55 protein-coding genes, 1 pseudogene and 1 other annotated feature are annotated in these 57,671 nt (G+C 37.8%); of the genes and pseudogenes, 38 read left to right on the top strand and 18 right to left on the bottom strand.

The annotated features are described in order from the left end of the window. Nucleotides 1-78: 78 nt before the first annotated feature. From J4P91_RS17065 to J4P91_RS17050, 4 genes are all read left to right on the top strand, one after another. A complete protein-coding gene (locus tag J4P91_RS17065; RefSeq protein ID WP_207995066.1) occupies nucleotides 79-1,236 on the top strand; it encodes an MFS transporter in 1,158 nt (385 codons plus the stop codon). 150 nt (nucleotides 1,237-1,386) lie between these two features. Further along, nucleotides 1,387-2,580: an MDR family MFS transporter gene (locus J4P91_RS17060; protein ID WP_207995065.1), complete on the top strand. Its 1,194-nt coding sequence runs from the start codon at nucleotides 1,387-1,389 to the stop codon at nucleotides 2,578-2,580. A 52-nt stretch (nucleotides 2,581-2,632) separates the two neighbouring features. After that, nucleotides 2,633-2,921: a binding site (T-box leader), on the top strand. A 65-nt stretch (nucleotides 2,922-2,986) separates the two neighbouring features. Next, on the top strand, nucleotides 2,987-5,395 hold the full coding sequence (gene leuS, locus J4P91_RS17055) for a leucine--tRNA ligase (protein ID WP_207995064.1): 2,409 nt from the start codon (nucleotides 2,987-2,989) through the stop codon (nucleotides 5,393-5,395). Nucleotides 5,396-5,542: 147 nt separating this feature from the next. Further along, nucleotides 5,543-6,229, top strand: coding sequence for a vrrB protein (locus J4P91_RS17050; RefSeq protein WP_207995063.1), 687 nt, complete (start codon nucleotides 5,543-5,545; stop codon nucleotides 6,227-6,229). 479 nt (nucleotides 6,230-6,708) lie between these two features. On the opposite strand, the gene J4P91_RS17045 is transcribed toward J4P91_RS17050, so the two are convergent. The 5 genes from J4P91_RS17045 to J4P91_RS17025 all read right to left on the bottom strand — a co-directional run bounded on the left by J4P91_RS17045 (nucleotide 6,709) and on the right by J4P91_RS17025 (nucleotide 11,564). Beyond that, nucleotides 6,709-7,137, bottom strand: a complete 429-nt coding sequence (locus J4P91_RS17045; RefSeq protein ID WP_017153790.1) for a pyrophosphohydrolase domain-containing protein — start codon at nucleotides 7,135-7,137, stop codon at nucleotides 6,709-6,711. A 101-nt stretch (nucleotides 7,138-7,238) separates the two neighbouring features. Then, on the bottom strand, nucleotides 7,239-7,424 hold the full coding sequence (locus tag J4P91_RS17040) for a hypothetical protein (protein ID WP_017153791.1): 186 nt from the start codon (nucleotides 7,422-7,424) through the stop codon (nucleotides 7,239-7,241). Between the two features lie 135 nt (nucleotides 7,425-7,559). Next, nucleotides 7,560-8,639 (bottom strand): Ger(x)C family spore germination protein, encoded by a 1,080-nt coding sequence (locus J4P91_RS17035; protein ID WP_017153792.1) that lies wholly within the window; start codon nucleotides 8,637-8,639, stop codon nucleotides 7,560-7,562. Further along, entirely contained in the window at nucleotides 8,615-9,709 is a 1,095-nt protein-coding gene (locus J4P91_RS17030; protein WP_026049334.1) for a spore germination protein, read from the bottom strand. Before J4P91_RS17030 ends, J4P91_RS17035 begins: the two co-directional genes overlap by 25 nt. Before the next feature lie 16 nt (nucleotides 9,710-9,725). Continuing rightward, nucleotides 9,726-11,564: a spore germination protein gene (locus J4P91_RS17025; RefSeq protein WP_207995062.1), complete on the bottom strand. Its 1,839-nt coding sequence runs from the start codon at nucleotides 11,562-11,564 to the stop codon at nucleotides 9,726-9,728. 255 nt (nucleotides 11,565-11,819) lie between these two features. Between J4P91_RS17025 and J4P91_RS17020 the strand changes: the two genes are divergently transcribed. The 4 genes from J4P91_RS17020 (at nucleotide 11,820) to J4P91_RS17000 (ending at nucleotide 14,339) form a co-directional block, all read left to right on the top strand. Then, on the top strand, nucleotides 11,820-12,944 hold the full coding sequence (locus J4P91_RS17020; RefSeq protein ID WP_207995061.1) for a homoserine O-acetyltransferase family protein: 1,125 nt from the start codon (nucleotides 11,820-11,822) through the stop codon (nucleotides 12,942-12,944). A gap of 438 nt (nucleotides 12,945-13,382) precedes the next feature. Then, on the top strand, nucleotides 13,383-13,688 hold the full coding sequence (locus J4P91_RS17010) for a rhodanese-like domain-containing protein (RefSeq protein WP_000141217.1): 306 nt from the start codon (nucleotides 13,383-13,385) through the stop codon (nucleotides 13,686-13,688). 93 nt (nucleotides 13,689-13,781) lie between these two features. After that, nucleotides 13,782-14,006 carry a spore germination protein gene (locus J4P91_RS17005; protein WP_207995059.1) on the top strand — a complete coding sequence of 75 codons (225 nt, stop codon included), beginning with the start codon at nucleotides 13,782-13,784 and terminating at the stop codon, nucleotides 14,004-14,006. Between the two features lie 18 nt (nucleotides 14,007-14,024). After that, complete coding sequence (locus tag J4P91_RS17000; RefSeq protein WP_017153797.1) at nucleotides 14,025-14,339, top strand: hypothetical protein; 315 nt, start codon at nucleotides 14,025-14,027, stop codon at nucleotides 14,337-14,339. 240 nt (nucleotides 14,340-14,579) lie between these two features. Here J4P91_RS17000 and narI read toward each other — a convergent pair whose 3' ends face one another. The 6 genes from narI to J4P91_RS16970 form a co-directional block, all read right to left on the bottom strand. Continuing rightward, nucleotides 14,580-15,278, bottom strand: coding sequence for a respiratory nitrate reductase subunit gamma (gene narI, locus J4P91_RS16995; protein ID WP_207995058.1), 699 nt, complete (start codon nucleotides 15,276-15,278; stop codon nucleotides 14,580-14,582). A gap of 17 nt (nucleotides 15,279-15,295) precedes the next feature. Further along, complete coding sequence (gene narJ / locus J4P91_RS16990; RefSeq protein ID WP_207995057.1) at nucleotides 15,296-15,826, bottom strand: nitrate reductase molybdenum cofactor assembly chaperone; 531 nt, start codon at nucleotides 15,824-15,826, stop codon at nucleotides 15,296-15,298. A 19-nt stretch (nucleotides 15,827-15,845) separates the two neighbouring features. Then, on the bottom strand, nucleotides 15,846-17,321 hold the full coding sequence (narH, locus tag J4P91_RS16985) for a nitrate reductase subunit beta (RefSeq protein ID WP_207995056.1): 1,476 nt from the start codon (nucleotides 17,319-17,321) through the stop codon (nucleotides 15,846-15,848). Then, the gene (locus tag J4P91_RS16980) at nucleotides 17,311-20,988 is read right to left on the bottom strand and encodes a nitrate reductase subunit alpha (RefSeq protein ID WP_207995055.1); all 3,678 of its coding nucleotides are present in this window, start codon (nucleotides 20,986-20,988) and stop codon (nucleotides 17,311-17,313) included. The genes narH and J4P91_RS16980 overlap by 11 nt, the downstream gene beginning before the upstream one ends. Before the next feature lie 208 nt (nucleotides 20,989-21,196). Beyond that, a complete protein-coding gene (locus J4P91_RS16975) occupies nucleotides 21,197-21,895 on the bottom strand; it encodes a Crp/Fnr family transcriptional regulator (RefSeq protein ID WP_026049336.1) in 699 nt (232 codons plus the stop codon). Nucleotides 21,896-22,124: 229 nt separating this feature from the next. Then, nucleotides 22,125-22,796, bottom strand: coding sequence for an NAD(P)H-dependent oxidoreductase (locus tag J4P91_RS16970; protein ID WP_207995054.1), 672 nt, complete (start codon nucleotides 22,794-22,796; stop codon nucleotides 22,125-22,127). 139 nt (nucleotides 22,797-22,935) lie between these two features. On the opposite strand from J4P91_RS16970, the gene J4P91_RS16965 reads away from it, so the two are divergent. From J4P91_RS16965 to J4P91_RS16955, 3 genes are all read left to right on the top strand, one after another. Beyond that, complete coding sequence (locus J4P91_RS16965) at nucleotides 22,936-23,277, top strand: winged helix-turn-helix transcriptional regulator (protein ID WP_017153804.1); 342 nt, start codon at nucleotides 22,936-22,938, stop codon at nucleotides 23,275-23,277. A gap of 278 nt (nucleotides 23,278-23,555) precedes the next feature. After that, entirely contained in the window at nucleotides 23,556-24,569 is a 1,014-nt protein-coding gene (moaA, locus tag J4P91_RS16960) for a GTP 3',8-cyclase MoaA (RefSeq protein ID WP_207995053.1), read from the top strand. Nucleotides 24,570-24,585: 16 nt separating this feature from the next. Continuing rightward, nucleotides 24,586-25,599, top strand: a complete 1,014-nt coding sequence (locus J4P91_RS16955) for a molybdopterin-synthase adenylyltransferase MoeB (protein ID WP_017153806.1) — start codon at nucleotides 24,586-24,588, stop codon at nucleotides 25,597-25,599. Nucleotides 25,600-25,630: 31 nt separating this feature from the next. Here the strand turns inward: J4P91_RS16955 and moaC are convergent, their stop codons facing one another. Next, on the bottom strand, nucleotides 25,631-26,122 hold the full coding sequence (moaC, locus tag J4P91_RS16950) for a cyclic pyranopterin monophosphate synthase MoaC (protein ID WP_017153807.1): 492 nt from the start codon (nucleotides 26,120-26,122) through the stop codon (nucleotides 25,631-25,633). 95 nt (nucleotides 26,123-26,217) lie between these two features. Between moaC and J4P91_RS16945 the strand changes: the two genes are divergently transcribed. From J4P91_RS16945 to J4P91_RS16925, 5 genes are all read left to right on the top strand, one after another. Further along, on the top strand, nucleotides 26,218-27,507 hold the full coding sequence (locus J4P91_RS16945) for a molybdopterin molybdotransferase MoeA (protein ID WP_207995052.1): 1,290 nt from the start codon (nucleotides 26,218-26,220) through the stop codon (nucleotides 27,505-27,507). Beyond that, nucleotides 27,477-27,992 carry a molybdopterin-guanine dinucleotide biosynthesis protein B gene (gene mobB, locus J4P91_RS16940; protein ID WP_243763886.1) on the top strand — a complete coding sequence of 172 codons (516 nt, stop codon included), beginning with the start codon at nucleotides 27,477-27,479 and terminating at the stop codon, nucleotides 27,990-27,992. Before J4P91_RS16945 ends, mobB begins: the two co-directional genes overlap by 31 nt. Continuing rightward, nucleotides 27,989-28,459, top strand: a complete 471-nt coding sequence (locus J4P91_RS16935; RefSeq protein WP_207995050.1) for a molybdenum cofactor biosynthesis protein MoaE — start codon at nucleotides 27,989-27,991, stop codon at nucleotides 28,457-28,459. Before mobB ends, J4P91_RS16935 begins: the two co-directional genes overlap by 4 nt. Then, nucleotides 28,456-28,689, top strand: coding sequence for a molybdopterin converting factor subunit 1 (gene moaD / locus J4P91_RS16930; protein WP_017153811.1), 234 nt, complete (start codon nucleotides 28,456-28,458; stop codon nucleotides 28,687-28,689). The genes J4P91_RS16935 and moaD overlap by 4 nt, the downstream gene beginning before the upstream one ends. Nucleotides 28,690-28,780: 91 nt before the next feature. Then, complete coding sequence (locus J4P91_RS16925; protein ID WP_207995049.1) at nucleotides 28,781-29,950, top strand: nitrate/nitrite transporter; 1,170 nt, start codon at nucleotides 28,781-28,783, stop codon at nucleotides 29,948-29,950. A gap of 92 nt (nucleotides 29,951-30,042) precedes the next feature. Here the strand turns inward: J4P91_RS16925 and J4P91_RS16920 are convergent, their stop codons facing one another. Next, a complete protein-coding gene (locus tag J4P91_RS16920; protein ID WP_087958016.1) occupies nucleotides 30,043-30,537 on the bottom strand; it encodes a CarD family transcriptional regulator in 495 nt (164 codons plus the stop codon). Between the two features lie 288 nt (nucleotides 30,538-30,825). Here J4P91_RS16920 and J4P91_RS16915 point away from each other — a divergent pair, with 288 nt between their 5' ends. The 4 genes from J4P91_RS16915 (at nucleotide 30,826) to J4P91_RS16900 (ending at nucleotide 32,316) form a co-directional block, all read left to right on the top strand. Further along, nucleotides 30,826-31,062: a DUF2553 family protein gene (locus J4P91_RS16915; RefSeq protein ID WP_207995048.1), complete on the top strand. Its 237-nt coding sequence runs from the start codon at nucleotides 30,826-30,828 to the stop codon at nucleotides 31,060-31,062. A 1-nt stretch (nucleotide 31,063) separates the two neighbouring features. Further along, nucleotides 31,064-31,246 (top strand): sporulation protein Cse60, encoded by a 183-nt coding sequence (locus tag J4P91_RS16910; protein ID WP_207995047.1) that lies wholly within the window; start codon nucleotides 31,064-31,066, stop codon nucleotides 31,244-31,246. 317 nt (nucleotides 31,247-31,563) lie between these two features. Next, nucleotides 31,564-31,992, top strand: coding sequence for an SRPBCC family protein (locus J4P91_RS16905; RefSeq protein ID WP_207995046.1), 429 nt, complete (start codon nucleotides 31,564-31,566; stop codon nucleotides 31,990-31,992). Then, nucleotides 31,993-32,316, top strand: a complete 324-nt coding sequence (locus J4P91_RS16900) for an ArsR/SmtB family transcription factor (protein ID WP_003208744.1) — start codon at nucleotides 31,993-31,995, stop codon at nucleotides 32,314-32,316. A gap of 92 nt (nucleotides 32,317-32,408) precedes the next feature. Here the strand turns inward: J4P91_RS16900 and J4P91_RS16895 are convergent, their stop codons facing one another. Then, nucleotides 32,409-33,842, bottom strand: a complete 1,434-nt coding sequence (locus J4P91_RS16895) for an MDR family MFS transporter (RefSeq protein ID WP_207995045.1) — start codon at nucleotides 33,840-33,842, stop codon at nucleotides 32,409-32,411. 111 nt (nucleotides 33,843-33,953) lie between these two features. Next, nucleotides 33,954-35,225, bottom strand: a complete 1,272-nt coding sequence (locus J4P91_RS16890; RefSeq protein ID WP_207995044.1) for a BaiN/RdsA family NAD(P)/FAD-dependent oxidoreductase — start codon at nucleotides 35,223-35,225, stop codon at nucleotides 33,954-33,956. Between the two features lie 150 nt (nucleotides 35,226-35,375). Between J4P91_RS16890 and J4P91_RS16885 the strand changes: the two genes are divergently transcribed. Next, nucleotides 35,376-37,028 carry a putative polysaccharide biosynthesis protein gene (locus tag J4P91_RS16885; RefSeq protein WP_207995043.1) on the top strand — a complete coding sequence of 551 codons (1,653 nt, stop codon included), beginning with the start codon at nucleotides 35,376-35,378 and terminating at the stop codon, nucleotides 37,026-37,028. Nucleotides 37,029-37,071: 43 nt separating this feature from the next. Continuing rightward, nucleotides 37,072-37,800: a pseudouridine synthase gene (locus tag J4P91_RS16880; RefSeq protein WP_207995042.1), complete on the top strand. Its 729-nt coding sequence runs from the start codon at nucleotides 37,072-37,074 to the stop codon at nucleotides 37,798-37,800. Between the two features lie 90 nt (nucleotides 37,801-37,890). Here J4P91_RS16880 and J4P91_RS16875 read toward each other — a convergent pair whose 3' ends face one another. Then, a complete protein-coding gene (locus tag J4P91_RS16875; protein WP_000805512.1) occupies nucleotides 37,891-38,112 on the bottom strand; it encodes a DeoR family transcriptional regulator in 222 nt (73 codons plus the stop codon). Nucleotides 38,113-38,469: 357 nt separating this feature from the next. On the opposite strand from J4P91_RS16875, the gene pepV reads away from it, so the two are divergent. From pepV to J4P91_RS16855, 4 genes are all read left to right on the top strand, one after another. Beyond that, entirely contained in the window at nucleotides 38,470-39,876 is a 1,407-nt protein-coding gene (pepV, locus tag J4P91_RS16870; RefSeq protein ID WP_207995041.1) for a dipeptidase PepV, read from the top strand. Between the two features lie 280 nt (nucleotides 39,877-40,156). Next, complete coding sequence (thpR, locus tag J4P91_RS16865) at nucleotides 40,157-40,711, top strand: RNA 2',3'-cyclic phosphodiesterase (protein ID WP_207995040.1); 555 nt, start codon at nucleotides 40,157-40,159, stop codon at nucleotides 40,709-40,711. A gap of 426 nt (nucleotides 40,712-41,137) precedes the next feature. Beyond that, entirely contained in the window at nucleotides 41,138-43,279 is a 2,142-nt protein-coding gene (pulA, locus tag J4P91_RS16860; protein ID WP_207995039.1) for a type I pullulanase, read from the top strand. 258 nt (nucleotides 43,280-43,537) lie between these two features. Beyond that, the gene (locus J4P91_RS16855; protein ID WP_207995038.1) at nucleotides 43,538-44,335 is read left to right on the top strand and encodes a phosphotransferase family protein; all 798 of its coding nucleotides are present in this window, start codon (nucleotides 43,538-43,540) and stop codon (nucleotides 44,333-44,335) included. Between the two features lie 5 nt (nucleotides 44,336-44,340). On the opposite strand, the gene J4P91_RS16850 is transcribed toward J4P91_RS16855, so the two are convergent. Further along, entirely contained in the window at nucleotides 44,341-44,619 is a 279-nt protein-coding gene (locus tag J4P91_RS16850; RefSeq protein WP_017153825.1) for a YtzH-like family protein, read from the bottom strand. Between the two features lie 278 nt (nucleotides 44,620-44,897). Between J4P91_RS16850 and trmB the strand changes: the two genes are divergently transcribed. The 6 genes from trmB to J4P91_RS16820 all read left to right on the top strand — a co-directional run bounded on the left by trmB (nucleotide 44,898) and on the right by J4P91_RS16820 (nucleotide 51,578). Further along, a complete protein-coding gene (gene trmB, locus J4P91_RS16845) occupies nucleotides 44,898-45,551 on the top strand; it encodes a tRNA (guanosine(46)-N7)-methyltransferase TrmB (RefSeq protein WP_207995037.1) in 654 nt (217 codons plus the stop codon). Between the two features lie 126 nt (nucleotides 45,552-45,677). Next, the gene (locus J4P91_RS16840) at nucleotides 45,678-46,541 is read left to right on the top strand and encodes a YtnP family quorum-quenching lactonase (protein WP_207995036.1); all 864 of its coding nucleotides are present in this window, start codon (nucleotides 45,678-45,680) and stop codon (nucleotides 46,539-46,541) included. Between the two features lie 211 nt (nucleotides 46,542-46,752). Next, on the top strand, nucleotides 46,753-48,321 hold the full coding sequence (locus J4P91_RS16835) for a fatty acid--CoA ligase (protein WP_207995035.1): 1,569 nt from the start codon (nucleotides 46,753-46,755) through the stop codon (nucleotides 48,319-48,321). Then, nucleotides 48,321-49,466, top strand: a complete 1,146-nt coding sequence (locus tag J4P91_RS16830; RefSeq protein WP_207995034.1) for an acyl-CoA dehydrogenase family protein — start codon at nucleotides 48,321-48,323, stop codon at nucleotides 49,464-49,466. The genes J4P91_RS16835 and J4P91_RS16830 overlap by 1 nt, the downstream gene beginning before the upstream one ends. Before the next feature lie 91 nt (nucleotides 49,467-49,557). Continuing rightward, nucleotides 49,558-50,430: a 3-hydroxyacyl-CoA dehydrogenase family protein gene (locus J4P91_RS16825; protein WP_207995033.1), complete on the top strand. Its 873-nt coding sequence runs from the start codon at nucleotides 49,558-49,560 to the stop codon at nucleotides 50,428-50,430. Further along, complete coding sequence (locus tag J4P91_RS16820) at nucleotides 50,427-51,578, top strand: thiolase family protein (protein WP_207995032.1); 1,152 nt, start codon at nucleotides 50,427-50,429, stop codon at nucleotides 51,576-51,578. The genes J4P91_RS16825 and J4P91_RS16820 overlap by 4 nt, the downstream gene beginning before the upstream one ends. 179 nt (nucleotides 51,579-51,757) lie before the next feature. Here the strand turns inward: J4P91_RS16820 and J4P91_RS16815 are convergent, their stop codons facing one another. Then, complete coding sequence (locus J4P91_RS16815) at nucleotides 51,758-52,069, bottom strand: PepSY domain-containing protein (protein ID WP_017153832.1); 312 nt, start codon at nucleotides 52,067-52,069, stop codon at nucleotides 51,758-51,760. Nucleotides 52,070-52,211: 142 nt separating this feature from the next. Here J4P91_RS16815 and J4P91_RS16810 point away from each other — a divergent pair, with 142 nt between their 5' ends. The 6 genes and pseudogenes from J4P91_RS16810 to J4P91_RS16785 form a co-directional block, all read left to right on the top strand. Further along, nucleotides 52,212-53,285 carry a M42 family metallopeptidase gene (locus tag J4P91_RS16810; RefSeq protein WP_207995031.1) on the top strand — a complete coding sequence of 358 codons (1,074 nt, stop codon included), beginning with the start codon at nucleotides 52,212-52,214 and terminating at the stop codon, nucleotides 53,283-53,285. A 245-nt stretch (nucleotides 53,286-53,530) separates the two neighbouring features. Beyond that, nucleotides 53,531-54,040 (top strand): DUF84 family protein, encoded by a 510-nt coding sequence (locus tag J4P91_RS16805; protein WP_207995030.1) that lies wholly within the window; start codon nucleotides 53,531-53,533, stop codon nucleotides 54,038-54,040. A gap of 83 nt (nucleotides 54,041-54,123) precedes the next feature. Continuing rightward, nucleotides 54,124-54,438: a thioredoxin family protein gene (locus J4P91_RS16800; protein WP_000838194.1), complete on the top strand. Its 315-nt coding sequence runs from the start codon at nucleotides 54,124-54,126 to the stop codon at nucleotides 54,436-54,438. A 79-nt stretch (nucleotides 54,439-54,517) separates the two neighbouring features. Continuing rightward, complete coding sequence (locus J4P91_RS16795) at nucleotides 54,518-55,330, top strand: DUF1444 domain-containing protein (RefSeq protein WP_207995029.1); 813 nt, start codon at nucleotides 54,518-54,520, stop codon at nucleotides 55,328-55,330. After that, nucleotides 55,327-55,941, top strand: a complete 615-nt coding sequence (gene ytpR, locus J4P91_RS16790; RefSeq protein WP_207995028.1) for a YtpR family tRNA-binding protein — start codon at nucleotides 55,327-55,329, stop codon at nucleotides 55,939-55,941. The genes J4P91_RS16795 and ytpR overlap by 4 nt, the downstream gene beginning before the upstream one ends. Before the next feature lie 402 nt (nucleotides 55,942-56,343). Continuing rightward, nucleotides 56,344-57,671 (top strand): annotated as a pseudogene (locus tag J4P91_RS16785) (DNA translocase FtsK); the annotation flags it as partial.

The raw sequence follows: 57,671 nt of genomic DNA, 5'->3' as shown, positions 1-57,671 counted from the left end.
GACTAAGACAATTGAAAAACGTTTCGGTGATCTGGGCGCTTCTAAGTTAAAAACAATTTAGAAGCGAGGAATCACGATATGGAAAATCAAAAAATATTTAATCGATCATTTATTTGTTTATTTCTTAGTAATTTTTTTGTATTTATAGGATTTGAAATGGTGCTGCCTATTTTGCCAGCTTATTTAATAAGTGTGAATGCCAATTCCATTCAAGTAGGTTTAGTTACAACGTTATTTACGATAGGTGCTGTATGTATTAGACCTTTAATCGGATATTATTTAATTGATAAGAAAGGGAAAAGTTTAGCTATTGGTGCAAGTGTAGCTTTAATGATTGTTACACTCATATATCCGTTTCTGAATGTTGTATGGTTGTTTTTACTCATACGAATTTTTCACGGAGTGGCTTGGGGTGTATCAACAACTGCTAACAGCACAATGGCTGTGGAGTTAATTCCTAAGGTGCGATTAGGAGAAGGAATGGGATATTTTTCTGTTTCAACAACGGTCGGAGCTATTATCGCACCGAGTATAGGGATTTTTATCTACGGATCTTTTTCCTTTGATATTTTAATTTGGTCGTCAGTAACGCTTAGCTTGCTAGCAGCTATTATGCTTCAATTTGTTCATGCTCCCACTCCTGTAAAGAGAGAGAAGCAACCATTTCGCTTTTTTGAGATGATTTTTGAAAAAGAAGTATGGTTCCAAGCGTTACTAGCAGTTATTACAACACTTGGTTTTGGAGCGATTCTTACGTTCATCGTCCTATTTGGTAAACAACAAGGACTAGAGCATATTTTCTTGTTCTTTCTTATCAATGCAATTGTTTCAACTTTATTACGACCTTTTACTGGGAAATGGTATGACAAAAAAGGACCTTGGTCAATTATTATTGTCTCAGCTATATTAGGATTTTTATCGCTTGTCATATTGTCTTATGCGATAAATGATTTGTATCTTATTGTTGCAGCGATTTTATTTGGCGCAGGCTATGGTACTATTATGCCGTGTTTACAAACATGGGCAGTTCAAAAGGTTAGTGAAGAGAAAAGTGGAGCGGCAAATGCAACCTTCTTTTCAAGTTTTGATGTTGGCGTTGGGATTAGTGCATTTGCATTAGGAATTTTAGCGAAGTGGCTGATTTTAGAGATGGTCTTCCGAATGGTTAGTGTAAGCTTTATCGTTGTAGCTATTTTAGTGTATATAGATTATGTGAAAGAAAAGAAAAAACGTTAAATCAATCCGCCTCTCTATGTAGAGGCGGATTTTTTGTACAGGTTATTATCTGAATTTCACCAACTATTAATCAGTTGCCTTCCTATTTAAAAAAGACTACAATCTTACTATTATGGATAGAACGAAGAAAACAGAATAGGAGGGGGAACTATGCCAAGAAAAGTATGGCTATTAGTAGCTGGGATGATTATTAATGTCACGGGTGCTTCTTTTTTATGGCCTTTTAATACAATTTATTTACATGATCATTTAGGAAAGTCTTTATCTGTGGCCGGAATGGTGTTGATGATTAACTCGCTTACTGGTGTAATTGGTAATTTACTCGGCGGTGTTTTATTTGATAAATGGGGCGGATATAAATCAATTTTAGTAGGAATTGTCATTACACTAGTATCGATTTTAGGTCTTGTATTCTTCCATGGATGGCCATTTTATGTGGTATGGCTTGCGTTAATTGGATTCGGTTCTGGAATGGTCTTTCCATCAATGTATGCGATGGTTGGTACGGTTTGGCCAGAAGGCGGACGAAGAGCATTTAATGCGATGTATGTTGGCCAAAACGTTGGGATCGCTGTTGGGACGGCATGCGGTGGTTTAGTGGCTTCTTATCGTTTTGATTATATTTTCTTAGCGAACTTTATTTTATATTTTATTTTCTTTTTAATTGCTTTTATCGGATTCCGTGGTATGGAAGATAAGAAAGAACCGGGTGTACAAGAATCAGTTAAAACAGAAAAAGGTTGGTCGCTTACACCAGGATTCAAGGCGCTTCTTATCGTATGTGTAGCATATGCTTTATGCTGGGTTACATATGTACAGTGGCAAGGTGCAATTGCGACGCATATGCAAGAACTAAATATTAGTCTACGTCATTACAGCTTGTTATGGACAATAAATGGTGCGATGATTGTTTGTGCGCAGCCGCTCGTAAGTATGATTATTCGTGCGATGAAACGTTCTTTAAAGCAGCAAATTATGATTGGAATCGGTATTTTTGCGGTTTCATTTATTGTGCTTAGTCAAGCGCAGCAATTTACAATGTTCCTTGTCGCAATGGTGACATTAACAATTGGTGAGTTATTCGTATGGCCAGCTGTGCCAACGATTGCGAATATACTTGCGCCAAATGATAAACTTGGTTTTTATCAAGGTGTTGTAAATAGTGCGGCGACTGTTGGAAAAATGTTTGGACCAGTTGTCGGCGGAGCAATTGTTGATTTATACAATATGGAAGTATTGTTTATAGCGATCATGGTAATGCTTGTAGTAGCGCTTATCGCAACGAGTATTTATGACAAACGAGTAAAAGTCGAAGAAACAGTAGAAGAAAAAATTGCAGTTTAGTTTGACGGAACATGTAACATGTTTTAGAATATATTTAAATTAACTTATATGTGTAATAACAGTGAGAAGGAGTAGTAGTAATAGAAGCTGGTTTAGAGAGTTGACGGTCGGTGCAAGTCAATCCAAGTTTCGTTATGAACTCGCCTTTGAGTTGCAGTTGTGAAATGAAGTAGCAATTGCCGTTTATCCACGTTAAGGATCTAAGCGAATGTATATAGTAGTGCTTGTTCAAAAAGGAGGATAAAGAAATCGGGTAGCGATCTTTACCGGACGTTTTGAACATCCTTTATTACATTAATTTAGGGTGGTACCGCGGGAATCTATAACCTCTCGTCCCTTTCTAGGGATGAGAGGTTTTTTGTATTTTAGGCGGTGAAAATAAATACAATTTGAAGGAGGATATCTCATGAGCTTTAATCATCAAGAAATTGAGAAGAAGTGGCAAGCGTATTGGGAAGAGAATAAAACATTCCGCACGCCAGATGAGACAGAAAAACCAAAATTTTATGCACTAGATATGTTTCCATATCCATCAGGTGCAGGCCTACACGTAGGACATCCAGAAGGTTATACAGCAACGGATATTTTATCTCGTATGAAACGTATGCAAGGGTATAACGTTCTTCATCCAATGGGATGGGATGCATTCGGTCTTCCAGCAGAGCAATATGCACTTGATACTGGAAACAGCCCAGCAGAATTTACAGAGAAAAACATTAACACGTTCCGTAACCAAATTAAAGCACTTGGTTTCTCTTATGATTGGGATCGTGAAGTAAATACAACAGATCCAAACTACTATAAGTGGACACAATGGATCTTCTTACAGCTATTTGAAAAAGGATTAGCTTACGTAGATGAAATTCCTGTAAACTGGTGCCCAGCACTTGGTACAGTACTTGCGAACGAAGAAGTTATCGATGGTAAGAGTGAGCGCGGCGGACATCCTGTTGAGCGTCGTCCGATGAAACAATGGATGTTAAAAATCACTGCATATGCAGATCGCTTACTTGAAGATTTAGATGAACTTGATTGGCCAGAAAGCTTAAAAGATATGCAGCGTAACTGGATCGGTCGTTCTGAAGGTGCAGAAGTACATTTCAATATCGATGGTACAGATAAGAAGTTTACAATCTTTACAACGCGTCCTGATACGTTATTTGGTGCGACGTACTGCGTACTTGCTCCAGAGCATGCACTTGTTGCAGAAATTACAACTGCGGATCAAAAAGAAGCAGTAGAAGCGTACATTGACTCTGTAAAAGCGAAAAGTGATTTAGAGCGTACAGAGCTTGCGAAAGAAAAAACAGGTGTATTCACTGGTGCTTATGCAATTAACCCAGTAAACGGTGAGAAATTACCAATCTGGATCGCTGACTATGTTCTTGCAACTTACGGAACAGGTGCTGTAATGGCAGTTCCAGCTCATGATGAGCGTGACTATGAGTTTGCGAAAAACTTCGATCTTCCAATGAAAGAAGTTGTAAAAGGCGGAGACATCACCAAAGAAGCACATACAGGTGATGGCGCACACGTAAACTCAGCATTCCTTGATGGTCTAAATAAAGAAGAAGCAATCGCAAAAATGATTGAATGGCTTGAAGTAACAAGTGCAGGAAATCAAAAAGTAACATATCGTCTTCGTGACTGGTTATTTAGCCGTCAACGTTACTGGGGTGAGCCAATTCCAGTTATCCATTGGGAAGATGGCACAATGTCAGCTGTGAAAGAAGAAGAATTACCATTAGTTCTTCCAAAAACAGAAAACATTCGTCCATCTGGTACAGGCGAATCACCACTTGCAAACATCGAAGAGTGGGTAAATGTTGTAGATCCTGAGACTGGTAAAAAAGGTCGTCGTGAAACAAACACAATGCCGCAATGGGCTGGTAGCTGCTGGTACTACCTGCGCTACATCGATCCAAACAATAGCGAAGCACTTGTAGATCCTGAAAAAGTAAAACAATGGCTTCCAGTTGATATTTATATCGGTGGTGCAGAGCACGCTGTACTTCACTTACTATATGCTCGTTTCTGGCATAAAGTATTATATGATATCGGTGTAGTTCCAACGAAAGAGCCATTCCAACAACTATTCAACCAAGGTATGATTCTAGGTGAAAACAACGAGAAAATGAGTAAATCAAAAGGTAACGTTGTAAACCCTGATGATATCGTAGCAAGCCATGGTGCAGATACACTTCGTCTTTACGAAATGTTCATGGGACCATTAGATGCTTCAATTGCTTGGTCTGAAAACGGTCTTGATGGAGCTCGTCGCTTCTTAGATCGCGTATGGCGCCTATTCGTTCAAGATAACGGTGAATTAAGTGAGAAAATCACAGATGCACCTAATAAAGAACTTGAAAGAGCATACCATCAAACAGTGAAAAAAGTTACAGAAGACTATGCAGAGCTTCGCTTTAACACTGCAATTTCTCAAATGATGGTGTTCATCAATGACGCATATAAAGCAGAAACACTTCCGAAAGAGTATGTGGAAGGTTTCGTGAAAATGATTGCGCCAGTTGCACCGCACGTTGCGGAAGAGCTTTGGAGCAAACTTGGATACACTGAAACAATCACATATGCAAGCTGGCCAACATTTGATGAGTCTAAACTTGTAGAAGATGAAGTTGAAATCGTTGTTCAAGTTATGGGTAAAGTTCGTGCAAAACTGAAAACGAAAAAAGACGCATCAAAAGAAGAAATGGAACAACTTGCTATCGAGGCAGTTAAAGAGCAAATTGAAGGGAAAACAGTTCGTAAAGTAATTGTTGTTCCTGGAAAACTTGTTAATATCGTTGCAAATTAATAGGAAAGAGCAGTCCTCATGAGAGGGCTGCTCTTTTTTTTGAGACAACTGAAAAAAGAGCGGAATTCATGCATAGACAAACACCTATTTTTCTATATGAAATATGATAAAAAAGGTAGGCTAATTTGAGAAGAAGAGGTGAAAGAAATGAAAGGGATGGACAATAATGCACCGCACGGTTTTATGCCAGGTGAGACGGATGGTCATGCACAGATGATGCCAATGAGAGGACATGGACAGCAAGGATATGGTGGAATCCCAACATGGATGGGAGAGGCACAAGGAGGAGTTCCTGGAGGAGGACCAACTACATTTCCTTCTTTTGTAGGCGACGTACAAACAGGGTTCCCTGTGCCGAGAGATGGTGTTATAGCTGGCGGAATAGGCGGATTTCCTGGACACCATGTACATCACAGTCATCATCATGGTCATCATCAAATTCACCCGCAGGCTGTTCTGTATCAAACACATCACCATGGCCATCATGGTCAGCAAGGTCATCATGGCCATCAAGGTCATCACGGTCACCACCACCATCATGGTCATCATCAAATTCATCCGCAGGCTGTTCTGTATCAAACGCATCATCAAGGTCATCACGGGCACCATGGCCATCACGGCCATCACGGGCACCATGGCCACCACGGCCATCACGGGCACCATGGTCATCACGGACACCATGGCCACCACGGCCATCACGGCCATCACGGGCACCATGGTCATCACGGACACCATGGCCACCACGGCCATCACGGCCATCATGGTCAGCACCATCAGCAATATCAAACATGGTATAGCGGAGTTGGGGCTTCGGCAGGGCATGTTGGACATTAATGGAGTAAATAAAAACCAAAAAAATTCTCTTGTACGCAAGGGGATTTTTTTTATTTGGGAATAGTAAAAGGAAGAAGGGAGGCGTATTACACATGGGAAAAGGTAGAAGTAATAATGCTGGTAAAAAACAACCGAATTTCGATGATTCATCTAATTTTGCTAAACAAAGTCAACCGACAGAACCAAAGAAGAAGTAAAGACAGGCTTCCATCAGTGGCGGGCTTACTACACGAAAAGGAGTTATCTATAAGGATGACTCCTTTTTCTATGGAGCTTTCTTTTTGTCTTTGATAGTGTTTTGTGCCCTTATATGTTCTTCCTCTCTATTTTTTATCCCGCTATTTGCGGGCAGACCCTCACCTCAAAATTCAGCGAGAGCAAAGAAGTTAGGTGGGGGATCAACTGCCCGTAAAAACCCGGTTCGTGAGGGCTAATAATCAATGGGGATGAAGAAAACCTCCACTGATGGAAGTTTCGCTTTATTTCCCTGCTTTTTCTAATGCTTCTTGACGTTGACGCTCAATTTCAGCACGGAGTTGTGGTTCTGGTGCTTGCCAGCCCTCTGGTTTTAAAATTTTTCCGTCGCCTTCGCGGAAGCGTGGTTTTCCATCAGCAAATAGCTTTGCCATATTTGCATTGTTTACAATTTCAAAGCCTTTATCAGGACGAACTCCCATTTCTGCAAATGTTCCAAATGCGAAATAAATAAGGTCAATTAACGCATCGTATTGATCTTCTACAGTATTTGCTTCTAAAAATTCCTCTAACTCTTCTTGCATAAAGCTTGCGCGAATTTTTGCACGTTTTTCAGTTAATTTTGTTGGTACATCTGTAACAGGATGTCCAAATACCTCGTGCATTTTTGCAACAAGTTCATATCCTTTATCTAAACCTTTTTCGTTAGCCATGTTGTTTCATCCTTTCTCGTTTTGTGCCGAGTTTCATTGTAACATAAGGAGATTATTTAATAAAAAGAACATCCTATATGAAATAAGATGTTCCTTTATTTCTACTCTTCTTTCTTTATTAAAAATGATAAAACAAGATCAATGCTAAACATTCCCACAAGTAGCATTGGTATGACAACAAGCAAATAACGTGTAAATGAAACATTTTTTAAGTATGTATGAGCAAATAAAAAGACGCCGAGAAACAGAATACCATTTAAAATAGGTTTTACTAACTTTTTAGACATAAGCTCCCCCGTAAATATCTTTTTCCCTCTATAAATAATTTTGTAAGTAATATAAAAAACTCCTCTCTCCGTTGTATCACGCCCGGAAGAGGAGTTCAATCATTATCTGACATTTTGAGGGAACTATATTCACTATTATTCGATTACACCTGAATTTGTAATATCAACTTCATACTTTACTATGATAGGGACGTCTTTGTACATTTTTTTCCATTCTTCTAACTTAAATGGTCGATAGCGTTGTCTAAATTTAGCTCCTAGTCCGAGGGGATCGACATTTAGAGATTGAAATTTTTTGATGAGTTTTGCGGCTGTAATATTTAATTGATTTTCAACTTCTCGTGATATTTTTTTTGTGTTCTTTTTATTATCTAGGTTTATTTGTTTTGAAAGTTCTTGAATGCGTGCGTCCATTTTTACTTTGATTAAAAAGGAAGGTTTTCCATTTGTTATATTTACAGTGTACGTTGGTTTGGAATGTATATTATTAATTATTGTATATCCATCATTACTTTTAAATTCATGTGAATCTAATCGATGTTTTTCCAATAACCCTTTAAAAATAAACATATCTTGAGGATCAATTTTTCCGACATACTTATCCTTTTTTAAAAGTCCAATGCCAGTGATTTTGATTTTGTCTTGACTCTTTTTTAGGATAGGCATATAAGAATCTTGTCCTTCACGATAATAACGAAATGCCCCTAAGTATAAGTTATCTTTTGGTAAAGGACCTGTATTCATGTTATGTTCTAACAATTTTTTTATATAGATAGCAACATTAGCAGAAGTAGCATATTTTCCTGTTAATAGCTCCAGTCCATTTCCTTCTAACAATCCAACATATAAAGAGTTCCCGATAGTTACATCACGAAGAAGGGTATCAAAAGTGGCAGACATTCCTTTTTTGGCAATTCTTGTAGTAAATAAAGCAATACGCATTTGTCCGCTTGCAAATGGTTGAGAAGATTCCAAAGAAGTATCAGCTTTTACTTGTTTAACAACATTACCTGTTCCCTCAAAGACCTGTACTTTATTTCCTTTTTGTTGCACGGGACAAACAGATGTTACCTTTATTTTATTATTTTTTGCTGTATCAAAAACAACCCCTTGAATTAACTGAATATCATCAACAATATTTTTTTGCAAACAGCCTGTTAGGGTAAACAGACAGATACATGAAAGAAGCGTTAGTTTTCTCTTGATTTTTTCCATTTTCTTTTCACCCACACAATAAGAAATAAGATTGGGATGTATATATATATTAGCCAAAAACTAATTCTGGAAACATAACTAATAAAATCGTTGATATCATGTCTGTTTGTTAGAAGCTGTGACACAATAATTGTAATGAATATAAAAGAAAGTAAAATGTATTTCTGCTTTACATGAAAGATTTCATGCGTCCCTCTTGTAGCTGCCCATAGTGGAAGAATAAAACTTGTAAGAATTACAAGTGCATAGCCGGAGATGGCAATGTATTCTAGTCGTTCGATAAAGGGTAATTTAATAACTTGTGTCATGGAAAGCTGAGACCAAATTATTTTTGATAACTGTTTTTCACTAAAAAAGGTGAACGCTAAAATTGTACTAAATAAATATAAAATATTAGAAAATAATGCACCATATTGTGCGAACTTGTGAGACTTCTCGGGATTTTTCACAAATGGGTATATCATAAGAAGGATTTCAAAGCCTGTCATACTATAGACTGACAATTGAGATGCTTTTAAAATATCTCCAAAAGAATGAGAAAAAACAGGAAGTAAATTTTCCCAATGTGCGTATTTCAGGATAAAGAAGCTAAGGAAAATATAACCGACTGTCCCGCCAACAGAAATGACACAAATGCCGGTAAGTACACGAAATCCTGATGAGATGATGTAGTAACTTAATAAACAGAAAAAGATTGTGAACATCCAAGTAGAACCAGTAGGAAACATCCATACTTGAACAATCTCAACATATGTTCGAATAACGGATATACTTACAACGAAAAAATACAGCATGAATACAATACTAATTCCATTACCGATCCACTTTCCAAAGGTTTGCTGGTGAAGATCTATTATGTTGCCTTCTGTATTTTTTAATAAGTAATACATCATCCAAACGAGAATGTGAATGATGATTCCTACGATGAGAACACCAATCCAAGCGTCATAGCCCGCAACTTTGGCAATAATGCGTGCAAACCCAAGAACTCCAGCACCGAACTGTGCACTATGAATCAAGAATAAAACAAATATAGGAGATACTTGATATTTGGTTTTGACTTTACTCATATGTGCACCTCGTTTCTTATTCATCAAAATCAGATGTATGTTTTGTTGAAATTCCTTTTGCTGATTTTTTTACGTGCTGCGGCCTTGCTTGAATATCTCTTGTATCAATCATAGATAATGGGAATCTAATCCAGGAATCTTTTAGTGCTTGTTGCCTTGCTGGATAAAAGAGTGCGAATGGTTTTCGTAAGGAAGAAAGCCTAAATAGATGAGTAAATAAAAAGATAAAACCGAGTGAAATTCCTAATAGTCCACCTAATTCTGCGAATAAAAGGAATGGAAATCGTAGTAAACGAACTGCATTCCCCATCTTATAAATCGGTGTGATAAAGGAAGCTAATGCGGATAAAGCGACAATGATTAATAAAATATTACTCGTTAGTCCTGCTTGAACAGATGCTTGTCCGATTACGATACCACCTACAATACCGAGTGTTTGGCCTACTTTCATTGGCAGTCTAGCCCCGGCCTCTCTAAGCAAATCAATAGCCAGTTCTAGAAAGAGCGCTTCTATTAAAGGTGGAAAAGGGACTTGTGCTCTTGATAAAATTAATGTTTCGAGTAGATCACTTGGAATTAATTCGTAATGATAACTTAAAATGGCAACATATAACGGTGTTGCACAGATGGAAAACAGAACAGCGATTAGTCGTAAAAATCTTGAAAACGTAGCGTAAAGCCAAGAAACATTGTAATCCTCTGGTGAAACGAAAAAGTCAAAGTATGAAACAGGACTGAGTAAGACACTCGGTGAACCATCCACAAAAATAGCAATTTTCCCATCAATTAATGCAGTTGTTACTCGGTCTGTACGTTCTGTATTAATAAATAATGGGAAGATTGACTTTTCTCCCAGCAATTCTTGAATATAGGAGCTGTCGTTTATTTGATCGTATTCAATTGCACGAAGCGATTCTTCTAAATAATCAACACTGTCTTTTTCAGCAAGATTCTCTAAATACATCATGACAACTTTTGTTTTAGAGAATGTCCCAATGATAACTTCCTTTGTTTGTAGTGCTAACACTGGAAGGCGTCTACGTACTAAGTTAATATTGGTATCAATATCCTCTACAAATCCCTCTTGTGGACCAACAACTGTAGATTCATTTAATGGAATAGATGGCGCCCGATAATTATCAATTGTGATATTTGCTAAAATACATTTTTGATCTTGTTCATGTAACTGTACGATAGCGTGACCTTTTAAAACCATATCTTCAATTTTTTGAAGATCATTTGTAATCGTAATTCCGCTCATTGGAATATGTTCTTTTAATTCTTCCAATGTAGAACATGTACGCTCTAGTAATGCAGGCATTAAATACTTTTGTAGTTTTTCACCATCAAGCGATGGGCGGTAATAAGAAATCCAGTAGGGCATTGTTTCGTCATCTGACGTGTGATAGCTTACAAAATCACTAGATGCTTTTAGATTTTTAATTAAATCTTGTAGAGAGTGGATATGTTCCTTTTTCGGTTTACTAAAGTCATAAATACTGTTAGTACTGTTATTGGTTTTTTCTCTCTCGTGCTGCTGTGTTTTTCGTTCTTGTCTCGTAATCTGAACTGAGTACTTGGGTTGTTTCTCACTTTTTTGCTTATTACTTGGATGCTGCTGTATTTGTTTATCATGTTTCGTAGTCTGGCTGGATTGTTGATTCTGTTTCTTTTGTTCTTGCTCGGTGCTTGCCTGCTGTTTTTTCTTATCTTGCATTGTATCTTTAGCGTATTCTTGCTGTTTATTTTTTGGATTTTCTTCTTGATTTGTAGCCTGCCTCTGTTGATCTGAGGTCACTTCGTTTAAGCCAGTATTGTTCGTCTTCTTTTTCTTACGTAACCATTTCCATATCATATGTATTCCCTCTTTAATGATGTAAGATAATGTTAGTTTGTGGTGATTTTTGTATATTATGCACGTATTTAAGAAAGGTAGAGAAGAAATGGTTTACACTCAAAAATATCCATCCAATTAGGAAGGTTTTTCATTTCAAAGTGTTTAATAATTTTGGTAAGAAGAAATTAAGTTTGTGTAACTTCACTTTGTTTTTAGGAAATGAGAGAAGAAAAAAGATGTGAGATGGAGTTTCTTGGTGGGGGAGGAAAATCTATGCTACACGTAAAAAAAGAAAGATTTCATTTAAATGAATTCACATTTGAAAATGGTATAAAAATTCCTGTTCAGATTGGATATGAGACGTACGGTAAATTAAATCGGGAAAAATCAAATGCGATTTTAGTCTGTCATTATTTCAGTGCAACGAGCCATGCAGCAGGAAAATATACAGAAGAAGATCCATTTCCAGGTTGGTGGGATGGACTAATTGGACCGGGGAAAGCAATTGATACAGATCACTATTTTGTAATATGTACTGATAACCTTTGTAATGTACAAGTGAAAAGTCCTTATGTGATTACAACGGGGCCAAAATCAATTAATCCAATAAAGGGATCAGAATATGGGATGGAATTTCCAGTATTTACATTTTTAGATGTAGCACGTGTGCAGCATGAATTAGTGAAGGATATGGGGATTACAAAGTTACATGCGGTAATGGGACCGTCAGCTGGTGGAATGATTACGCAGCAATGGGCTGTTCATTATCCACATATGGTAGAGCGGATGATTGGTGTAATTACGAATCCGCAAAATCCAATTGTAACATCAGTTAATGTTCTGCAAAATGCAATGGAATCTATTCAGTTAGATCCAAAGTGGAATGATGGGAATTATGGGGATGAACAACCGATGAAAGGATTACATTTAGCAAGGAAGATGATGTTTGTCAATGCATTCGATACTCATTATTACGAAACGACCTTTCCGCGTAATAGTGCAGAAACAGCACCTTATGAGAATTTCTCAGCACTAACATCATTTGAAACAAATATAAATGCATTGACATTGCAAAATATTGCTTTTGTAGATGCTAATTCATGGATGTATACAGCAAAAGCAACATTATTACATGACATCGCACATGGTTTTTCTTCTTTAGAAGAGGCACTTTCTCAAATAGAGGCAGATGTGCTTATGATTCCGTGTAAGCAAGATTTACTGCAGCCTTCTCGTTATAATTATAAAATGGTAGAGATGCTTCAAAAACAAGGGAAATACGCGGAAGTTTATGAGATTGAAAGTATAAATGGTCATATGGCGGGTGTATTAGATGTTCATTTATTTGAAAAGAAAGTGGATGAGTTTTTAAAGAGAAGAGTGTCTAGTCGTGTATGAAAAAAAGTGCGAGCGGCTAAGCAAGCACTTTTTTTAGATGATTTTTAAACGGAAGACATAGGCACCAATGCACAATCCAAAACAAGCTATACTAAGTAATAAATAAATGAATGATCGTTCTTGAGAGGATTGTGTAGGTTTTCTTTTGTTAAATATACCGAGTGAAATGATAGAAAGAATTAAAAAAATGAAACCTATAAAGAAAAGAAAAAGTGTCATTTCGATCGATTCCTTTCGTAAAACAAGTATATTGAGAATACAATGTGAGTGTTGTATTTGTAAAGAGGATAAATTTATAAAAGGGTTGAAAAAGAATAAGACTATGAAAAGTTTCAGTTCTTTGCGTTCGTACTTTTGCATGCTAAAATTGGTAATGGGTGGATTAGTAGAAAAACTTATTACTTAAAGTTTCATTGTATATAAGGAGGAGCGACACATATGACAGAAGTAAAAACAATTACAACAGAAGAAGTGCAAGAGCGTTTAGAAAACGGAGAAACGTTATTTTTAGTAGATGTACGTGAAGATGAGGAAGTAGCACAAGGAAAAATCCCAGAAGCTGTACATATTAAAATGGGGGATATCCCGAACAAAGTAGATTTCTTTGATAAAGAAAATGAATATATTTTCATTTGTAGATCAGGAATGCGCAGTGAAAATGTATGTCATTATTTAAATGAACAAGGATTTAAAACAGTGAATATGGTCGGCGGTATGCTGCAATATGAAGGTGAAATTCAATAATTTATCCTTAAAACTTGAAACGTGTCTGTTTCAAGTTTTTTTCTTTTGCATACAGTGTACAAAAGAATTTTTTTTGTAGAAAGGAGGCAGCGTATGAGTGCATTTCTTCGTAAAATTAAGATCATAAATAATCGAGGAGCTGTTAATGTAGGTGATTGCAATACAATTGCGCCATTGACTGTAGTAAAGGTATACGCTGGTGCTGGAGGTTCAAGTAATGCTACTTTTTTAAATGGAAAATGTATGCCTGCAGCTGCACCGAGAGGTAATGTCTTTATTCCTCCTTTGGAAACAAGTGAATTAACATTAGGTTCCTAATAGAAAGGTTGAATAGAAATGCCTGCCAATATTAAAGAATTTGTGATTGTGAATAATTATGGGAATTTATTTACAGGAGACAATTTGAGGGATACTTCATTTACTGCATCTAAAACGTATAGTGGTTCAACAGGACCAACTTATATTGATGTTGTGACGGTAATTGGACCAACAACGAAGATTTGCTTGCAACCAGGAGATGTAGTAACAACGACGTATACGAAAGGGACGGACATAGATAGGAGCACAAATACCGCTTCAAATGCTAATATGACAGGGATTATGCAATCTGTCCCGAACACGGATAACCTGGATTCTGCACCAGGTTTATAGAAAAAATCCCCTGCCAAGGTAGGTTTTTTTATCCCGTAAAAGCCCGATTGGTGCAGGCTAATAATCAGTGGGGGATGAAGAGCTCCCTACTGATTAAAGTTTCACTTTATCACTTCTTCAAACATCTATTACGAATAAAGGGTAGGGTGATATTAGCTATGGGACTATATTGTATATGTAAGCCTAAAATAATAAAATAGCACCTATCTTATGTTTATAAGATAGGTGCTATTTTTTCTATTATATTTTTACTTTGCTAGATTCGATAGGTTGTCTTTTTCGATAAATAACATAGCTACGGCGTAAGTATTTTACGGGAACGCTAAAAACATGCACAAGTCTTGTAAATGGCCACGTTGCAAAGAGTCCCATCGCTGCAATGATATGGATTTTAAACCATAGAGGGACATCTGCCATATACTCCGCTTTTGGCTGGAAAATAAAGAGGCTACGGAACCATGGTCCAATTGTTGTACGATAATCAAATCCCTTTGAGTCAATATTTAAAAATGTAGAGGATAGACCTGCTAACATCACAATAAACAATAAGATAAGGGCAATATAGTCTCCTTTTGTACTTGTTGTGATAATACGTTTTACTGTAAATCGTCGGTACATTAAAATAACTAATCCGACAATAGAAGCGACTCCAGCAGGAAGACCGAAGCTAATAGCCACTATATGATAAGTATGTTCCGAAATACCAAATGAGCTGTATACAGACTCTGGAATTAAGATTCCCATAATGTGTCCGCCTATGACAAACATAATCCCGAAGTGAAATAGCAAGCTTCCGATTCGGAGCATTTTCTTCTCTAATAATTCGCTAGATTTTGATGTCCAGCCAAATTGATCATAGTTGTATCTGAAAATGTGTCCACCTATAAAGATTGCGAAAATGATATAAGGGAACAGCACCCATAAAAATTGATCCATCATTTTTGCTACACTCCTTTCTAGTTTGTTTGTAATCCCCATGCATCGATGGCAAGTAGAATGGAAGCGATAATGGGCTCATACATAGAGTTTGCTTCTTTCAACTGCCCATGCAATGCTTGTATATTTTTCGTGTATTTACTCATAATAGGTTCGCTATCTTCTTCATTCGCGTTTGCCCAAAATTCTAATAAAAGCGGTAAATAATCAGGAAGTTCTTTATCGGTTACTGCAAAGCCAGCTTTTTTATAGTGTTGTTTTAACTCTAGTAATTCAATACCGCGTTCTCTTTGTTCACCTGTATTCATATAAGTGAGATACAGATTTGTTTTCTTTCCAAAGTCAAATGTATAGACATAGGAATTAATAAGTTGATCATTTGTTTTTTCTAATGCTTGCTTGATAAAAGATGTAAGTGTTGTGCGAATTTCGTCATGTGTAATTGTATCAATATTCTCTTGTAGTTCTGATAAAGCTTCTCTCCATCCTGGTTCAGGATAGGAGAGAAGGAAGGAAGAACAAGAAAAAGCGGTTTGTAAACTCTGTTTCATATTTGCCTGCCTCCTTAGTTTAAGAGATTGTCATACAAGAACCAGGGCCACCTGCGAAAGAAAGGCCACAGCTTCCTTGTTCGCTGTACAGGTCTGCTACTTGTTCACGATGAGAAGCTGGGATAACAAAACGATCTTTATATTTTGCGATGGCAAGAAGGCGATACATATCTTCTACATCTTCTTTTGTTAAACCGATTGTTTTTAACACATCTTTATTAGGTTCTTTATTAATTTGCAGTGCTCTCATATGACTTCGCATGACAGCCATTTTTTTCAATGTAAGACGAATGTGTGATTCATCGCCTGCAGTGAGTAAGTTAGCTAAATATTGAATCGGAATACGCATATTATCGATAGCAGGGAAAATATCTTCTGCTTGCCAGTTGCTTCCTTTTCCTTCCACCATATTCATAATTGGGCTTAATGGTGGGATATACCAAACCATTGGCATCGTGCGGTATTCTGGATGAAGAGGAAGAGCAATTTTCCAATCAATAATCATTTTATAGATAGGTGACTCTTGAGCAGCTTTGACCCATTCTTCTGGAATACCTTGTTTTATTGCTTCAGCAGCTATTTCTGGATCGTTTGGATCTAAGAAGACAGTTAACTGAGATTCATATAAATCTTTTTCATCTTCTACAGAAGCAGCTTCTTTTACTTTGTCAGCGTCATATAGCATAACCCCAATATAACGAATACGTCCTACACATGTTTCAGAACAAATTGTTGGCATACCAGCTTCAATACGTGGGAAGCACAGAGTACATTTTTCAGCTTTATTTGTTTGCCAGTTGAAATATACTTTTTTATATGGGCAAGAAGATACACAGAATCTCCAAGCGCGGCATGCGTTTTGGTCGACAAGTACAATACCATCTTCGTCACGCTTATACATTGCCCCAGATGGACAAGAAGACACGCAAGATGGATTCATACAATGTTCGCAAATGCGAGGTAAGTACATCATAAAGACATTTTCAAAGTCTGTTTTAATATCTTCTTCCATTTTCTTGACGTTTGGATCTTGTAAACCAGTTATATGTCCACCTGCTAAATCATCTTCCCAGTTAGGACCCCATTCAATTTTGTCGATAAATTCACCAGTAATTGCCGATTTTGGGCGAGCTACAGGTTGATGCTTACGCTGTGGACTATTTGTTAATGTTTCATAATCATAGTTCCAAGGTTCAAAATAATCATCGATAGTAGGTTGATCTGGGTTATGGAAAATGTTCATAAGTCGTTTCATTTTTGAACCAGATTTTAGCTGGAGTTCACCGTTTTTTAATTCCCAGCCGCCTTTATATTTTTCTTGATCTTCCCACTGTTTTGGATAACCGATACCAGGTTTTGTTTCCACGTTGTTGAAATACATATATTCAGCACCTGGACGATTTGTCCAGGTGTTTTTGCATGTTACGCTACAAGTGTGGCAGCCGATGCATTTATCTAGGTTCATTACCATTCCGACTTGTGCTTTAATCTTCAAGCCAATCTACCTCCTTCAGTTTACGGATAACGACGTTTAAATCACGTTGGTTTCCGGTTGGGCCATAGTAATTAAAGCCGTAGCTTAATTGACCGTATCCACCAATCATATGTGTTGGTTTGACATGAATGCGCGTTGGACTATTATGAGTTCCTCCACGATTACTTGTTAAGTTTGTACCAGGCACGTTAATATGGCGATCTTGTGCATGATGCATAAAGGCCATTCCTCTTGGTATACGATGCGTTACGACAGCGCGTGCTACGACAACACCGTTACGGTTAAAGCATTCAATCCAATCATTATCAGCAACGCCAGCTTCGGCAGCATCATCTTTGTTCATCCAAACAGTTGGACCACCACGGAATAGCGTTAACATCGGTAAGGAATCGAAGTACATACTATGAATTGACCACTTATTATGCGGTGTTAAATAGTTGAGCGTAATTTCTTTACCTTCCACTTCAGGACGTGATTTACGGAACGGTTTATGTTGCAAGATTGGCTTGAATGTTGCCATTGTTTCGCCGAATTCTTTCATCATGTCATGATCTAAATAGAAAGATTGACGTCCAGTTATCGTTCTCCAAGGAATAAGGCGTTCGACATTTGTTGTAAATGGTGAGTAACGGCGTCCGCCTTTTTCAGAACCTGAGAAAGCAGGAGATGTAATAACTGTTTTTGGCTGTGCTGTAATTTGGTCGAATGTGAAGCATTCTTCTTCGCGTTCTTCTGCTAAATCACGCAGTTTTAAATCTGTTTGTTTTTCAAGAGCTTCCCATGCTTTAACGGCCATATGCCCGTTTGTTGTAGAAGAAAGTGTTAAGACTGCTTCTGCTGCATGGATTGCTTCTTTTATATCAGGGCATCCTTTTCCAATCGAATCAGTGCGGTTTACACCTAATTTGCTCTTTAATTGCTCGTATTCTTTTTCGGCTGACCAGGAAATTCCTTTTGTGCCAATTGTTTTAAGATTCGGTCCAAGTGCAGTCATTTTGTCATAAATCGTTTTATAATCATACTCCACAACCTGAATTTTTGGCATTGTTTGGCCTGGAATTGGTTCACATTCACCTTTACTCCAATCTTTAATGCGACCAAGCGGTTGTGCTAACTCTTGCGGTGTATCGTGAAGAAGTGGTGTCGCCACAACCTCTTTCATTGGTTTAAGATCGAGCTCCTCTGCTAAATCAGAGACTGCTTTTGAAAGGGAGCTGAAAATATCCCAGTCAGAGCGTGCTTCCCAAGGTGAACTGATTGCTGGATTGAATGGATGTACGAACGGATGCATATCAGTACTACTTAAATCGTGTTTTTCATACCAAGTTGAGGCAGGAAGAACGATATCAGAATATAGTGCTGTTCCGGCCATACGGAAATCTAAGTTGATTAATAGATCAAGTTTTCCTTCAGGTGCTTCTTCACGCCACTTGATTTCTTCTGGTCGTAATGAATCGCTATCATCATTCAGTAATCCATTTGTTGTACCTAATAAATGTTTTAAGAAATATTCATGTCCTTTACCAGAACTTGAAATTAAGTTTGCACGCCAAACAAATAAGTTGCGCGGGAAGTTATTTTTGTTATCAGGGTCTTCAATTGCAAATTTCAGTTCTTTTTCTTTTAGCTTTTGAGCAACGTATTTCCCGATTTCTTCCCCCGTTGTCGCTCCAGCAGCAACTGCTTCTTTATATATTTCAATTCCACTTTTCTCGAATGTTGGATAAGAAGGTAACCAGCCAAGACGAGCGGCTAATACATTGTAATCACCGTGATGTTGGTAACGAGAGTTTCCGACAACTGGCGATGCCAAGTGTCCAACTGGTGTATCTTCATAGCGCCATTGATCCGTTACAAAATAGAAGAAGGATGTACCATTTTGTAGTTTTGGTAAAACGCCCCAATCTTTTGCCGTTGCGACAGTTTGCCACCCTTCTGCTGGGCGTAATTTTTCTTGTCCAACGTAATGTGCCCAACCACCGCCGTTTACACCTTGTGCACCAACAAGAAGAACAAGGTTGAGAACAGCGCGGTAAATCGTATCAGAGTTAAACCAATGGTTAATACCAGCACCGACAATAATCATCGAGCGTCCGTTTGTATCAATTGCATTTTGGGCAAACTCACGGGCAATCTGAATAACGAGATCTCTTTTTACTCCAGTCATTTTCTCTTGCCATGCTGGTGTAAATGGCACATCATCATTAAAGTCTTTTGGTTCTTGACCACCAAGTCCGCGGTTGACACCGTAGTTTGCTAACGTTAAGTCGTATACAGTTGTAACGAAAATGTCGCCTTCTTGTGTAGCGATTTTTTTCACTGGAATTGTACGTTCTAATACTTTGTTTCCGTCATCGGAGAAATATGGGATTTGTACAGTTCCAACTGCATCTTCCATACCAAGTAAAGAAAGACGTGGATCAATTTTTTCACCTGTTTGTTCGTCTTCTAAGCGTAAATTCCATTTCTTTTCGTTATCCCATCGTGATCCCATCGTGCCATGAGGTACTGCAAAATCATTCGAATGATCGTTCCAAAGAATTGGTTTCCATTCACCAAGTTTTGTTTCACGACCAATATCAGAAGCGTTTAAGAAACGGTCTGTAACGAATTGGTCTCCTTGCTGTTTTAATGTGACAAGGAATGGGAAATCGGTATATTGCTTTGCATAATTTGTGAAGTATTCCACTTGTTTGTCCACGTAAAACTCTTGTAAAATAACGTGCCCCATTGCCATTGCAAGAGCACCATCTGTACCTTGTTTTACACTCATCCAATCATCTGCAAATTTGGTTGATTCAGCAAAATCAGGACTTACGGAAACGACTTTCGTTCCTTTGTAGCGTACTTCTGCTAAGAAATGGGCATCTGGCGTTCTTGTCATTGGTACGTTTGAACCCCATGTCATAATGTAACCAGAGTTGTACCAATCACTACTTTCTGGAACATCAGTTTGATCACCCCAAATTTGCGGTGAAGCTGGTGGTAAATCAGCATACCAATCATAGAAGCTAAGCATTGGACCGCCCATAAGATGCATAAATCGGCTACCAGCAGCATAGCTTAACATAGACATCGCTGGAATCGGTGAGAATCCGACATTTCTATCTGGACCATATTTAATTATCGTATAAAGCATAGAAGCAGCAACAAGTTGTAATACTTCCTTCCAATTTGCACGAACAAATCCACCTTTACCGCGCGCACTTTTATATGTGCGTGCTTTTTCAGGATTTTCTACGATGCTTTTCCAAGCGTCTAGTGGTGATTTGTGATTTTGAAGTTCCTCTTGCCACATATTCCAAAGGACACCGCGTACATATGGGTATTTCACGCGAAGTGGACTATAAATGTACCAAGAAAAGCTAGCTCCACGCGGACATCCTCGTGGTTCAAAATCAGGCATATCAGGTCCGGTAGATGGATAGTTCAGTTCTTGACCTTCCCAAGTTACAATTCCGTCCTTTACATAAATATTCCAGCTACAAGAACCGGTACAGTTTACGCCGTGTGTAGAACGGATTACTTTATCATGTTGCCATCTCTTTCTGTACACGTTTTCCCATTCACGATCTTCGTATGTTTCTTGTGTATGATTATCGTTATAGCGATCTATTGGAGAAAAATATTTTAAACGTTTCATTAGTGCCGAAGGTTTCTTTTTCATACTGTTCACTCCTTTAATACGTTTCTCTTACTAACATTCAATATAAAAGAGTGTGAAAAATAGAGATGTGATATCTGTCACAGTTCAACAGATTGTCAAAAAAATTATATGAAATTTTGGAGAGTGTGATGTTTTACACATCGTAGAAGAGGTTTTCTACATAGAGTAAAGGAAGAAAGAAAAAAGAGCAGCGTCTCAAATAGAGAGGCTACTCAATGCTACAAATAGAGGCGGGGCAATCTTCACAGGCGATTTCGCATTTTAAAAATTGCAAATTATGAATGGTAATCTTTCCTTTATAAATGGAAATGATTCCTTGTTTTTTTAAATCATTTAACATACGATTTACACTTTCACGTGATGTTGCACAGAAATTTGCAAGTTCTTGATTTGTTAAAGGTAAATCGATGAGGATCCCATTTTCTTTTAATACACCATAACTATTTGTCATACGAATGAGTGTGGAATAAAGGGCACCCTTTTTACCATGCAACACTAAATCACGGAATTTCGTTTGCATTCTCCTTAAATGCTCGCTAATCCATTTCATAAATTCAAATGCAAGGGCCGGCTTTTGGAGTAATGCTTTTTCTAAAGCATCACGCTTAATGATGCCCACTTCAACGTCTTCTAGGCATTTCGAATTTAATAAGTACTTTGCATTGTCCGTAAATAATGTTAATTCACCGATAATATCGTGCTTTGAACAAATGCGAAGTGTTAATTCTTGGCCATCAGCACTAATTTTACTAATTTGAACTTTCCCAGAGTGAATAATATAGAGTTCTTTCGCCTCCACACCCTCTTGGAAAATATAACTTCCTTTATTGATCTGCCTTTTATATTCAACAGATGCAAGTAATTCCTTTAAATCATTTGATAATGCCGTACGATTCACAGCAATCACCTTTCTTTTTAAAGCAGTCTACTTCTTATTTTGGATGTAAGTATGGTGAAAATGCAAGAAATATCTTTTTTATTATAAGTGATAAGTGTATTTTTATCTGTGAACAAGGTATTTTTAATGCTAAAAAAGAGTGTCTGGAAAAGACACTCTTTGAGGTTATCCCGCTATTTGCGGGCAGTAAGACCCACGCCTCAAAATTCAGCAAAAACAAAGAAATTAAAGTTTCACTTTATTTGATCCATTCAACGACCGCATCTATTGTTTGGCGAGTTTTTTTGTGCTTTGGTTCTTCAGTACGGTAACCGAAAGCGACTAAACAAGAGACGCCAAATGTATTCTCTGAAATAATTCCTTCTTCTTTTAAAACTGCTTCTACTTTTTCTTGATTGAACCCTTCAATTGGACAAGAATCAATGCCGATTTGAGCAGCTGCAGTCATCATATTACCAAGAGCGATATATGTTTGTTTAGAAGCCCAATCAAACATTGCGCGGTCACTATCTAATAAATGAAAGTCTGATTCTTGGAACTCCTTATAAAAACCACGTTTCATTGTAATAACTTCCTCGGGAAGATGCTGAATGTTTTTCATAAAGTTAGAAATATAGGAAGAGTTATAAATCATATCCTCTTTCTTACGAGCTAATATAGCAACAAAGTGGCTCGCTGTCGGCAATTGTTTTTGAGCGCCCCAAGCTACAGGGAGAAGTTTTTCGCGAAGAGTTTGGTTTTGAATCACAACAAATTTCCAAGGTTCAAAACCAAATGAACTCGGAGACAGTCGACCGGTTTCTAAAATAAAATGAAAATCTTCATCAGAGATTTTTTTATTTACATCAAATTCCTTACACGCATGTCTAAAGTGATAGGCTTTTAAAATTTCTTCTTTTTTACGTTCCATTTAAATAACCACCTTTAATAATTTACTTTTTCTTAGTAAGTTGATTACAAAATTGATTCTACAATAGTACAATGAATGATGTAAGTACGCACATTTTTAGCATATAGTATCAATTTGTATACTAATGGAGAGTGATAAAATGGAACAGCAAGATATAAAGCGTTGTTCAGTAGAAGTAACGCTAGATGTAATCGGTGGCAAATGGAAAGGAGTTATCTTATTTCATTTAATGAATGCCAAAGAGATTCGCTTTAATCAATTTTTACGATTGATGCCTGGTATTACGCAGCGCATGTTAACAAGACAGCTCAGAGAACTTGAAACGGCTGGGGTAATCCACCGGGAAGTATATAAAGAAGTTCCGCCAAAAGTAGAGTATTCTTTAACGAAATTCGGAAAATCTCTTACACCAATTATTACACTTATGCGTGAGTGGGGCGACGAATATCGGACGCAAGTACAAGTGGATCAAAAGCAGTAAAAAGTATGCAACTTATATTGGCCCCTTCTTTATAATGGGTTAGGTGTCGAGATTTTTATACAATGTGAACAAAATACGAACAGATTTGTGAAGAATTTTTGAATGGCGTATATGATGTGAGAAATATCACAACATATATCATTTGCCTTTATTATCATAAAAACAAATAAAAACATATAGAAAGCGAACAAAGAACTCAAGCAAAAACATCGCAGTTTGAAAATATATTATAATAGAATGAAGACAGATATGAATCTAGCAGAAAAGGAGGGGTGACGATGCGCGAGAAGATTACAGATTCTTTAGGGCGTCCGCTTCAAGATTTACGCATCTCTGTCATTGATCGTTGTAATTTCAGATGCACATATTGTATGCCAGCTGAAGTATTCGGACCTGACTATGCATTTTTACAAGAAGAATTGTTGCTTACATTTGATGAAATCGAGCGATTAGCAAAATTGTTTGTAGGCATGGGTGTAAAGAAAATTAGGCTTACGGGCGGTGAACCATTGCTACGTAAAGATTTGCCAGAGCTTATTACGCGACTTGCGAAGCTAGATGGCTTAACAGATATTGGACTGACGACAAATGGCATTCATTTAACAAAGCAAGCAAAGGCGTTAAAAGAAGCGGGACTGCACCGAGTGAATGTTAGTTTAGATGCGATAGAAGATGATGTGTTTCGTAAAATTAATGGCCGGAATATTAGTACAAAACCTGTGCTAAAAGGGATTGCGGCAGCAAAAGAAGCTGGACTTGATGTGAAAGTGAATATGGTCGTGAAAAAAGGAATGAATGATAGTCAAATTCTTCCGATGGCCGCTTATTTCAAAGAACAGGGAATTCAGCTTCGCTTTATCGAGTTTATGGATGTTGGCAGTACGAACGGATGGAATTTTGAGCAGGTTATTACGAAACAAGAGTTAATCGAGAAGATTAGCGGGGTATATCCAATTGAACCTGTAGAACCCTATTATTTTGGAGAAGTTGCGAAGCGTTATCGTTATACCGACAGTGATACGGAAGTTGGATTTATCACTTCAGTTTCTGAATCTTTCTGTTCTTCTTGTACGAGAGCGCGGATTTCGGCAGATGGTAAATTTTATACTTGTTTATTTGCGACGAAGGGAACAGATTTAAGAAGCTTGCTTAGAGAAGATATTTCGGATACAGATTTATTAAAGGTCGTGCAAAATGTATGGGAATATCGAAAGGACCGGTATTCTGATGAGCGGACTGAAGAAAGTGCAAATAATCGTCCGAAAATTGAAATGTCTTATATCGGAGGATAAGAAAGGGGGATGCTGCGTGCAGGAGCGTTATTCAAGACAAATATTATTTTCTGGAGTTGGTGAAGCAGGACAAAGGAAAATAAGAGAAAAGCATGTACTCATTATCGGTGCCGGTGCATTAGGAGCAGCAAATGCAGAGGCAATTGTTCGGGCGGGAATTGGAAAACTAACGATTGCTGACCGTGATTATGTTGAGTGGAGTAACTTACAGCGGCAGCAGTTATATACAGAAGAAGATGCAAAGCAGTATAAGCCGAAAGCAGTTGCAGCTGCCGAACGTTTAAGGCAGATTAATTCTGAAGTAGAAATCGTACCAGTCGTAACAGATGTAGCGGTACAAGAAATGGAAGAGTTAATTAAGAATGTGGATTTAATATTAGATGCGACTGACAATTTTGAGACACGTCTTCTTATTAATGACATTTCGCAAAAATACAATATTCCTTGGATATATGGAGGATGTGTTGGAAGTTATGGCGTCACATATACAATTCTTCCAGGGAAAACACCATGTTTTCGCTGTTTGATGGAGCATCCGACTAGTGGTGTAACATGCGATACGGCGGGAATTATACAGCCAGCTGTACAATTGGTCACCAGCCATCAAGTGACAGAAGCACTTAAAATATTGGTAGAAGATTTTGGAGCGCTTCGTGAAACGATGCTATCATTTGATCTTTGGAACAATCAGCATATGGCGTTTAAAGTGAATAGGCAGAAAAAAGATACGTGTTTATCTTGTGGAAAACTGCGCACGTACCCGAGTTTAACGTTTGAATCACAGATGAAAACAGAGGTGTTATGTGGACGAAATACAGTTCAAATCCGTCCAGGAGTGCCGCAACTTCTTAATTTAGAAGAAATTAAAAAGCGCTTACAAAAAAGTATGAATGTGCAAACAACACCATATTTATTATCCTTTCCAATTGATGAATATCGATTTGTTTTATTTACAGATGGCAGGGCTTTTATTCATGGGACAAATGATATGAAAGTAGCGAAACGATTATATGCGAGATATATAGGATGAACCTAAAGGAGGTTCCTTTAGGTTCTGGGGATTAGGAATGTGAATTTCTAACGTAATCTCCACTTTTTCCGCCTGTTTTTTCAAGTAAATATGTTTCGCCGATAATCATACCTTTATCAATAGCTTTACACATGTCATACACGGTAAGCGCGGTTGCAGAGGCAGCAGTTAAAGCTTCCATCTCGACACCTGTACTACCTTCTGTTTTTACTTTTACTTCAATTTGTAAACGGTAGTTCTCTTTAACCGTTTCCCAATCGAAGGAAACATCTACTCCTTTTAGAAGTAAAGGGTGGCACATCGGAATAATATCAGAAGTACGTTTGGCAGCCATAATACCAGCAATTTGTGCGACGGCTAATACATCGCCTTTGCCAATTTCATTATGAGTGACTTTATCATAAATTTCTTTCGTAACAAGAATGCTAGAGCGAGCAATTGCTGTTCGCACAGTAGTTTTTTTATTGCTAATATCGACCATTTTTGCACGGCCTTGGTCATTGAAATGAGTAAATGAAGACATGGAATACCTCCTTGAAGTAATTGCTATTATGATTAGCATTGTACAATATAAAGTGTAATCAAGATGTGATATTTTGCAAATATGGGGTGAAAAAGATGTTAGAAAAACGAGTACCAATTCCAGTTGCTGAAGCAGTAGCACGGGTAATGAAATACGCCCAGCAAGGTGAAACAGAAAAAATTTCTATTATGGAAAGTTATGGAAGAATTCTTGGAGAAGATGTTGTAGCGGATCATGATGTCCCGCATTTTGATCGCTCTCCATATGATGGATTTGCGATTCGAGCGGAAGATACAAAAGAGGCGGGGCACAATCATGCCATTGAATTTGAAGTAATAGGAGAAATCGGAGCTGGCTCTGTTTTTATAGATGAAGTAAAGGCATTTCAAGCTGTGCGCATTATGACAGGGGCAGCGATTCCAAAAGATTGTGATGCAGTTGTGATGTTAGAACTCACGGAAGGGTTTGAGCAGAACGGTAAAACGTATATGAAGTTAAAGCGTTCTTTAAAAGCAGGTGATAATGTTTCGTTTAAAGGTGAAGATGTGAAACAAAATCAAATACTTGTAAAAAAAGGTACGAAGATTAATCCGGGTGTAGCAGCACTTTTAGCGACGTTTGGCTACAGTTCAGTGAACGTTATAAAACAGCCTGTTGTTGGGATTGTAACGACGGGAAGTGAGCTATTAGAAGTACATGAAGCGCTGGAACCAGGAAAAATTAGAAACAGTAATTCCTATATGATCGCAGCACAAATTGCTAGAGCTGGTGGGCAAGTAAGGTATTATGGACAACTTGCTGATGATTTAGAAGCTTGCTATGAAGCAGTGAAAACCGCGATGAATGAAGTGGATATTTTAATCACAACGGGCGGTGTTTCGGTAGGCGATTACGATTACTTGCCTGCGATTTATGAAAAATTACATGCGAATGTTCTTTTTAATAAAATCGCGATGCGACCAGGGAGTGTCACAACGGTAGCTGAAGTAAATGGAAAGCTGTTGTTTGGGTTATCTGGTAACCCATCTGCTTGTTATGTTGGATTTGAATTACTCGTTCATCCAGTTATTCAAGCATTCTTTCACGCGAAAGAACCGCATGCATATCGTGCAGATGCTATTCTGCAAAAAGATTTCTCAAAGGCAAATCCATTTACACGATTTGTAAGGGGGAAAGTAGAGTCTATCAATGGACAGCTACAAGTTATGCCAGTAGGACTTGATAAATCAAGTGCGATTTCTTCTCTTGCAGATAGCAATGCTTTTATTGTACTCCCAGGAGGAACAAGAGGATTTGAAGCGGGAATGAAAGTTTCAGTGCTATTACTAGAATCAAGTCAAGGAAGTGAGTGGCCTTGGGCAGAACCGCTCCAATCTTACAAATAGTTGGCTATCAAAATAGCGGGAAAACGACGCTTATGGAGAAATTGATTCAAGCTTTTGCGGAGGAAGGTATGAAAGTTGCCACAATTAAGCATCACGGACATGGTGGCTATCCGGAAGTACCGCAAAAGGATAGTGAACGACATAGGCAAGCGGGTGCTGTCGTGAGCGCTGTAGAGGGAGCTGGACTATTATCACTTTCTTCTCTTCGGGATGAGTGGTCTTTACAGGAGATCATTCGATTATATGAATTTTTTGAAGTGGATTTCATTTTAATTGAAGGATATAAAGCAGAAAATTATCCAAAGGTGGTTTTGCTTCGCTCGATTGAAGATATTGCTTTATTAAATAAAGTGGAGAATGTGATGGCAGTTATTACATGGGATGACGCTATGCAAAATTTACAAGAAACATATAAAACATTTCATATAACAGAGGAAGAATCATATATGAAATGGTTCGTACAAACGATAAGGGGTGCACAATGACACATATGTATTATGAAGTAATCGATACACCAATTTCGATTGAAGATGTTACAAATAAAGTGATTCGTCGTGAATGCGGTGCTGTGACAACCTTTATTGGGACTGTTAGAGAATTCACGAAAGGGCGCCGTACATTATATTTAGAATACGCAGCTTATAAGACAATGGCAGAGAAAATGCTTGCGAAAATTGGAGGTGAAGTGAAAGAAAAATGGCCTGGGACACACGTTGCGATTACACATCGCATCGGTACATTACAAATTTCTGATATTGCCGTTGTTGTTGCCGTATCAACGCCGCATCGAAAAGCTGCGTATGAAGCAAATGAATATATTATGGAACGCATCAAACAAATTGTTCCGATTTGGAAAAAAGAGTTTTGGGAAGATGGCGACTCATGGATTGGTGATCAATTAGAAAAAACGCCATATCCAAATGGGGAACCTGAAAAGGAGATGAGAAAATGATTCAAGTATTATTATTTGCGCATTTGCAAGAAGAAGCCGGAACAAACGAGCTGAAAATAGACTGTGAAAATATTACCGTTGCAGAACTAAAAGATATCCTTACAAAGGAACATCACATAGCAGTTTCAGAGCAAATTATGGTCGCTATCAATGAAGAATATGCAAATGAAGATGACAAAATCAAAGCTGGTGATGTTGTCGCATTGATTCCGCCAGTAAGCGGTGGTTGATTTTTTCCAGTCTAATCACGGAATTCCGTGATTAGACTGGAGGGAATTAATATAAATTGTGAAATATTGAACAAAATAGGAGGCGAAAAAGATGAGAAGTCCGAATTTTCAATTAGGTTTACAAACTTCTAATCTTGTCATTGGTTTTATGGTGTGGGTGATTTTATCTTCGTTAATGCCGTTTATTAAAGTAGACATTGCATTAACAGCAGGACAAATTTCCCTTGTTACAGCAGTACCTGTTATTTTAGGGTCAGTGCTTCGAATTCCAATTGGTTATTGGACCAATCGTTACGGAGCGAGAAAATTATTTTTTATAAGCTTTATTATTTTATTATTCCCTGTCTTTTATATTAGCATTGCGAACTCTATGATGGATTTAATTATTGGTGGTTTATTTGTAGGAATCGGCGGAGCTGTGTTCTCAGTAGGTGTAACGTCCTTGCCGAAATATTATCCGAAAGAGCGTCACGGTTTTGTAAATGGTATTTACGGTGCAGGTAACGCAGGAACAGCGGTTACATCATTCTTAGCACCTGTAATTGCAACTTCATTTGGCTGGAGAGCAACTGTACAATCCTTTTTAATCTTACTAGCTGTTTTTGCTCTTCTTAACTTTTTATTAGGTGATCGCGGGGAGCGAAAAGTAAATACACCATTAATGGAACAGTTAAAAGGTGTATACAAAAATGAAAAACTGTGGTTCTTATGTATTTTCTATTTCTTAACTTTTGGATCGTTTGTTGCATTTACAGTATACTTACCAAACTTTTTAGTATCTCACTTTGGATTAGAAAAAGTAGATGCGGGCATGCGAACAGCTGGATTTATCGTATTAGCAACAATCATGCGCCCAATTGGTGGTTGGCTCGGTGATAAATTTAATCCGTTTAAAATATTAATTTTTGTATTCATCGGTTTAACGCTATCTGGCATTGTTTTATCGTTTATGCCAAGTATGAACGTATATACATTTGGCTGCCTACTTGTCGCATTTTGTGCAGGAATTGGAAACGGAACAATCTTTAAACTCGTACCGATGTACTTTTCTGAACAAGCCGGGGTTGTGAATGGACTTGTCGCAGCTTTAGGTGGATTAGGAGGATTTTTCCCACCATTAATTTTAACCTTACTATTCCAACTAACTGGTCATTATGCAATTGGATTCATGGCATTATCAGAAGTAGCGCTTGCTTGTTTAATTATTACAGTATGGATGTACAGTCAAGAAAAGCTATTAGTGATGTTAAATAGTAAATAATATAAGAAAAAGATGTCTGTGAGCAGACATCTTTTTCTTATATAAACAAAAAAATAGCCGAACGCTATTTATACAAATTAGGGATTCGTGTATTAATGATTGATAGTATCTTGTAGAAAATCGGTAGCTTGATTTTCTGAAACATCTTGAACAAGTGCAACTTCACTAATTAAAATTCTGCGCGCGTTGTCTAACATTTGCTTTTCACTCGCATTTAATGCTCTTTCTTTATTGCGGCGAATTAAATCGCGAACAACTTCAGCACCGTCTAGAAGATTCCCGTTTTTCATTTTCTCCATGTTCATAGTATATCTTTGTTTCCATGAGAGTGAGTGGTCAGCTTCACCATTATGAATGTCAACTAATACATCGTTTAATGTATTTTTATCGACAACGAAACGTATGCCTGAATTTTCTACTTTATCCATAGGAATCATCACTTGCATATCGCTAATAACCATGTGTATTACACAATACTGACGTGTTTTTCCTAACACTTCTTTATCCTCAATTGCTTCGATTATTCCTGCTCCGTGCATAGGGTAAACAATTTTATCGCCGATTTGAAACAAATCATCCACCTCCATATGTGGTAACTATATGTAATGATAACATATATGGATAAAAATATCAAATTTATTATATTATCATATGTTTTATGTGTGTGTCAATGATTTCAGGGTGGTTTTTTTATTGCGTTTTTAGATGGAAATGAATCACACTTTTTGTTGAAAGAGCTGCATATGGAATGGAGTGAGTATTCTCAGAAATGTCTGGAGAAAAATAAGGGGCATATCCACTCCTTTTTATTCATAAAATGTAAAATCGTTAATACAATATACCTAAATCCGTTCTTTTTAAAGGAGGGGTGAAAGGTGGGACGCACAATTAAAATTGATATTACGAATAAGGTAGTAGCAAGATTTAAATCAAATTATTTAGAATTATATACAAGTAAATTTATGATAGGTAAGTTTTATGTCTATACTGAAGATAAGCAATATGTGTTAGAAGACGGATATATATATGAAGATGGTAAGTTTTATCGCATCATAGATACGCACCGTGGCAATAATCAAGCGGCGGAGGGCTGCGATCTAGGATGGTGTTAACATGATTCGCGTTAAGGTGTTCGATGAAAGTCATGAAAAGGACTTGGAAGACTCCATAAATGTGTTTCTGAAGAAGCTGAATGAAGAACAGCTTGTAGATATTAAATATCAAGTTGGTGTATCCATTAATGACGATGAAAATCAAATTTATTGTTTTTCGGCGATGGTGATATATAAAACATAAAAAAGAGCTGGGGAGCCAGCTCTTTTTTATGTTTTTAAGAAGGAGCTACATGAACTGGTAAAGTACTCATAATGGATTGCGTTGCTTTTGTGAGTATATTATGAGGAAATGTAGAGCTGTGTGTTTGTCCTGTCGAAAGACTGTTGAGAACTTCTCAACAGTCATTGTGAAATTGTATAAATGGAAACATAGATCAGAGAAAGACTGTTGTTATTGGTTCGAATGGAGATTTCTTGACACAAAACCAAAAGGTGTTATATCATAAAAAAACGAAACTAAAAGGTGTTATATTTAACGCCTAATAAAGGAGACATAATATGAAACAGCAAAATACATTACAAGATATTACACAAACGGTTATTTTTGAAGCGTCTATTCAAAAAGTATGGCGTACGGTATCTACTGCAGAAGGGATTGCATCTTGGTTTATGCCAAATGACTTTGAACCAAAAGTAGGACATGAATTTCATGTGCAATCACCTTTTGGCCCATCACCATGCAAAGTGTTAGAAATTGATGAGCCTCACCGTTTATCTTTTTCATGGGATACAGATGGTTGGATAGTGTCATTTATTTTAAAAGATTTAGGAGATAAAACGGAGTTTACTCTTATCCATGGCGGATGGAAACAGTCTGATGAGACAATTTCGAAAGCGAACGAGAAAAGTTCTGTTATTCGCGATAGAATGGCAGGTGGCTGGGTAGCAATTGTAAATGAAAAACTGAAAAAGGTTGTTGAGGGTTAAGTGTCCTCATCTGCAGCAAAATATGATGTCTTTCAAGCAATTGCTGATCCAACGCGCCGAGAAGTACTCCGGTTATTAACCGAAAAAGAATTACCGATTTCCAAAATAACAGATCATTTCCCGATGAGCCGTACAGCTGTAGCGAAGCATCTTCACATTCTTTCAGAAGCGAAATTAGTGAGCGGAAGAAAGGTTGGGAGAGAAAAAATATATCGCTTGCAGCCGGAGCCGTTAGCTGAATTACAGCAGTGGCTTTCCTATTATGAGCAGTTTTGGAATAATAAATTGTCTATGCTGAAATATGTGGTGGAACATGAAGAGTAAGTGTTACTATATATTGTCGAATCGTCGATATATATGAGAGTTGCGTCGAAATATAAAAGAGGATGGTCGCTATGAACGATCATCCTCTTTTTTTACTGTTCAGTTGTCTGCACAGCTGGCTTTAATAGAAGCCAACCGATGAATAGCGTAAGAAGTGCGAGCACAAATGTACTCATATAAATAACATGTACGCTCGAAGCTAATACTTCTTGTGATTTTGTTACTACATTTGCTGTGCCTCCGTGTCCTCCAGAGACCAAATCAACATTTTGTATGCCTTGCGCGTGGATCATCGTATTAAAGATAGTTCCAAAGACAGCGGCACCTAATGTTTGGCTAAATGTATTAATAAATGTATTTAAGCCGACTGCTGTACCGCGTGTATGTGCAGGGACAGCTGCTTGAATGGTTACCATATAAATTGGTGTAATAAGTCCCATTCCTAAACCGAATAGTCCGACTGCAACATAAATTAGAAATGCTGGTGAATGAGTTGATAATGTAAATAACAAGAAGGTAGCAATGGATAAAATGCTAGCTCCAAGTAAAATGATTTGTTTCGTTTGTAACTTACCAACTAAATTTCCAGAAAAAATCGCGCCGAATGTCCACATAACAGGAATTGGCATCAGAATAAGTCCAGCTTCTGTCGCATTTTTTCCTAATACACCTTGGCTCCAAATTGGCAGGTACATTGTAATACTAATAATCATCGCACCAGCGATAAGTGTTAATATGTTTACAGTTGATAAAGTACGGTTAGAGAAAAGTGCTAACGGAATTAATGGTTCCGGAGATTTTTTCTCAACGAATAAGAAAATAATGAATGAAACAGCCGCAAAGATTAAGAGGCCAATAATTGTAATGTCGCCCCAGTTTTGCTTACTGCTTCCTGTTAAGAGTGCATAGAGTAACGCAATTGTACTTAGTGAGAAGATGATTGCACCAGGATAATCGATATGATGTTTTGCTGGTTTAATCGACTCTTTATAAGAGATCGCAATCATCGCACAAGCAAGAATTCCAAATGGAACGTTTAAGAAGAAGATGTAGCGCCAAGATAGGGAATCTACTAAAAATCCACCTACTAGTGGCCCGATAACACCGGAAACACCCCAAACAGCACTCATCCAGCCTTGTGCTTTTGCACGATCTTTCGCTTCACTATATAAGTCGCCGATAATCGTCATTGTAATTGGCATAACAGCCCCGGCACCTACACCTTGCAGAGCACGAAAGATGATTAATTGTTCCATTGATGTAACGATTCCGCAGAGTGCAGAACCGATTAAAAAGATTGCTGCCCCAATGAGAAGAACTTTTTTACGGCCGAATAAATCGGCTAGTTTTCCGTAGATTGGAGTCGAGACAGCTGTTGCTAGCATATAAATTGCATACACCCAGCTCACAAGTTCGACGCCAGATAAGTCGCTCGTTATACGAGGAATTGCTGTACTTACAATCGTTCCTTCCACAGCGGAAAGGAACGTCATTAGCATTAAAGATATCATGACTTTTTTTCGCATATGTTTTCCCCTTTGTTTCGATTATTCAACATTATAAAATATAAAGCTACTTAGCTATATAAAGCAACAAAAAAGAAACAAGAGTGGAAAGAGTTCACCCTTGTTTCTTTTTTAGTATTGCATTTTCGCATTTTGCCCTGCAGTTGTTCCTGCGATTCTTCCTGTGACAAGAGCAGAAGTAATATTATAGCCGCCTGTATAGCCATGAATATCAAGAACCTCTCCGCAGAAGTATAAGCCGTTCATTAATTTAGAAGCCATTTCTTTCGGATAAATTTCTTTAACAGAAACGCCACCACCTGTAACGAATGCTTTTTCAAGAGGCTGTGTGCCGTTTACTGTTACTTTAAACTCTTTGAAGTCTTTCACAAGTGCACGGATCTTTTCGTGAGAAACTTGCCCAGCCTGCTCGCTGCCATCAATTCCATTTCTTTCTAATAAGAATAGGAAATAACGCTCAGGAACATATCCTTTTAACACATTTTTGATTCCTTTTTTCGGTTCTTCTTTCATTTGTTTCATCATGCGCTGGAAGAGCTGTTCGCTATTTTCTTCAGGCAGTGCATCGATACTCATTTCTACAGCGCGCATTTTAAATTTTTTCATCGTTTTTACGACGAATTGACTACAGCGAAGAGCAGCTGGGCCGGAAATACCAAAGTGCGTAAAGAGCATGTCCATTTTATGAGAAATGACAACTTTGCCTTTGGGGTTTAATACACTTACATTTACATCGCGTAAAGCAAGTCCTTGTAATGTACGATCCCGAATAAATGGTTCGTTTGAAGTAATTGGTACTTCCGTTGGGAAAAGTTCAGTAATGGTATGTCCTGCTTTTTCAGCCCAAGCATAACCATCTCCAGTTGAACCGGTGTGAGGGACAGATTTTCCGCCAACAGCGATTACAACGTGATTTGTTTCAAGAACTTCACCTGTTTTGAGTACAACGGCCTTCGTTTGGCCATTTTCATATTCTATCGTTTCAACTGGTGTGTTAGTGCGGATTTTAACGCCTAGCTCCTTTAGTCTCGTTAATAAAGCATCCACAACAGATTGTGCTTTATTAGATACTGGGAACATGCGGCCGTGGTCTTCTTCTTTTAGCTTTACACCAAGTTTTTCGAAGAATGTAATAATATCTTCATTATTAAAGATAGAAAAGGCGCTATATAAAAAGCGGCCGTTTCCTGGTATATGTTTCACAATTTCATCAAGTGGCAATCGGTTTGTTACGTTACAGCGACCCCCACCGGAAATCGCAAGTTTACGACCTAGTTTATTTCCTTTATCAAGAAGCAAGACGCGTGCGCCTTCTTCAGCAGCACCGATGGCAGCCATTAATCCTGATGGGCCTCCTCCGATGACAATAACATCATAATGCATAATATATCGACCTCATTTTCTACATTTCCTGCCTAAAAGAATAGCATGTTTTCATAGAAAAGAAAAATACGGTGATATGCTGTTTCTCTGAAGAATTGTGGTACAATACAAAGGTTAGAGTTCAGCGTTATATATGTAGGAGGATCATCTATGTCCGATTCAAAATTTTTGCGCGGAACGCTTATTGTGACGTTAGGAACTTTTTTAGTTAAGTTCTTAGGCATGATTTACGTCTTTCCATTTCATGCATTAGTTGGCACAGAAGGCGGAACGCTCTATACGTATGGATATATTCCATATACGATCTTTTTAAGTATTGCAACGGCGGGAGTGCCGCTTGCTGTTTCAAAGTTTGTTTCTAAATATAATGCGCTTGGAGATTATAAGACGAGCAGGAGAATGTTCCGTTCAGGAATGATTATGATGATTGCAACAGGAATCCTTTCCTTCTTAGTCCTTTATATGTCTGCGCCATTATTTGCTGAGGCAATGCTTGGTAAACAAAGTGTACACAATAGTATAGAAGAAGTTACGATGGTTATTCGCCTCGTAAGTTTTGCACTTATTGTTGTACCAGCAGCAAGCTTAATTCGTGGTTATTTCCAAGGGCATCAATCAATGGGACCGACGACGGTATCGCAAATTATTGAACAGATTATTCGCATTATCTTTTTATTAGCGGGTAGTTTTATTGTCATTAAAGTAATAGGTGGATCAGTAGCAGCAGCAGTTGGAGTGGCAACTTTCGCAGCGTTTGTTTCAGCTGTGGGAGCACTTGGTGTGTTAATTTGGTACTGGTTAAAACGCAAAAAGCATCTAGATCAATATTTAATTGAACAAACTGTACCAGAATCAACAGTAAGTACGGTTCAATTATTTAAAGAATTATTTGCATATGCAATTCCGTATGTTGTCATTGGATTAACAATTCCTTTATATCAACAAATTGATACATTAACATTTAACTCTATTATGCAAGCGATTGGGCAAGGGGATATTGCAGAGCGAGCACTTGGTATTTTTACGATGTGGACGCATAAATTAATTATGATTCCTGTTTCCCTAGCAACGGCATTTAGCTTAACGCTCGTTCCAGCGATTACAAAATCGTTTACAGAAAAACAATACCGTTATTTAAAACTACAAATAACACAAACATTCCAAGCAAATATGTTTTTAACATTGCCTGCAGTAGTTGGTATTTCTACGCTTGCATATCCGATTTATACAGCGTTTTACGAGGCAGATCCACTAGGTGGACAAGTGCTTATGTGGTACGCACCAGTTGCGTTATTATTTGCTTTATTTACAGTAACAGCAGCCATTTTGCAAGGGATTAATCAACAGAAGCACGCGATTATCGCTCTTGCTATGGGGGTTGTTTTGAAATTTGTATGTAATATGATTTTTATTCGTTACTTCGGTACAGTTGGAGCTGTTTTAGCAACAGCTGTTGGGTTCCTAGCTTCTGTTTGGTATACGAATAGACAAATTCGTAAATACGCACACTATTCATTCGGTGTTGTATATAAGAGAACGTTCCAAATTGCAGTTTTAACAATTGTAATGGTCATTGTCGTAAAATTATCACAAGGAATTTTATCCTTTGTGATTTCGCCTGATGGTCGTATTGGTGCACTGATTACAGTTGCGATTTGTGCAGGTATTGGTGGCCTTGCTTACGGATTTTTAGCGATCCGCATGGGAGTACTAGAAAGAGTATTTGGCGGAGAAGCTTTAGAGAAGATTCAGCGTAAGCTTGGTAGTAAGTTGAAAATAAAGATTAAATCAAAAGGGGCGTAAAAAAGCGTCCCCTTTTTCTATGATAATAAAGAAGGTGAATGAATTGAGATTAGATAAATTACTAGCAAACATGGGATATGGAAGTAGAAAAGAAGTAAAGAAATTATTGAAAGACGGCGTTGTGAAAATTGATGGAACGCCAGTGAAAGATGCGAAGTTTCATGTGAATGTAGAAGAACAAGAGGTTACCATTCACGGTGAGATTGTTGAGTATAAAGAATTCGTATATTTAATGATGCATAAACCACAAGGTGTCATTTCCGCAACAGAAGATGACAACCATGAAACAGTTGTGGATTTATTAGAATTAGAAGATGCAATCTTCGATCCGTTTCCAGTTGGAAGACTTGATATTGATACAGAAGGTTTTCTATTGTTAACAAATGACGGGAAACTTGCGCATCAATTACTATCTCCGAAAAAGCACGTACCGAAAAAGTACTATGCACACGTAGCTGGAGTAGTAACAGAAAAAGATGTCGAAGAATTTGCAAAAGGTGTTATTCTAGACGATGGCTATGAAACGAAACCAGGCGATCTTACGATTCTGAAAAGTGACGATGTTTCTGAAATTGAGCTTGTTATTACAGAAGGAAAATTCCATCAAGTGAAGCGTATGTTTGAAGCTGTTGGGAAAAAAGTTGTCTACTTAAAGAGAACAGAGATGGGGCCTTTAGTATTAGATGAAGAATTAGAGCTTGGTCAGTACCGCGAATTGACAGATGAAGAGGTTGAAATGTTAAAAACATATCAAGTTCAAACAGAGAATTAAGAGTGAGACCGATTCCAAAAAAATAGAAAGAACCCCTTTCTGATTTCACAGAAAGGGGTATGTATTATATTTTAGATACAATTGTTTTCGTTATGAGGTCATTCTCACTTTCTTTCCTGTTGTTGTCCACTTACCGCGGCAAGGGCTATACACGAGCTCATTAAACTGCAACACATTCAGATCACGTTGTATCGTTCGCGGTGTGATCCCGAACTCATCTACAAGGTCTTTCGTCGTTACCGTACCATTTTCATTGATGTACATATAAATTGATTTAATGCGTGTTAGCATACGAGTAGTCGTAGGTTTCAAGAGAAAACCACTCCTCTACTAGTTTTTTTGACCCCATTCAGGAAAGAAGGTCTTTACTTCCATTGTACTCTACTTGACAAATTTCATGCTTTAACCTAGTTAAATTTTACAAAAGTTTAACAAATAATAAAATAGAAAAATATTGGTAGTTGACATTCTATGTCTCTTCTATCAACTATCACATAAATTTCTACGTAAACCGTCAAATTCCTGCAAATTTTTTTAGAAAAATAAAAGAAAAACTAATGAGAAATATCTGAAATGTTACAATTATTCGTTATTGGATGTTCTCTTGTTGGCATATCGGATTTTCGTTTGCTATGATGAAAGAGAGAATATAGAAGAGGTGAATGAGTTATGTCAGCAATTAATTGGACAGAAGAAGTTGAGAAAAGAAAAGATGAATTAATTCATGACGTGCAGCAATTCTTGCAAATTAAAAGTGTATGGGAAGAAGAAACAGCAAAAGAAGGTGCACCATTTGGAGAAGGTGTAGCGAAAGCATTAGCCTTCATGTTACATAAAGGGGAAGTAGAAGGATTTACTTCTAAAAATTTAGAAGGGTATGCAGGGCATCTTGAAATGGGACAAGGAGAAGAATTAGTTGGTATTCTTTGTCACGTTGACGTAGTGCCAGAAGGAGAGGGCTGGACAACTCCTCCATACAGTGCTGACATTCGTGATGGAAAGATTTTTGCACGCGGTGCAATTGATGATAAAGGGCCAACAATGGCGGCTTATTATGCAATGAAAATTGTAAAAGAATTAGGATTGCCACTTTCAAAACGCGTTCGCATGATTTTAGGAACGGATGAAGAAAGCAACTGGAAGTGTGTAGATCATTATTTCAAAAATGAAGAAATGCCAACGATTGGTTTTGCACCAGATGCAGATTTCCCTATTATTAATGCGGAAAAAGGAATTTCTGATATACAAGTTGTGCAAAAGAATAGTGAAACACAAGGCGGAGAATATGAGCTTGTTTCATTTGCTTCAGGTCGTCGTTTAAATATGGTTCCTGATTTTGCTGAAGCAGTAATTACGACTGAAAAAGCAACGGAACTTGCAAATGCTTACGAACAATACTTACAAACTGCTCAGAAAACAGGTAAAGCAAATATAGAAGGAAATACTGTGACATTGCAAGTAGAAGGAGTTTCAGCTCACGGTTCTACTCCTGAAAAAGGTGAAAATGCAGGCCTCTTGTTAGCGAACTTTTTAACAACGATTGCTCTTGACGGTAAAGGAGCTTCATTTGCGGCATTTGTTACAGAAACGTTTACGAATGATACGCTTGGAGAAAAAGCAGGAATCGCTTATAAAGATGAAATTAGCGGACCATTAACAGTGAATGTGGGGCGCCTTTCTTATACGAAAGAAGAAGGCGGGAACTTAGGTTTAAATGTACGCTATCCAGTAACAACGAATTTTGAAGAGACAGTGCAGAAATTAAAAGACTATGTCGGCAATAAGGGCTTCCAAGTAGCAGATTATTCTAACTCACGTCCGCACCATGTTGATAAAGATCATGTTTTAATTCGTACATTGCAACGTGTATATGAAGAACAAACAGGAGAGAAAGCAGAGCTATTAGCAATCGGCGGTGGTACATATGCTCGTTCATTAAAAGCTGGTGTAGCATTCGGTCCGCTATTTCCTGGAAAAGAGGAACTTGCTCATCAAAAGGATGAATATATTGAAATAGAAGATTTACTAAAAGCGACAGCGATTTATGCACAAGCAATTTATGAATTAGCGAAATAACCTAATTTTATCCCGCTATTCTAGGGCAGTAAGACTCCCACCTCAAGATTCAGAGAGAAACGAGGAAGATAGGTGGGGGACAACTACCCGTAAAAGCCCGATTCGTGAGGGCTAACCATCAGTGGGGGATGAAGAAACCCCCACTGATGGAAGTTTCACTTTATTTGTTGTGAAATATGACCGCTCCTTATTTAGGGAGCGGATTCTTTTTATCCTTTTCTTGTTCAATTGAATGAGATACAAAAGAAAAGCAACAATAACAAAAAAGGAGAAGATATAAATGGTCCCACATTATTTTTTAGCAGTGACTTTACCGCATCATATAAAAGAAATACTTGCAAATTATAAAGAGGAAATGAAGGACAGGTTACCATTTCGCTCATGGGTACATAAAGAAGACTACCATATTACACTTGCTTTTTTAGGGAGCGCGGCGCAGGAACAATTGCGAGGAATAGAGAAAGGATTACAACTCCTTGCGAATACACCAGAGTTAAATCTCACGCTGCAAAACTTTTCTACATTCGGCCTAGTAGAGAGCCCGCGCATATTTTGGGCTGGATTAAAAGAAAATCAAGCGTTATTTGATTTGCAAAAACAGGTGCATGCGATTTGTGAGAGAAATGGTTTTTCGCTTGAAACACGTCCCTATCATCCGCATATTACTGTTGCCCGTAAGTGGATGGGAGAAGAAAAGTTTAATCCTAAAAATCTGAAGCAACTGGATACGGTATTGTTTCAGGCTGATACCATTACGTTGTACGAGTCTCACGTCCATCAAACTCCAAAGTATAAGCCAATTTATGAAATAAAGTTACAGAACCTTAAAGTGTAAAAACGTTTCTTATGAATGTGAATATACTATAGGAAATAGTAAGTTTGTGTAACGTCCGGTTTATCCTGTTATTTTCGGGCAGTAAGAACCCCGTCTCAATATTCAGAAAGAAACAAGGAAGCTGGGTGGGGGATGAAGAAAACCCTCACTGATGGAAGTTTCACTTTATCTTTAGAGGATACCTATTTCTTACAGATATATAAATCAATTTTGATTTTTTAATACAAAATCCCCTGCTATGTAAAGCAAAAAGTGATCTCACTAGTTTTCTCTCTTTGTTTTAACGTTGCACGGGGGAGGAAGAGGGTCTGACCGCTTCTATGAATGGCCAGTTGCTCTCTCCCACCTAAAAAGAGAAGCTTTATGTCGATTTTTCAATTTGTATTCATAGTTTCACTTTAATTTCGAGAATGATGGTGATTTTTTATGCTGAAAGTAAAGCGTCCATTTGAAGCCTATTTAGATGAAATGAATAAAATTACAATTTTGCTCCCGCATACGTATGGAACAAGCCGGACATTTTTTATGCAGGAAGGAAATCATGTATGGGAGCTTAGAGTTGCTCAAATCATTTCTCTCCCAGATGCAACGAAGTATGAATGTTATATAGACTATCCAATTGATGTAGGAAAGTATTATACAGTGCGAGATGAACGAAATGAAGAAACAGATTTACAAATTGGAGCGGTTATTCGAACGGCTGTATTTGATGAGAAATACTATTATGATGGTAGCGATTTAGGAGCTTGTTATGGAAAAGAAAAAACAACTTTTAAAATGTGGGCACCTACCGCAAGACTTGCAAAAGTAAGAATTTATAAAAATGATAAAGAGTATGTGGATTATGAGATGCAAAGAGAAGAGAATGGTGTTTGGTTTCATGTTTTACAAGGGGACTTTGAATTAGCACGATACACATTTCTCGTTTGTATTAATTTAATATGGAATGAAGCTGTAGATCCATATGCAAAATCTGTATCGGTGAACGGTAAGTATGGAATTGTGATTGATCTCGCGAAGACATATATAAAAGAACAAACTGCATTACCTAAACTGGAATCTTTTACGGATGCAATTCTTTATGAATTGCATATTCGTGATGCCACTATGCATCCAAATAGTGGTGTGGAAAAAAAGGGGACATATAAGGGATTAACAGAAGAGAATACGAAGGGGACACTTGGGACAGAAACGGCCTTTTCTTATATAAAAAAATTAGGAATTACACATGTTGAAATTTTACCTCTTCACCACTTTGCTGGAGTAGATGAAACACAGCCGTTTGCAGCGTATAACTGGGGCTATAACCCATTGTATTACAACGTTCCAACGGGAGTATATGCAAGCGACCCTGCCAATCCTTATAACCGAATCAAGGATTGTAAACAGCTTATTGAGAAGTTTCATGAACATGGACTCCGCGTAATTTTAGACGTTGTATACAATCATGTATATGAAAGAGAAACGTCATCTTTTGAAAAACTTGTACCAGGATATTATTTCAGACATGATGAAAATGGCATGCCATCAAATGGAACGGGAGTTGGGAATGATATAGCATCAGAGCGAAAAATGATGCGGAAATTTATTGTTGATTCTGTTTTATATTGGCTTACTGAATATAAAGTTGACGGTTTTCGGTTTGATTTAATGGGAGTTTTAGATGTAGAAACGATGAATGAATTAGAACGGGAAGTAAGGAAAATAAAAAAGGATGCGCTGTTATTAGGGGAAGGCTGGGATTTACAAACGCCGCTTCCAGCAGAAGAGAAGGCAACGCTTAACAATGCAAACAAAATGCCGCAAATTGCGCAGTTCAACGATCAATTTCGTGATGCGATAAAAGGAAGTACGTTTGATGTAAGTAAACGTGGTTTTGCATTTGGAGGAAGTGTAGACCTCACGCATTTGCAATATGTGTTAACAGGAAGTCTTGCAAATGAAAAAGGAGACGGATTATTTTTAGAACCTATTCAAAGTATTAATTATGTGGAATGTCATGACAATATGACGATGTGGGATAAACTCGTGCGTAGTAATCAGGAAACGGAAGAAGTGCAAAAAAGGCGCCATCGCCTAGCGACAGCGATGACATTACTCTCACAAGGAATCCCATTTTTACATGCAGGACAAGAATTTTATCGTTCTAAGAAAGGGAATGAAAATAGTTACAATGCGCCTGATGAAATTAATCAGCTTGATTGGGATCAAAAAGAGAAAGAAATGGAAACAGTTTCTTATATACAAGGGTTGATCGCAATTCGTAAGGCGCATAGAGCGTTCCGTTTACAGGCGGCTCACCTTATAAAGAAGCATATGACATTTTTACAAGCGCCTTCTACTGTTGTTGGGTATCATTTACAAAATGTAGGAGAGTTCGGCCCTTGGAAGGAAATTGTTGTTTTGTTTCATAATGGTGTGCAATTAGAAACAGTTTCATTGCCGAAACACGAAATGTGGTACGTATTAGCAGATAGTGCAAAAGCAAAAGTACAGCCAATTTCTTCATTTCAAGGAAGTGAACTTCAAATGGCTCCGATTAGCTCGTATATATTGGCGATAATGTGACAAATCGCTACTTGACGATGAGAATGTAATAAATGTAGAATTGACAAAGGTGACGATTTCGATAAGTTGTCATTCTATTATTGGTTTTGTAAAATAAAGTAAAAGGATGGGCGGTTCGTTTGTCCTCATTTCTTGGCTTATGCCAAGTTTTCTTTCGTTTAACTAAAGTAAAAAAATTATATGAATCCACAACATCTTCAAAAGGTGTTGCGGTTTTTCTTTTCATAACTATAAAAGATAAGGATTTGTTAACGGGTAATGAATATGGAATGGTTGGAACAATTATTAGGAGAAGAGTGGAGTCTTACACCAGCTGGTGGTGCAACGGGCGATGCATATATTGCGCAAAATGGACAACAAAAGCTATTTTTAAAGCGGAATACATCGCCTTTTTTAGCGGTATTGTCGGCAGAAGGAATTGTTCCAAAATTACTTTGGACAAGAAGAGTGACAAACGGTGATGTGATTTCTGCTCAAAAGTGGCTTTCAGGGAAAAAGCTAGAGCCAGAGGATATGAAACTTGAACGTGTTGCGAAGCTTTTAAAAAAAATACATTCGTCTAAAGCGCTTGTGCAGATGATACAAAGGCTTGGAAAGCAGCCGCTGCATGCACAGGAGTTATTAGAACAATTGTATTTTATTTTAAGGGGAGACATAAGAACGGATGAAACGATTCAGACAGGGCTGGGGTATTTAAAAGCCACACTGAAGGATATTGAATATGATGAGTTTGTCGTATGTCACTGTGACGTAAATCATAACAATTGGTTATTATCGGATGAAGATGAATTATTTTTAATTGATTGGGACGGAGCTGTTATTGCAGATCCTGCCCTTGATCTTGGCATGTTATTACATTGGTATGTTCCGCGTCACGAATGGGACGAGTGGCTAGGGTATTATGGGATTGAAATGAATGAATCATTGGTTCATCGTATGAAGTGGTATGTAGTGGCACAAACTATTTTATCTGTTCAATGGCATACAACAAAAAAACAGCAAGCAGAAGCTGAATATTGGCATCAATATTTACAGCAACTACTTGCTTCAGAGTAAATAAATTAAGAAAAATTGTCCATTCCAGAAATCCATTGTGTGAGTTGCTCTTGATTATTGGAAATATGATTGTCTAGATCAGGAGAATATTTACCCGATTGACTATAGTAATATACATCGTTTAGCATTGCTTTTACATCGCTGTTCACACTATCGTTTGCAAGTAGTGATTGAATGAGCCGTTCTAATTGTTCGCACTCAGAAACCGTTCCACAGCAATCACTTTGGTGATTGACTAAAATATCTTTTAAAACTTCTAATTGATGTTGTTGATTAATCGGCATGACTGGATCATCCTTTCGATTGTTGTTCAATTTGAACAAGTAAGAGAAAATTTCTGTTTCGTCATGGAGTAGCTAATCAGTGACTAACGAAACGTTTCTATAGGAATGAAAGTTTCGTTCTATGCTCTTTGTAGTTTGTATCAAAATGGTACACCTTATACTTGAAAGAAGCGGACCGAGTGCTCGTACGTACTTGGTTTTTTGTTTGATAGATTGATCAAAAAAGAAAGAAGGAATGAACCTTCAAAAAATAGTCTGGTAAAGAGAGGAAGACATCTATGCGTTTAAGACATAAACCATATGCAATGGATCGAATCAATGAGTATTCACAGTTTGTAATTGGAAACCCAGAGGAGCGTCGTGGCAATTGGCAAGAGGTGTTTGGCAATGAGCAGCCAATCCATATTGAGGTGGGAACAGGACGTGGCCGTTTTGTTTATGAGATGGCAAAAGCGAATCCACATATTAACTATATCGGGATTGAAAAATTCACAAGTGTTATCGTAGATGCGCTTGATAAGTTAATTGAAGAAGAAGTACCAAACTTAAAATTAATTAATAAAGATGCTGAAGATTTAACAGTTTTCTTTGCAGAAGGCGAAATTGATCGTGTATATTTAAATTTCTCAGATCCATGGCCAAAAAATCGTCACGAGAAGCGTCGTTTAACGTATAAAACATTTTTACGCAATTATGAAGAAGTGTTAGTAACAGGTGGAGAGATTCATTTTAAAACGGATAACCAAAGTTTATTTGAATACTCTCTTATGAGTATGGCTGAATACGGCATGCTATTAACATTCCTTAGCTTAGATCTTCATAACAGTGATTTCGAAGGTAACATTATGACGGAATATGAAGAGAAGTTTTCTAGTAAAGGGCATCGTATTTATCGTGTTGAAGCGAAATATCGTACAGAACCTGCGCAGTAATGCGCAGGTTTTTTTATCACGCATTAACGGGCAGTAAGAGCCCACCTCAAAATTCAAGTTTCACTTTATGAAATAAAATAATCTGAATTTTATGTTAAAATCAAATAGAAAAGGGGGAATAAAGGAATGGAATGTTTACAAATTGGAGGAATTAAAGTAACATGGCTGCGCGGTGGGAACACTCATTTAGATGGAGGAGCAATGTTTGGAGTTGTACCGAAAATTTTATGGTCTCGTAAATATAAACATAATGATACAAATCATATTTATTTACGGACAGACCCATTGCTTGTGCAAACGAAAGATGGAAACATGCTTATCGACTCAGGAATTGGAAATGATAAAATGAATGAAAAGATGAAGCGAAATCAAGGTGTAACGGAAGAATCGTCAGTTGAAATTTCTCTAGCTGATCTTGGTTTAAAATCTGAAGATATTGATTACGTATTAATGACGCACCTTCATTTCGATCATGCATCTGGTTTAACAAAATGGGAAAATGGTATGCTTGTTCCAGTATTCCCGAATGCAAAAGTGTACGTGTCAGAAACAGAATGGAATGAAATGAGAAACCCAAATATTCGCTCACGTAATACATATTGGAAAGAAAATTGGGAGCCGATTATAGAACAAGTTGTTATCTTCAAAGAAGAAATACAAATTTCAGATGAAGTAAGGATGGTGCGTACAGGCGGACATAGTGATGGTCATGCTGTGATTGTTCTCGAAAGCCAGGGGGAAACGATGCTCCATTTAGCAGATTTATTGCCAACGCACGCACATCAAAATGTATTATGGGTAATGGCTTATGATGATTATCCGATGACGTCCATTGAACATAAGCAAAAATGGATGAAGTATGGTGTAGAGAAAAAAGCGTGGTTCAGCTTCTATCATGATGCGTATTACCGTGCTGTGAAGTGGGATGAGGACGGGAATATGGTTGAGAAGGTAGAACGAAAAGAGGAAAATGTATCAAGTAAAGTGTAAGAAAGATAGGAACATGGAGTGGAGGGGACTAACCCTCCCTTCAAAAAAGTGAGAGTGTTTCTGTTTTCTTTCAACTGCAAACTACTTCAGTGCAAAGATTTTTTGAAAGAATAACTTTTAAAATTTTCTGAAAATTGTTATAATATTTCCGAGTTACTATATTGTTAGATGCTCTATACGAGAAGCGTTTTATTCGAAAGGGGGAAATATATTGAATATAACGATTGGAACTTTGCTTGAACTGACTACTAGAAATTATCCAAATAAAGAAGCGATTGTTGAACCGAAAAAACAGATTCGCTGGACGTATACAGAATGGAATGAACAGGTAAATAAGCTAGCTCATGCGCTCCAAAAAAGTGGAATACAAAAAGGTGATCGGGTCTCGACATTTCTCTTTAATAGTAGTGAACTAGCAACTATATGCTTCGCCTGTGCAAAAATTGGCGCTGTATTTAACCCAATTAATTTTAGATTAAAACCACAAGAACTCATTTATATATTAGAAGATGCTTCTCCTAAAATCGTACTTTTTGAAAAGCAATTATCCTCCCAAGTACAAAGCATCCATAAACAATTTCCTCATATTCAGTTCTGGTACATTGACCAAAATCATCCACCGTTTTCTATTTCATACGAAGAAAAAATATTTAATGCATTACCGACATTTGAAACAGTAGAAGTAAAAGAAGAGGATATTTGTTCCATTATGTATACAAGTGGAACAACGGGTTATCCGAAGGGAGTGCTTCATCGTCATCGAGAAATTATTGATCAAAGTTTAATAGGAATCGCATATTTACATTATACCGAGAATAGTCGTGGTCTTGTAACAGCACCAATGTTTCATTGTGCTGAGTTACATTGTTGCTTCGTTCCAAGGGTACATAGCGGTGGCACGAATATTATTCTGCACCATTTCGATGCAAAGAATGTGCTCGAAACGATTGAAAAAGAGAAGGTTACAGTTATGTTTGCAGCACCTACAATGTGGAACATGATGTTGCAGGAAGATTTAGGGCAGTATGATTTATCTTCTCTTAGGTATGGTTTATATGGAGCAGCTTCAATGGCGCCGGCACTTGTAAAAGCATGTGATGAAAAATTGAATGTTTCATTAGTACAAGCTTATGGTATGACGGAAATGGGACCGGCAGTTACTTTTTTACGAGAGAATGAGCAGCTTACTAAAGTAGGTTCTGCAGGAAAGGCTGCCTATAATCATGAAATTCGTATTGTCCGTCCAAATGAAGAAGGCCTATCTGAGCCAAATGATATATTACGACCGTATGAAATCGGAGAAATTATTATGCGAGGTTCCTGTTTGATGAAAGGGTATTACAACAATGAGGAGGCGACAGCAAAAGCATTGTATAAAGGATGGTATCATTCAGGCGATTTGGGTTATGTAGATATAGATGGTTACTTGTACGTTGCAGACCGCGTTGATGATATGGTCGTTAGCGGCGGAGAAAACATTTATCCACGTGAGGTCGAGGATTTTTTATATACACATGAAAGTGTTTTAGATGTTGCGGTGCTTGGAGAGAAAGATGAGCTTTGGGGAGAACGTGTTCTAGCATACATCGTTTCAAAAGATCAGTCTCTTACCGAAGAGATATTAGATGAGTATTGTAAAGCAAGTGATGAGCTTGCTGATTATAAACGTCCGCGTCGCTATGTATTTGTTGAACAACTTCCAAGAAATGCAAGTGGCAAAATTCAAAAGTTTATTTTGCGTAGTCAAGGGACAGAAGCGGAAGCTAAGGGGAGGATATGATGAGGCATAAGTATTTACAGGAGGAGCATCACATTTTTCGTGATGCTTTTCATAAATTTTTAGAAAAGGAAGCATATCCGTACTATAACCAATGGGAAAAAGAAGGAATGATTCCTCGTTCTTTTTGGATAAGTATGGGGAATAAAGGTTTTCTTTGTCCGGTGGTAGATGAGCGGTATGGTGGAGCAGGTGCTGATTTTGGATATTCGGTTGTCATTAATGAGGAACTTGAAAAAGTTGGATCAAGTTTAATTGGGGTTGGTTTGCACAATGACATTGTCGTTCCATACTTCACGCAGTATGGAACAGAAGAACAAAAGAAGCGGTGGTTACCAAAATGTGTAAGTGGGGAGTGTATAACTGCGATTGCGATGACGGAGCCAGGGGCAGGCTCTGATTTGGCAAGTATTCGAACAACTGCAAGAAAAGAAGGTGATTATTATGTCGTGAATGGTGAAAAAACATTTATTACAAATGGTATTCATGCAGATTTAGTCGTCGTTGTTTGCAAGACTGACACAAATGTTAAGCCCGCTCATAAAGGCATGAGTTTGCTCGTTTTAGAAAGAGGAATGGAAGGATTTAAGAGAGGGAAAAAACTTAAAAAGATTGGCTTACATAGTCAAGATAAAGCAGAACTTATTTTTGAAGATGTAAAAGTTCCGGCTTCTAATTTATTAGGAGAAGAAGGAAAAGGTTTTTATTATCTCATGGAAAAGTTGCAGCAAGAACGTCTCATCGTTGCAATTGCAGCTAAAACAGCGGCGGAAGTGATGCTACATTTAACGAAAAACTATGTCCAAGAGCGAAAAGCATTCGGAAAAAGTATAAGTGATTTTCAAACAGTACAGTTTCGATTAGCAGAGATGTATACGGAAATTGAAATTGGCAAAACATTTGTAGATGACTGTATTACCGCTCATATGAATGGTGAGAACATCGTAACAAAAGTATCAATGGCGAAGTGGTGGTTAACAGACCTTGCAAAAAAAGTATCAGCGGAGTGCATACAGCTGCACGGCGGATATGGATATATGGAAGAATACGAGATTGCGCGGCGTCATCGTGATATTCCAGTGAGCTCGATTTATGCTGGAACGAATGAGATTATGAAGAATATTATTGCGAAGAGTATGGGCTTATGACGATGAATATGCAAGACCATTTCAAAACAAATGAGTCGTTGTTGAAATACATTACATAGAAAAAATGAAAAGTAATGATAGGAGGAATATGATGATTCAAAATATCGCAGTAATTGGTGTAGGAATTATGGGAAGTGGAATCGTCCAAGCGTTAGCGATGGGCGGTAAACATGTGAAAATGTATGACGTATCAGAAGAAAATTTAAGAAAAGCTTATGAAACTATTACGAAAAGCTTGAGTCGTTTCGTGAACGCAGGGCGTATGACAGAGGAAGAAAAAAATTACACTCTAACTCATATTACTTCTACAGTTGTACTGGAAGAAGCTTGCCAAAATGTAGAGCTTGTTATTGAAGCGGTACCAGAAATATTACAGTTGAAGAAGGAGATTTTTCAAAAGCTAGATTCGTATACATCGCAATCTACTATTTTAGCAACAAATACATCTGAATTAAGTGTAACCGCGATTGCAAGTGTAACCAGTCGTCCAGAAAAAGTAGTGGGGATGCATTGGTTTAATCCCGCTCCTGTTATGAAGCTCGTTGAAATTGTAAGAGGAGTGGTTACGGCAGAAAGTACGATACAAGCAGTAAAAGCACTTTCAGAAGAAATTGGGAAAGAAACGGTTGTTGTGAAAGATATGCAAGGATTTGTGACGTCACGGGCAATCGCTATTCATATGTTAGAGTGCATGCGTATGTATGAAGAAGGAATCGCAAGTAAAGAAGACATTGATAAAGCAATTCGGCTTGGCTTGAACTATCCAATGGGTCCATTTGAATTAGCGGATTATGTAGGGCTAGATACGCTATTATTTGCGAGTACAGGATTAATGGAAGCATTTGGTGATAGGTTTAGAGCACCGCAAACACTTGTGAAACTTGTAGAGGCAGGGCATCTTGGAAGAAAGACTGGGAAAGGTTTTTATGATTATTCAAAAGGGAAAGTGAGTGAGAAAATATGAAACGAGATGTTGTCATTGTTGAAGCTGTACGTACGCCAGTTGGTAAAAGAAATGGAGCGTTTCGTTTCCTTCACCCAGTACAACTTGCGGCAGTTGCACTGGATGAAGTAACAAAACGGGGGAATATAGAGAAAGGGCTCATAGAAGATATTGTTATGGGGTGTGTAACGCCAATCAATGAACAAGGTTTTAATATTGGAAGACTTTCGGCGCTTGAAGCAAGTTTTCCTATAACAGTTCCAGCGGTAACCATTAATAGGCTCTGTGGTTCTGGTCAACAGGCTATTCATTTTGCTGCGCAAGAAATTAAATCTGAGGATATGGACATTACGATTGCAGCGGGTGTTGAGCATATGACAAAAGTTCCGATTTTAAGTGATGGAAATGAGCAGACGATACCGAGTAGCCTTCACGAAAAGTATCAAATTGTGCATCAAGGTGTATCTGCTGAGATGATTGCAGAAAAATATGGTATTACCCGTGAACAGTTAGATACTTACGCGCTAGAAAGCCATAGACGAGCACTTCAAGCTATTGAATCGGGACACTTTCAGCGAGAGATTGTGCCACTGCGTGGTGTAGATAAAGAAGGTAATGAAATATTAGTTGAAAATGATGAAGGTCCGAGAAGGGACACTTCTTATGAAGCGTTAGCCAATTTAAAAACAGTGTTTAAAGAAAATGGAGTAATCACAGCAGGGAATGCAAGTCAAATTAGTGATGGTGCTGCAGCAATCTTGCTGATGGATAGCGAAAAGGCAAAAGAGTTAGGTTGTAAAGCACGTGCTCGTATTGTGAATCAAGTGGTTGTTGGTTCTGACCCGACGACAATGCTTGATGGCGTTATCCCTGCAACGAAAAAAGTACTGCAAAAATCAAATTTAACAATTCATGATATGGATGTTGTAGAAATCAATGAAGCATTTGCATCGGTTGTTTTAGCATGGCAAAAGGAAATGGAGGCGGATTTACAAAAGGTGAATGTTAATGGTGGTGCGATTGCATTAGGTCATCCACTTGGGGCGACTGGTGCGAAATTAATGACGTCTCTTCTTCATGAATTGGAGAGGCGGCAAGGGAGATACGGCCTACTGACAATTTGCATTGGACATGGGATGTCGACAGCGACGATAATTGAAAGAATATGAAAAGGCGTGCAGAAATTTATCTGCACGCTGTAATCCCGCTATTCATGAGCTGTAGCCCTTACCAATTAGATTATTATTGTCCATAACAATCTAATTGGTAAGGGCGAATAATCGATGTGGGAATGAAGTCCTCCACTGATCGAAGTTTCACTTTATGTTTTCGGATTTTTCGAGTTCTTTTAAGCAGCTTTTACTTCTAAAACTGTACCTGTTTTTGCATCTACTAAAAATTCAAATCGTTCTTGAATGTCATTTAAAATTGTTGTAAGACCACCGCGGTATACTTCATATGCAACATCATATTTTTCAAACGTCTCTGGAACCATATGTACCCAAGAGCCAGTAACTTCGCCTTTATGACTTAATGCTTGTTTCACCATTTTTAATGCTTTTTCTGAAGAAATATGGGATTGTTCTTGAACTTTGTTTGCAACAAGATAACCAGCTGCAAAACCAACACCAACACCAGCTAGTAAACCTTTCCAGCTCATATATTCACCTCACTTCTATAAAATAGTGTATCGATAATAATTATAATGCAATTTTAATGAAAAAAGAAGAAACTAGAAACAATTCGAAAATTTCGTTACAATAAAAGAGGTATTCTACTAAGGTTTGAAAGAAGGGAACTTCGTGAATAAAGAGACGTTAGAATTATTTCGTACGTTAACAGAATTACAAGGTACATCAGGGTTTGAACATGATGTGCGCCGTTTTATGAAACAAGAGCTAAGTAAATATGCAGATGAAATCGTTCAAGACGGTTTAGGTAGCGTGTTCGGCCTGAAAAAAGGGGATGAGGATGGTCCGCGCGTTCTTGTAGCTGGCCATATGGATGAAGTTGGCTTTATGGTTACACAAATTACGAAAAACGGGATGATTCGTTTTCAAACGCTAGGCGGCTGGTGGAGTCAAGTATTGCTGGCGCAGCGTGTACAAATTATGACGAAGAATGGTCCTATTGTTGGGGTTGTTGGTTCTATACCGCCTCATTTATTAAGTGACGCGCAACGTGCGAAACCGATGGATATAAAAAATATGTTAATTGATATTGGTGCAGATAGCTATGAGCAAGCACTTGAAATTGGTGTGAAACCAGGACAACAAATTGTTCCAATTTGTCCGTTTACACCGATGGCAAACGAAAAGAAAATTATGGCAAAAGCTTGGGACAACCGTTACGGCTGTGGCCTTGCAATTGAATTGTTAAAAGAATTAAAAGATGAAACATTGCCAAATACATTATATTCTGGTGCGACTGTGCAGGAAGAAGTCGGACTTCGCGGGGCGCAAACAGCGGCTAATATGATTCAGCCAGATATTTTCTATGCGCTTGATGCAAGCCCAGCAAATGACGCATCTGGGGATAAAACGCAATTTGGTCAGTTAGGAAAAGGTGCGCTTCTTCGTATTTATGACCGTACAATGGTAACGCATAGAGGAATGCGTGAATTTATTTTAGATACAGCTGAAACACATAACATTCCGTACCAATACTTTATTTCACAAGGTGGTACAGATGCAGGTCGTGTACATACAAGTAACTCTGGTATTCCATCAGCAGTAATTGGTGTTTGCGCTCGTTACATTCATACACATGCGTCTATTTTACATGTTGATGATTACGCAGCAGCGAAAGAATTAATTACGAAACTTGTGAGAGCAACAGATAAAACAACATTGGAAACGATTAAAAATAACGCTTAAAAGAAAGGGCTAAAAACCCTTTCTTTTTTAGATTAGAGAGAGGACCCAGCCATGTGTAGAAGCGGTCAGTTCCTGTTTTCGCCTCGTATCATGTAAACCCAGAAAGAGGAAGTGAGAGGAAATCTGTTTTTGTTTTCGGGGCTGGAAATTATGTGATGTGAAAGTGAAGAACTAAAATAAAGAGCAAACAAGATTGTTAGTTACTTTTGTTCTGCATAGCACGAATTTATATAGAGGTGAAAAAGATGAAAGTAGCAGTTGGATCGAAAAATCAAACAAAAGTAGGAGCTGTACAAGAAGTATGGAAAGAGGCGAATATCACTGCCGCCCCAGTTCCTTCAGGAGTTGCAGCGCAACCATTTTCTGATGAAGAAACGATGCAAGGCGCAATCAATAGAGCAAAGCGAGTGCTAGAGAAAGAGCAAGCTGACATTGGTATCGGACTAGAAGGAGGCGTAATGAAAACAGAGCACGGCTTGTTTATGTGTAACTGGGGAGCTTTAGCAACGGGTACAGGCAAAATATTTGTAGCGGGCGGGGCACGTATTAAGTTGCCTGATGATTTTCTTGCTCCTCTTGAAGATGGAAAAGAGCTAAGTGAAGTAATGGAGGAGTTCGTGAAGCGGAAAGATATTCGTAGTCATGAAGGTGCAATCGGAATCTTCACAGATCATTATGTGGATCGCACGCAATTATTTGTACATGTTGTAAAGCTATTAGTTGGGCAATATAAGTATGACGAAAAACAAGCATAAACCTTGCACCGTGTGTGATGTATGGTAGTATAAAAGAAGATTATAGTATGAAAAGATACACTTCGTTAGAGGAGGAAATATAGATGAAATCATTAGAAAGCATGGAACAATTCCAAACGTTAAAAAATGAAGAGAAAGTCATTTTTATGTTCTCAGCAGAATGGTGTCCAGATTGCCGTTTTGTTGATCCATTTATGCCAGAAGTAGAAGAGAAATATAGTGATTTCTCTTTTTACTATGTAGATCGTGATGAATTTATTGATCTATGTGTAAAACTAGACGTATTTGGCATTCCTAGCTTTGTAGCGTACAATAAAGGTGAAGAAACTGGACGCTATGTAAACAAAGATCGTAAAACACAAGAACAAATTGAAGCGTTTATTGAAGGGTTAAAATAAGGCGATTAGCCAATTAAATTGTAAAAACAACCTCTACCTTCGCGGGGGAGGTTATTTTTTTGGAAGGGAGGAAAACAAAATGAAAATGACAAGTAAAAAAATGAAAGAAGAGTTAATGACTAGATTGGCTCGTCCAGAATGGGAATTTCATTATGATAGTGAAAAAGATGTACTTCGCATTGAACAAAAGGATACAAAAAAAGGTATTAATGTTTCGCTCCCAGGAGTTGTAGCGAAATGGGAAGTGAAAAAAGAAGCGGCAATTGATGATGTTGTCTATTACGTGCAAGAGGCGCTAGTTGCGATGCATAAAGAAGAAAGCAGTGCAGCAAAGATTCTGCCGGTCATTCGCTCTACTTCTTTCCCGAAACAAGCGGAAGAAGGTAATCCATTTTTAATGACGGATCATACAGCAGAAACGCGCATTTATTATGCCTTAGACTCTAATAACACATATCGATTAATTGATGAGCGTTTATTACAAAAGCTAGGGCTTACAGAGCAACAAGTACGTGAAATGGCATTATTTAATGTACGTTCATTAAGCCATACATTTAAACAAGATCAAGTGGCTGGGAATACATTTTATTTCTTAAACACAAATGATGGATATGATGCGAGTCGTATTTTAAATGAATCGCTATTACAATCGATGCGTGACAAGATTTCAGGCGACATGGTGGTGGCTGTTCCGCACCAAGATGTTTTAATTATTGCTGATATCGTGAACGAAATCGGTTATGATATTATTGCACAAATGACAATGAAATTTTTTGCTGAAGGTCATGTTCCGATTACATCACTTTCATTTGTATATGAAGATGGGGACTTTGAACCGATCTTTATTTTAGCGAAAAATCGGAAGAAGACAGATGAAAAAGAGAAAGGATGAACATAGTGAACGTTTTTTACAACCTTGAAGGGATTGGCGACACATTAATCGTTGCCTTACAAGATATTACATTAGAAAACCGTACATTTGATCGCAAAGGAGATGTTGCTCGCGTTTATGATCGTGAAAGCAACGTAACAGGAGGATTTAACATCTTTAATGCGTCATCGTATGTAGAAGTAAAGGAAACAGGAAATATTACTTTAACAAAAGAGCTTGTTGAAAAAATCAATGAAATCTTAGCGAAGAATGGTTTTGAGGAAAAGGTAGAAGCAGACCTCACGCCGAAATTTGTTGTTGGCTATGTAGCTGAAAAAGAAAAGCATCCAAATGCTGATAAATTAAGCATTTGTAAAGTAGAAATTGGTACAGATACACTGCAAATCGTATGCGGTGCACCAAACGTTGAAGCAGGACAAAAAGTTGTTGTTGCAAAAATCGGTGCTGTAATGCCAAGTGGTATGTTAATTAAACCAGCTGAGCTTCGCGGCACTCCATCTTCTGGTATGCTTTGCTCTGCACGTGAATTAGAGCTTCCAGATGCTCCGCAGGAAAAAGGTATTCTTGTATTAGAAGATAGCTATGAAGTTGGACAAGAATTTAAGTTTTAATTGATATATAAGTACAAAGTGAAAAAACGACATAAAACCTTTCTTTTAAGGTGGTAGAGAGCATCTGGCCATGCATAGAAGCGGTCAGATCCTCTTCCTGCCCCATGCCAAGTTAAAATAAAGAGAGAAAAGGAGTGCAGGTCACCTTTTGTTTTCATAGCAGTGACTTATACGCCTGCAAATCAAAATGTATTTATATAGAAGAAATGGTCTCATGATAGAATGAGGCTATTTTTTTTGCTTAAATGTCCTTGGATTGTAACGCTTTTCCCAAAAAACCATATTGTACTTACTGAAAATTTGAATATGTGGACAAAATACAAGAGCGTAATTTTACCTGCACTTTTTGCCGAATGCTGATACAATAAAGGATGTTACTATTTAGTAGAAAGAGTGGTAAGCATGTTAGATTGGATGAAAAAGCTGTTTAACAAAGAGGAACATCAGGAAGAAAAAACAGCGATGAATAAAGAAGTACCGAAGAACACTGAAAGTAAGCCGAAAATTCCTCGTGTTAACCACTACACTGAAGCAAGAGAAGCACAAATGGCTAGTCGGAATTCAGGTGTGAAATGCCGCTTTCCGTTAATACCTGATGATGGATTTGATGAGGAGAACGTGGAAGAATCAACACATGTTGAGCAGCAGCCTCTGCCAAGAGTAACGCACATGGAGAGACGCCGGCCAAGCTATGTAGAAAAAGAACCAGTTCATACATTTGTCCCTCAACAAATTGAACGAGAAATTGAGCCAGAGCCTTTCATGCCAAAAAAATCTGTGCCAGTACAAGAAAGCAATCGAAGACCATTTCGCCCAACAGAAATGATTTCGCCTATCTTTGGATATAAACGTCCGTCTGTGGAGAAACAAGAAGTTAAGGTAGAAGAAAAAGGGCGGGAAGATCTTGAAATATCGGTTGAAGGAAAATCTGTCGTCGATGCTTGGCTAGAGAAAAAAGGATACTCTCTTGCGAATTTCTCAGACGAATCCTTTACTCCTTCTGAGAAGCAGGAGAAAGATCTAGATCATAATCAACAACAAGAAAGCAAAAAAGAGGAAAAGTCCGTTGTTGATCAGTGGTTAGAGAAAAATGGTTACGATTCCGAACGCTCACTTACTTCGTTAGAGGAGCAAGAAAAAGTAGATGTCACTTCAGACTCTCGTCCATTTGTAACTGATGGCTTGTTACATAAATCAGTTGGACAGGATAATAAGAAAGAAGAGCATACTGTTGAAACTGTACAGGTATTTGAGCAAGAACCAGATGTAGTGGTGTTATCAGAATATGATAACGGAGGAAATGAAGAATCTCTACAAGGTGAATTATTAGATTCTACTGTAGAGAACATGGATACAACGTCAACGGAAGAAAATGAATATAAGAGAGAAATAGAAGAAGAACAGCTAGTGGAGAAAACTACTTTAGAAGAAAATGTTGCTGAAGTAGTGGAGGAAACAGCTGAAGAGGTTAAAGAAACAGCACCGGAAGTGGAAGAAGCTGAAGAAGCTGAAGAAACAGCACCGGAAGTTGAAGCAGTAGAAGAAGCTGAAGAAACAATGCCGGAAGTTGAAGCGGTGGAAGAAGCTGAAGAAACAACGCCGGAAGTTGAAGCGGTGGAAGAAGCTGAAGAAACAACGCCGGAAGTTGAAGCAGTGGAAGAAGCTGAAGAAACAACGCCGGAAGTTGAAGCGGTGGAAGAAGCTGAAGAAACAACGCCGGAAGTTGAAGC

Origin of the sequence: Bacillus sp. XF8, from assembly GCF_017498755.1 — a bacterium.
Classification (GTDB): domain Bacteria; phylum Bacillota; class Bacilli; order Bacillales; family Bacillaceae_G; genus Bacillus_A; species Bacillus_A bingmayongensis.
This window is presented reverse-complemented; position numbering and strand designations above follow the sequence as displayed.

Coding starts and splice junctions, on each gene's coding strand:
- J4P91_RS16830 (WP_207995034.1), top strand. CDS start 48,321: ATGAGGCATAAGTATTTACAGGAGGAGCATCACATTTTTCGTGATGCT.
- J4P91_RS17030 (WP_026049334.1), bottom strand. CDS start 9,709: ATGAGTAAAGTCAAAACCAAATATCAAGTATCTCCTATATTTGTTTTA.
- thpR (WP_207995040.1), top strand. CDS start 40,157: ATGGTCCCACATTATTTTTTAGCAGTGACTTTACCGCATCATATAAAA.
- J4P91_RS16840 (WP_207995036.1), top strand. CDS start 45,678: ATGGAATGTTTACAAATTGGAGGAATTAAAGTAACATGGCTGCGCGGT.
- narI (WP_207995058.1), bottom strand. CDS start 15,278: ATGATGGATCAATTTTTATGGGTGCTGTTCCCTTATATCATTTTCGCA.
- J4P91_RS16800 (WP_000838194.1), top strand. CDS start 54,124: ATGAAATCATTAGAAAGCATGGAACAATTCCAAACGTTAAAAAATGAA.
- J4P91_RS16925 (WP_207995049.1), top strand. CDS start 28,781: ATGAGAAGTCCGAATTTTCAATTAGGTTTACAAACTTCTAATCTTGTC.
- J4P91_RS16825 (WP_207995033.1), top strand. CDS start 49,558: ATGATTCAAAATATCGCAGTAATTGGTGTAGGAATTATGGGAAGTGGA.
- J4P91_RS16895 (WP_207995045.1), bottom strand. CDS start 33,842: ATGCGAAAAAAAGTCATGATATCTTTAATGCTAATGACGTTCCTTTCC.
- J4P91_RS17010 (WP_000141217.1), top strand. CDS start 13,383: ATGACAGAAGTAAAAACAATTACAACAGAAGAAGTGCAAGAGCGTTTA.
- J4P91_RS16970 (WP_207995054.1), bottom strand. CDS start 22,796: ATGGAACGTAAAAAAGAAGAAATTTTAAAAGCCTATCACTTTAGACAT.
- J4P91_RS16920 (WP_087958016.1), bottom strand. CDS start 30,537: ATGGAGGTGGATGATTTGTTTCAAATCGGCGATAAAATTGTTTACCCT.
- leuS (WP_207995064.1), top strand. CDS start 2,987: ATGAGCTTTAATCATCAAGAAATTGAGAAGAAGTGGCAAGCGTATTGG.
- J4P91_RS16890 (WP_207995044.1), bottom strand. CDS start 35,225: ATGCATTATGATGTTATTGTCATCGGAGGAGGCCCATCAGGATTAATG.
- J4P91_RS17025 (WP_207995062.1), bottom strand. CDS start 11,564: ATGATATGGAAATGGTTACGTAAGAAAAAGAAGACGAACAATACTGGC.
- pepV (WP_207995041.1), top strand. CDS start 38,470: ATGTCAGCAATTAATTGGACAGAAGAAGTTGAGAAAAGAAAAGATGAA.
- J4P91_RS16795 (WP_207995029.1), top strand. CDS start 54,518: ATGAAAATGACAAGTAAAAAAATGAAAGAAGAGTTAATGACTAGATTG.
- J4P91_RS16820 (WP_207995032.1), top strand. CDS start 50,427: ATGAAACGAGATGTTGTCATTGTTGAAGCTGTACGTACGCCAGTTGGT.
- J4P91_RS17040 (WP_017153791.1), bottom strand. CDS start 7,424: ATGTCTAAAAAGTTAGTAAAACCTATTTTAAATGGTATTCTGTTTCTC.
- J4P91_RS17050 (WP_207995063.1), top strand. CDS start 5,543: ATGAAAGGGATGGACAATAATGCACCGCACGGTTTTATGCCAGGTGAG.
- J4P91_RS16885 (WP_207995043.1), top strand. CDS start 35,376: ATGTCCGATTCAAAATTTTTGCGCGGAACGCTTATTGTGACGTTAGGA.
- moaA (WP_207995053.1), top strand. CDS start 23,556: ATGCGCGAGAAGATTACAGATTCTTTAGGGCGTCCGCTTCAAGATTTA.
- pulA (WP_207995039.1), top strand. CDS start 41,138: ATGCTGAAAGTAAAGCGTCCATTTGAAGCCTATTTAGATGAAATGAAT.
- J4P91_RS16945 (WP_207995052.1), top strand. CDS start 26,218: ATGTTAGAAAAACGAGTACCAATTCCAGTTGCTGAAGCAGTAGCACGG.
- J4P91_RS17000 (WP_017153797.1), top strand. CDS start 14,025: ATGCCTGCCAATATTAAAGAATTTGTGATTGTGAATAATTATGGGAAT.
- J4P91_RS16805 (WP_207995030.1), top strand. CDS start 53,531: ATGAAAGTAGCAGTTGGATCGAAAAATCAAACAAAAGTAGGAGCTGTA.
- J4P91_RS16980 (WP_207995055.1), bottom strand. CDS start 20,988: ATGAAAAAGAAACCTTCGGCACTAATGAAACGTTTAAAATATTTTTCT.
- ytpR (WP_207995028.1), top strand. CDS start 55,327: ATGAACATAGTGAACGTTTTTTACAACCTTGAAGGGATTGGCGACACA.
- J4P91_RS17045 (WP_017153790.1), bottom strand. CDS start 7,137: ATGGCTAACGAAAAAGGTTTAGATAAAGGATATGAACTTGTTGCAAAA.
- J4P91_RS17065 (WP_207995066.1), top strand. CDS start 79: ATGGAAAATCAAAAAATATTTAATCGATCATTTATTTGTTTATTTCTT.
- J4P91_RS16905 (WP_207995046.1), top strand. CDS start 31,564: ATGAAACAGCAAAATACATTACAAGATATTACACAAACGGTTATTTTT.
- J4P91_RS16815 (WP_017153832.1), bottom strand. CDS start 52,069: ATGAGCTGGAAAGGTTTACTAGCTGGTGTTGGTGTTGGTTTTGCAGCT.
- trmB (WP_207995037.1), top strand. CDS start 44,898: ATGCGTTTAAGACATAAACCATATGCAATGGATCGAATCAATGAGTAT.
- J4P91_RS17020 (WP_207995061.1), top strand. CDS start 11,820: ATGCTACACGTAAAAAAAGAAAGATTTCATTTAAATGAATTCACATTT.
- moaD (WP_017153811.1), top strand. CDS start 28,456: ATGATTCAAGTATTATTATTTGCGCATTTGCAAGAAGAAGCCGGAACA.
- J4P91_RS17035 (WP_017153792.1), bottom strand. CDS start 8,639: ATGGAAAAAATCAAGAGAAAACTAACGCTTCTTTCATGTATCTGTCTG.
- J4P91_RS16935 (WP_207995050.1), top strand. CDS start 27,989: ATGACACATATGTATTATGAAGTAATCGATACACCAATTTCGATTGAA.
- J4P91_RS16855 (WP_207995038.1), top strand. CDS start 43,538: ATGAATATGGAATGGTTGGAACAATTATTAGGAGAAGAGTGGAGTCTT.
- J4P91_RS16910 (WP_207995047.1), top strand. CDS start 31,064: ATGATTCGCGTTAAGGTGTTCGATGAAAGTCATGAAAAGGACTTGGAA.
- J4P91_RS16965 (WP_017153804.1), top strand. CDS start 22,936: ATGGAACAGCAAGATATAAAGCGTTGTTCAGTAGAAGTAACGCTAGAT.
- J4P91_RS16850 (WP_017153825.1), bottom strand. CDS start 44,619: ATGCCGATTAATCAACAACATCAATTAGAAGTTTTAAAAGATATTTTA.
- J4P91_RS17005 (WP_207995059.1), top strand. CDS start 13,782: ATGAGTGCATTTCTTCGTAAAATTAAGATCATAAATAATCGAGGAGCT.
- J4P91_RS17060 (WP_207995065.1), top strand. CDS start 1,387: ATGCCAAGAAAAGTATGGCTATTAGTAGCTGGGATGATTATTAATGTC.
- narJ (WP_207995057.1), bottom strand. CDS start 15,826: ATGAAACAGAGTTTACAAACCGCTTTTTCTTGTTCTTCCTTCCTTCTC.
- moaC (WP_017153807.1), bottom strand. CDS start 26,122: ATGTCTTCATTTACTCATTTCAATGACCAAGGCCGTGCAAAAATGGTC.